Annotated in this window: 40 protein-coding genes and 1 pseudogene (1 of these 41 cut by a window edge); 25 read left to right on the plus strand and 16 right to left on the minus strand. The window is 62.9% G+C overall.

Translation table 11 applies throughout. The features are described from left to right. On the plus strand, positions 1-771 hold the 3' portion of the coding sequence (locus tag HQ394_RS11505; protein ID WP_223291533.1) for a multicopper oxidase family protein. Its footprint begins 621 nt before the window's first position; only the last 771 of its 1,392 coding nucleotides appear in the window; its start codon lies beyond the left edge, outside the window; the stop codon is at positions 769-771. Positions 772-1,214: 443 nt separating this feature from the next. Here the strand turns inward: HQ394_RS11505 and HQ394_RS11510 are convergent, their stop codons facing one another. Further along, positions 1,215-1,586, minus strand: coding sequence for a SpoIIAA family protein (locus HQ394_RS11510; protein WP_190260364.1), 372 nt, complete (start codon positions 1,584-1,586; stop codon positions 1,215-1,217). A gap of 167 nt (positions 1,587-1,753) precedes the next feature. On the opposite strand from HQ394_RS11510, the gene pap reads away from it, so the two are divergent. From pap to HQ394_RS11525, 3 genes are all read left to right on the plus strand, one after another. After that, positions 1,754-3,226, plus strand: a complete 1,473-nt coding sequence (gene pap / locus HQ394_RS11515; protein WP_190260365.1) for a polyphosphate:AMP phosphotransferase — start codon at positions 1,754-1,756, stop codon at positions 3,224-3,226. Between the two features lie 228 nt (positions 3,227-3,454). Then, a complete protein-coding gene (locus HQ394_RS11520; protein WP_190260366.1) occupies positions 3,455-4,306 on the plus strand; it encodes a universal stress protein in 852 nt (283 codons plus the stop codon). Between the two features lie 2 nt (positions 4,307-4,308). Next, positions 4,309-5,055: an SDR family NAD(P)-dependent oxidoreductase gene (locus HQ394_RS11525; protein ID WP_190263277.1), complete on the plus strand. Its 747-nt coding sequence runs from the start codon at positions 4,309-4,311 to the stop codon at positions 5,053-5,055. 49 nt (positions 5,056-5,104) lie between these two features. Here HQ394_RS11525 and HQ394_RS11530 read toward each other — a convergent pair whose 3' ends face one another. Both HQ394_RS11530 and cobA read right to left on the minus strand, forming a co-directional pair. After that, a complete protein-coding gene (locus tag HQ394_RS11530; protein WP_223291534.1) occupies positions 5,105-7,291 on the minus strand; it encodes a hypothetical protein in 2,187 nt (728 codons plus the stop codon). 93 nt (positions 7,292-7,384) lie between these two features. Further along, a complete protein-coding gene (gene cobA, locus HQ394_RS11535; RefSeq protein WP_190260368.1) occupies positions 7,385-8,218 on the minus strand; it encodes a uroporphyrinogen-III C-methyltransferase in 834 nt (277 codons plus the stop codon). Positions 8,219-8,415: 197 nt separating this feature from the next. Between cobA and HQ394_RS11540 the strand changes: the two genes are divergently transcribed. Further along, the gene (locus tag HQ394_RS11540) at positions 8,416-9,570 is read left to right on the plus strand and encodes a COX15/CtaA family protein (RefSeq protein WP_190260369.1); all 1,155 of its coding nucleotides are present in this window, start codon (positions 8,416-8,418) and stop codon (positions 9,568-9,570) included. 203 nt (positions 9,571-9,773) lie between these two features. Continuing rightward, a complete protein-coding gene (locus HQ394_RS11545; RefSeq protein ID WP_190260370.1) occupies positions 9,774-11,297 on the plus strand; it encodes a S41 family peptidase in 1,524 nt (507 codons plus the stop codon). Between the two features lie 49 nt (positions 11,298-11,346). Here HQ394_RS11545 and HQ394_RS11550 read toward each other — a convergent pair whose 3' ends face one another. Continuing rightward, positions 11,347-13,644: a DNA/RNA non-specific endonuclease gene (locus HQ394_RS11550; protein ID WP_190260371.1), complete on the minus strand. Its 2,298-nt coding sequence runs from the start codon at positions 13,642-13,644 to the stop codon at positions 11,347-11,349. Between the two features lie 479 nt (positions 13,645-14,123). On the opposite strand from HQ394_RS11550, the gene HQ394_RS11555 reads away from it, so the two are divergent. Both HQ394_RS11555 and HQ394_RS11560 read left to right on the plus strand, forming a co-directional pair. Further along, on the plus strand, positions 14,124-14,918 hold the full coding sequence (locus tag HQ394_RS11555; RefSeq protein WP_190260372.1) for an AfsR/SARP family transcriptional regulator: 795 nt from the start codon (positions 14,124-14,126) through the stop codon (positions 14,916-14,918). A gap of 275 nt (positions 14,919-15,193) precedes the next feature. Continuing rightward, positions 15,194-15,868: a response regulator gene (locus HQ394_RS11560; protein WP_456151596.1), complete on the plus strand. Its 675-nt coding sequence runs from the start codon at positions 15,194-15,196 to the stop codon at positions 15,866-15,868. On the opposite strand, the gene HQ394_RS11565 is transcribed toward HQ394_RS11560, so the two are convergent. The 6 genes from HQ394_RS11565 to HQ394_RS11595 form a co-directional block, all read right to left on the minus strand. Beyond that, positions 15,847-17,910, minus strand: coding sequence for a sensor histidine kinase (locus HQ394_RS11565; RefSeq protein ID WP_190260373.1), 2,064 nt, complete (start codon positions 17,908-17,910; stop codon positions 15,847-15,849). The two genes, HQ394_RS11560 and HQ394_RS11565, sit on opposite strands and share 22 nt — an antisense overlap. Continuing rightward, the gene (locus HQ394_RS11570) at positions 17,802-18,920 is read right to left on the minus strand and encodes a CHASE2 domain-containing protein (RefSeq protein WP_190260374.1); all 1,119 of its coding nucleotides are present in this window, start codon (positions 18,918-18,920) and stop codon (positions 17,802-17,804) included. The genes HQ394_RS11565 and HQ394_RS11570 overlap by 109 nt, the downstream gene beginning before the upstream one ends. Before the next feature lie 70 nt (positions 18,921-18,990). Further along, positions 18,991-19,200, minus strand: a complete 210-nt coding sequence (locus tag HQ394_RS11575; RefSeq protein WP_190260375.1) for a hypothetical protein — start codon at positions 19,198-19,200, stop codon at positions 18,991-18,993. Positions 19,201-21,475: 2,275 nt separating this feature from the next. Then, on the minus strand, positions 21,476-22,627 hold the full coding sequence (locus HQ394_RS11585) for a FecR family protein (RefSeq protein WP_190260377.1): 1,152 nt from the start codon (positions 22,625-22,627) through the stop codon (positions 21,476-21,478). A gap of 270 nt (positions 22,628-22,897) precedes the next feature. Continuing rightward, positions 22,898-25,012, minus strand: coding sequence for a polysaccharide deacetylase family protein (locus HQ394_RS11590; protein ID WP_190260378.1), 2,115 nt, complete (start codon positions 25,010-25,012; stop codon positions 22,898-22,900). A gap of 149 nt (positions 25,013-25,161) precedes the next feature. Continuing rightward, complete coding sequence (locus tag HQ394_RS11595) at positions 25,162-26,592, minus strand: glycosyltransferase family 4 protein (protein ID WP_456151418.1); 1,431 nt, start codon at positions 26,590-26,592, stop codon at positions 25,162-25,164. A gap of 26 nt (positions 26,593-26,618) precedes the next feature. Here HQ394_RS11595 and HQ394_RS11600 point away from each other — a divergent pair, with 26 nt between their 5' ends. The 12 genes and pseudogenes from HQ394_RS11600 to tnpC (HQ394_RS11655) all read left to right on the plus strand — a co-directional run. Next, positions 26,619-27,059, plus strand: coding sequence for a MaoC family dehydratase N-terminal domain-containing protein (locus HQ394_RS11600; protein ID WP_190260380.1), 441 nt, complete (start codon positions 26,619-26,621; stop codon positions 27,057-27,059). Positions 27,060-27,079: 20 nt separating this feature from the next. Beyond that, positions 27,080-27,496: a MaoC family dehydratase gene (locus HQ394_RS11605; protein WP_190260381.1), complete on the plus strand. Its 417-nt coding sequence runs from the start codon at positions 27,080-27,082 to the stop codon at positions 27,494-27,496. Between the two features lie 586 nt (positions 27,497-28,082). After that, the gene (locus HQ394_RS11610; RefSeq protein WP_190260382.1) at positions 28,083-29,552 is read left to right on the plus strand and encodes a hypothetical protein; all 1,470 of its coding nucleotides are present in this window, start codon (positions 28,083-28,085) and stop codon (positions 29,550-29,552) included. Positions 29,553-29,776: 224 nt separating this feature from the next. Further along, entirely contained in the window at positions 29,777-30,883 is a 1,107-nt protein-coding gene (locus tag HQ394_RS11615; protein ID WP_190260383.1) for a poly(R)-hydroxyalkanoic acid synthase subunit PhaE, read from the plus strand. A gap of 59 nt (positions 30,884-30,942) precedes the next feature. Next, positions 30,943-32,046 carry a class III poly(R)-hydroxyalkanoic acid synthase subunit PhaC gene (gene phaC / locus HQ394_RS11620; protein WP_190260384.1) on the plus strand — a complete coding sequence of 368 codons (1,104 nt, stop codon included), beginning with the start codon at positions 30,943-30,945 and terminating at the stop codon, positions 32,044-32,046. Between the two features lie 172 nt (positions 32,047-32,218). Further along, positions 32,219-32,713 carry a transposase gene (locus HQ394_RS11625; protein WP_223291537.1) on the plus strand — a complete coding sequence of 165 codons (495 nt, stop codon included), beginning with the start codon at positions 32,219-32,221 and terminating at the stop codon, positions 32,711-32,713. Continuing rightward, a complete protein-coding gene (gene tnpB / locus HQ394_RS11630) occupies positions 32,710-33,057 on the plus strand; it encodes an IS66 family insertion sequence element accessory protein TnpB (RefSeq protein WP_190260385.1) in 348 nt (115 codons plus the stop codon). Before HQ394_RS11625 ends, tnpB (HQ394_RS11630) begins: the two co-directional genes overlap by 4 nt. Before the next feature lie 69 nt (positions 33,058-33,126). Continuing rightward, positions 33,127-33,597 carry a transposase gene (locus tag HQ394_RS11635; protein WP_190260386.1) on the plus strand — a complete coding sequence of 157 codons (471 nt, stop codon included), beginning with the start codon at positions 33,127-33,129 and terminating at the stop codon, positions 33,595-33,597. A 94-nt stretch (positions 33,598-33,691) separates the two neighbouring features. Further along, positions 33,692-34,075: an IS66-like element accessory protein TnpA gene (tnpA, locus tag HQ394_RS11640; RefSeq protein ID WP_190260387.1), complete on the plus strand. Its 384-nt coding sequence runs from the start codon at positions 33,692-33,694 to the stop codon at positions 34,073-34,075. Beyond that, on the plus strand, positions 34,072-34,425 hold the full coding sequence (gene tnpB / locus HQ394_RS11645; RefSeq protein ID WP_190260124.1) for an IS66 family insertion sequence element accessory protein TnpB: 354 nt from the start codon (positions 34,072-34,074) through the stop codon (positions 34,423-34,425). Before tnpA ends, tnpB (HQ394_RS11645) begins: the two co-directional genes overlap by 4 nt. 71 nt (positions 34,426-34,496) lie before the next feature. Continuing rightward, complete coding sequence (tnpC, locus tag HQ394_RS11650) at positions 34,497-36,107, plus strand: IS66 family transposase (RefSeq protein ID WP_190260388.1); 1,611 nt, start codon at positions 34,497-34,499, stop codon at positions 36,105-36,107. Positions 36,108-36,189: 82 nt separating this feature from the next. Beyond that, positions 36,190-37,385, plus strand: a pseudogene (tnpC, locus tag HQ394_RS11655) (IS66 family transposase); the annotation flags it as partial. Positions 37,386-37,697: 312 nt separating this feature from the next. On the opposite strand, the gene HQ394_RS11660 reads toward tnpC (HQ394_RS11655), so the two are convergent. The 4 genes from HQ394_RS11660 to HQ394_RS11675 form a co-directional block, all read right to left on the minus strand. Further along, the gene (locus HQ394_RS11660; protein WP_190260389.1) at positions 37,698-38,459 is read right to left on the minus strand and encodes an SDR family NAD(P)-dependent oxidoreductase; all 762 of its coding nucleotides are present in this window, start codon (positions 38,457-38,459) and stop codon (positions 37,698-37,700) included. A 196-nt stretch (positions 38,460-38,655) separates the two neighbouring features. Beyond that, a complete protein-coding gene (locus HQ394_RS11665) occupies positions 38,656-39,852 on the minus strand; it encodes an acetyl-CoA C-acyltransferase (protein ID WP_190260390.1) in 1,197 nt (398 codons plus the stop codon). A gap of 652 nt (positions 39,853-40,504) precedes the next feature. Then, positions 40,505-43,756 (minus strand): hypothetical protein, encoded by a 3,252-nt coding sequence (locus HQ394_RS11670; RefSeq protein WP_223291538.1) that lies wholly within the window; start codon positions 43,754-43,756, stop codon positions 40,505-40,507. A 234-nt stretch (positions 43,757-43,990) separates the two neighbouring features. Beyond that, positions 43,991-45,811 carry a hypothetical protein gene (locus tag HQ394_RS11675; RefSeq protein ID WP_190260392.1) on the minus strand — a complete coding sequence of 607 codons (1,821 nt, stop codon included), beginning with the start codon at positions 45,809-45,811 and terminating at the stop codon, positions 43,991-43,993. A 748-nt stretch (positions 45,812-46,559) separates the two neighbouring features. Here HQ394_RS11675 and HQ394_RS11680 point away from each other — a divergent pair. From HQ394_RS11680 to HQ394_RS11695, 4 genes are read left to right on the plus strand one after another with little or no spacing between them, the layout of a single operon-like run. Next, positions 46,560-51,062, plus strand: a complete 4,503-nt coding sequence (locus HQ394_RS11680; RefSeq protein ID WP_190260393.1) for an Ig-like domain-containing protein — start codon at positions 46,560-46,562, stop codon at positions 51,060-51,062. Then, positions 51,038-52,426: an Ig-like domain-containing protein gene (locus HQ394_RS11685; RefSeq protein ID WP_190260394.1), complete on the plus strand. Its 1,389-nt coding sequence runs from the start codon at positions 51,038-51,040 to the stop codon at positions 52,424-52,426. The genes HQ394_RS11680 and HQ394_RS11685 overlap by 25 nt, the downstream gene beginning before the upstream one ends. A gap of 22 nt (positions 52,427-52,448) precedes the next feature. Further along, positions 52,449-53,141 (plus strand): Ig-like domain-containing protein, encoded by a 693-nt coding sequence (locus HQ394_RS11690; RefSeq protein WP_190260395.1) that lies wholly within the window; start codon positions 52,449-52,451, stop codon positions 53,139-53,141. Then, complete coding sequence (locus HQ394_RS11695) at positions 53,138-53,857, plus strand: hypothetical protein (protein WP_190260396.1); 720 nt, start codon at positions 53,138-53,140, stop codon at positions 53,855-53,857. Before HQ394_RS11690 ends, HQ394_RS11695 begins: the two co-directional genes overlap by 4 nt. A gap of 14 nt (positions 53,858-53,871) precedes the next feature. On the opposite strand, the gene typA is transcribed toward HQ394_RS11695, so the two are convergent. Together typA and HQ394_RS11705 are read right to left on the minus strand one after the other, a co-directional pair. Continuing rightward, positions 53,872-55,692 carry a translational GTPase TypA gene (gene typA / locus HQ394_RS11700; protein ID WP_190260397.1) on the minus strand — a complete coding sequence of 607 codons (1,821 nt, stop codon included), beginning with the start codon at positions 55,690-55,692 and terminating at the stop codon, positions 53,872-53,874. A 134-nt stretch (positions 55,693-55,826) separates the two neighbouring features. Beyond that, on the minus strand, positions 55,827-56,222 hold the full coding sequence (locus HQ394_RS11705) for a 2Fe-2S iron-sulfur cluster-binding protein (RefSeq protein WP_223291539.1): 396 nt from the start codon (positions 56,220-56,222) through the stop codon (positions 55,827-55,829). A gap of 398 nt (positions 56,223-56,620) precedes the next feature. Between HQ394_RS11705 and HQ394_RS11710 the strand changes: the two genes are divergently transcribed. After that, complete coding sequence (locus HQ394_RS11710) at positions 56,621-57,604, plus strand: IS110 family RNA-guided transposase (RefSeq protein WP_190260399.1); 984 nt, start codon at positions 56,621-56,623, stop codon at positions 57,602-57,604. Positions 57,605-57,671 lie beyond the last annotated feature (67 nt).

Below are 57,671 nucleotides of genomic sequence, written 5' to 3' on the forward strand. Positions count from 1 at the left end.
CTCAATGGTCGCGGGCCGCACGACCCGTGGGTGGGTACGGCGCAAGCGGGCGATCGCATCCGCCTGCGGGTCATCAATGCCGGTGCTTCGACGGTTTTTCGCTTCGGCGTCGACGGGCAGGTGCTGACAGTTACCCACGCCGACGGCCAACCAGTGCAGCCGGTGGAGGTAGACAATCTACTGATCGGCATGGGCGAGACCTATGACATGTTCGTTCGCCTGAACGTCAGCGGCAGTTACACAGTCCGCGGCGAAGCCCAGAACGGCTCAGGGCAGGCGATTGGCATTCTGCGGACAGCCGATACGCCGGCGAAAGCGACAGTGAGCAAGCCGCGCTGGGACGGACGGATACTCAGCTACAACCAACTGCGTTGCCGCGAACCGGCGCAACTGCCCGCACCGACGCGGACATTCGAGCTGCCGCTCGGCGGACGGATGGCTGATTACGTCTGGACGATGGATGGGCAGACGTGGCCCGAGGCCGATCCCCTCATCATCGCTCCGGGGACGAANGTTCTTGTCGAACTGCTCAACCAGACGTCCATGTGGCACCCCATGCACCTGCATGGTCACTTCTTTCGCCTGCTCGTCGAGGGTGTCGATCCTCGTTTTGCTCCGCTGAAGCATACCGCCAATGCAACTCCCGGCGAGACGCTGCGCTTCCAGTTTGTCGCCGATAATCCCGGTCGCTGGTTCTTCCACTGCCACAACCTTTATCATCTGGAAGCGGGGATGGCACGCGAATGGATCTATCGCCTACCCGTCGGGTAGTGGCCGGCCGGCTGCGCATCGTCATCGCGCCATCCGCGGCGAGGACGTTCCCGCCAACAGTGATCACAGATCGTTCTGCAGATGCTACGTAAGGTTGCGCTCGGATTTGGCCATGTTCTTGCAAGAGTATTTTGCGGCGTTGGCGCCATTGGAGGTAGGGACGGTGCGCACAAATAGGGCAGCAGACGAAGATTTTCTAAACTCGATCAGCGCGATTCGTTGGAGCGGCTGAGATTCTCGAGGACAATCGGGATCTCCCTGCCGGCGAACAGCATGCCTTTTTTTGCATCATTCGCTCGGAAGCTGGGCGCCTCGCCGCGGCGGTCCGCAGCAAGGCGTAGCCTTCCGCCGCACACGATTATAGAGCGGCGGGGCTGTGATGTGCCATGAGCCTGAGCCACGTCGCGACGGGAGCGGATACAGCGCCTGCCTTCAGGATGCTCCTAACCAGACCAAGGCTTCGGCGCGCTTCTGTGGTGGGAAGAATCGAATCTCTGCTTTTTCGCCAAGTCAGCCAAGCGCTCTTCTTCATCGGCCCATTTCGTATCGGCGATGACCGCTATCTTGCGCGCGGCGTCGCCGATGAGCTTGGTGGTGAGGGTGCCGACTGTTTTCGCCCCCTTTTCCCATCCCTCCAGTTTTTCCCAGTCAACAACCATGCGAAATGTGCGCTCTTCACCGCGCACGTGCACGCCAATGGCAGGATAAGCGGCCTGCAGGGCTTCAATAGCGGTATCGAGATCGGCTTCGCTGATCATTCCTTCCACCTCTACGGTCAGAATGCGTTGCCGTTCATCGGCCTTCAGCTTGATCATCGCGTTTCCTCTGTGATGTTATTAGTTCACTTCCGCAGCCGCACTGGCATCATCGACGTCAAGCCGGCTGCAGCCGCTTGTCGCCGCGTGCTGCCGTTCAAGCGCTCCAGGTTGAATGGCAATCAGCTATTATAGTCGATTCTTTCCCGCGACCGAAGGACGCCCCCATGTTCGAGTCCGCAGAGCAGGTTCACAAGATCGACAAGTCAACGTACAAGGTCGAGGAGGCTAAACTGCGCGAAGCCCTTCTCGACGCGCAGTTCGATCTCGCCGAGGCCAAATCCTTTGCGGTGTTGATTCTGCTCACTGGTCTCGATGGCGCCGGCAAGAGCGAAGCGCTGGCGAAGCTGACCGAGTGGTTCGATCCACGGCACGTGCATACGGAGGTTTTCGACCAGCCGAGCGAGGCAGCGGCGGCGCGTCCTGCGTTGTGGCGGTTCTGGGTCAATCTGCCGGCAAAAGGCCGGATCGGCATCTTCCTCGGCTCCTGGTACGCCGATGCCTTTGTTGGCCGCGTCATCGGCAGTGGCGACGATGCCGAGCTGGAGAGTGACCTGTCCAAGTTCAACCGCTTCGAGACCATGCTTGCGGCGGAAAATGTTCTGATCATCAAGCTCTGGCTGCACCTGTCGCGCAGCGACCAGAAACAGCGGCTAGCAGAGATTGCGAAGATGCCGGGCGGTGGCCGCCATATTGTCGAATATCGCCGCATCCACCGACACTACAAACGGGCGATGGCGATGATTCACAAGGGACTGCGCCTCACCAGCACTGGCGTTGCGCCGTGGGTGGTAGTCCCCAGTGCCGATCGTGAATACCGCGATCTGATGATTGGCCAGACGATCCTTGCCGCCATGCGCAAGCGCCTCGACGCTGCACCGGTGGGAAAGGTGGCCGCTGCGCCCGTGATCGTTGCCAGCATGGATCGCAAAACCGCACTCGATGCCCTTGATCTCGATCGTCGGCTGGAGCGGGATGTTTACAAGAAGGAACTCGCTCAGCAGCAGCAGCGCCTCGCCGAATTCACCGACAGCAAAGCCTTCCGCAAGATTGCCTTGGTTGCCACGTTCGAAGGCAACGACGCCGCTGGAAAGGGCGGCAGCATTCGACGGGTCACCCAGGCGATGGACCCGCGCAGGTTCAAGGTCCACTCGGTTGCTGCGCCCAGCGACGATGAACGCGCCAAGCCCTATCTGTGGCGGTTCTGGCGGCTCATTCCCCGGCGAGGTAACGTCGCCATCTTCGATCGGACTTGGTATGGCCGAGTGCTGGTGGAACGGATCGAGGGCTTCTGCAGCGAGGCCGATTGGTTGCGTGCCTACGCCGAGATTAACGATTTTGAAGCGCAGTTGACGGCCGCCGGTATTGTCGTCGTCAAATTCTGGCTTGCCACCAGCAAGGATGAACAGCTCCGTCGGTTCCAGGATCGGGAGAAGACGGCCTATAAGCGCTATAAGATCACCGATGAGGACTGGCGCAATCGTGACAAGTGGGATGACTATGCGGTTGCTGTTGGCGATATGATCGATCGCACCAGCAGTGAGCACGCTCCCTGGACCCTGGTGGAATCCGAAGACAAGCTCTACGGCCGGGTCAAGATCCTCCGCACTATTGCCGATCGTGTGGCCGCAGCGCTGTGACCGGTGGCCTGTGGTTTGTGCGGCAACGCCGTCGCCCGCTTGCGCGGGATGCGCTTGGCGAGGAGCTACCCTTCGCAAATTGCAAAGGCCAGCGGCTTTTCAACGCCGCCGATGAGCGTATGATACGATTGGTCACAGAGTTACAACGCCCTCAGACAGCAAGAGGATGGGGGCGAGCCAATACGAGGGCTGCCAAAAAAGTGGGTCGCCTTTACGGGGGTTTAGAGAATGGGTATTCGCAAGATCCTGGTGCCCATCGACGGTACCGAAGCGACCCGTGGGGCACTGGCGACAGGCTTCGCCGTTGCCAAACGGTTCGGAGCGCATGTGGATGTTCTGCATCCGCGTGTCGATCCGATTGATGCGGTCACTTTCGCTGGCGAGGGTATGTCCGGCGAAGTGGTGCAGGAACTGCTCGACCTGACCGAACAGCAGGGCGAGGTGCGAGCCGCAGCGGCCTTGGCGATGTTCAGCGAGGCCCGTGCGGCCGCAGGTGCGGAGGAAGGTCCGGCACGTGCTGGGGTGTTGACAGCGCGGTTTCTCTCGCCCCGATCGCGCGAGGAGGATGCCGTTGCCCATCTCGGCCGCCTGTGTGATCTGATCGTCGTCGATCGGCGGCCCGCGGGAGGCGACGGCATGCCGGCGGGAGTGCTCAACGCGGCGCTGTTTGAAACAGCGCACCCGGTGCTGGTTGCCGGTCCGGAGGCCGTTGCCGACATGCATCGTCGGATCATTGTCGCCTGGAATGGCAGCCTGGAGGCCTCCNNCCGCTCAATCACCGCCGCGCTGCCTTTCCTTGCCGGCGCGGAAGAGGTCGTCGTCACCCACAGTGCCGACCTGCCGCAGGGCCGCTCGCCGGAAGACGTGCTTGATTACCTTGCCTGCCACAGCATCAGCGCGGCGAAAATGGTGTTGCCGCCAGACCGCCCGGTGGCCGAAGCGCTGGTGGCAGTGACGCAGGGGTTCGATCTCCTGGTCATGGGTGCCTATACTCACGGGCGGCTGTGGCAGTTGATTCTTGGTGGGGTAACCAAGCACATGCTGGAGGCGGCGGCGTTGCCACTGTTTATGGCGCATTGAACGTGACGCCTGACGCAGTGCGACCGACCGTTATCATCACCGGCGCCAGTCGCGGCATCGGCCACGCTACCGCCAAGACTTTTCTTGAGCGCGGCTGGCGGATCATCACCTGTTCACGCGACGACGTACCGGCGGAATGCAAGCGGGATCCCAACTGGAGCCTGCACATCCCGACCGATCTCGGCGATCCGGACAGCCTCGCCAACTTTGTTGATCAGGCCAATCGGGCGCTTGACGGCGGGCCACTGCAGGCGCTGGTGAACAACGCCGGCCGTTCGCCGAAAACGCCCTACAAGGAACGACTCGGCTGTCTGAACGGCGACCTGGAAGCTTGGCACGATGTTCTCGAAGTGAACTTCTTTGCCCCGTTGCGTCTCGCACGCGGTTTTGCCGCGGCCCTGCATCGTGGCAAAGGGGCGATCGTCAACGTCACCTCCATCGCCGGCCATGCTGTCCATCCCTTCGCCGGCTCCGCCTATTCCATCTCCAAAGCGGCGCTGTCGGCGCTGACCCGTGAGTTGGCACACGAGTGCGCAGCGCTCGATGTTCGTGTCAACGCCGTCGCTCCGGGCGAAATCGAGACCGAGATGATTCAGCCCGATTATGAGGTGCTCATTCCGCGTATTCCGCTTGAGCGGATGGGGGCGCCGCTCGATGTTGCCAACGCCATCTTCTATCTGTGCTCGCCGGACGCCGGCTATGTCACCGGCACCGAGCTGTGGGTGACGGGCGGTCAGCATCTGTACTGAACCCCGTCCGCAACGAACCGCTACCGGGCGGTTCGTTGCCGGCGAATGCTCAGGTAATCGACCGACCAATCACCTGATAGAAAACCTGCAGCAGGGTGGCGACAAAAACATAACCAAGCACCTTCAAGGCGATGAAGTAATAGCGGATCGGGCCATCAATCCTGATGCTGTCAAACTCCTTGCACAGGTTTACCGCCGGCAACAGCGTATCGAAGGTGTACTCAGTGGCAAACCAGATGGTTCTTTGTCGACCTTCCTCGGTGCGGTAGCGGAACAGGACGGAACCGATCATGATAAGGACCATAAACCAGCCCATGGACCACAAGGGCCGGTAGCCGTAACCGTTGAGTAGCCAGACTGTGGTGCGCACCCCGTAGTCAAGTAGTTGCTGCTCTCGCTCCGGACCGCTCTCAGTATCCATTGCTGCGCTATCGGTTTTGGCGCTCGGCTCGGTCTTGGCCGCCGGCGACAGAGGAGGGGCCGGATTGGCCTGCGCCAGATCGATGATGCCGCTACGTCGCAGGATGCAGCTCTCGATCCCTGCACTGGTGCTGCCATCGACGGCGATGCAGCGCTCGATTTCCTGGCTGGTGAACAGCAGATCGTTGCCGACCCCCGTTTTCCCCTGGGTTGTCATCACCCGGGCCAGCTGTTCGTACGGTTGCCGCGAGTAACTATGGTCGCGCGCCAGCCATTCGATCAGCCAGGGGTCGCCGCGCGCCGGGATGACCCTCCGGCCGGCACTGCCAGTCGGCCGCTCCTGGCGATCGAGCCCATCCCAGCTGGCATAGGTGAAGCCGTCGAGTTCCAGGCGCAACGGCCAGGATTCACGTTTGGGCATCGGAGCGCCAGTCGGCGACATGGACGTCGCCGCAACACCGGACGAAGTGGCTGTCACACCGGTGAGGGCAATCGACGGCGTATCCTGAATCTTGCCGATCGATGCGTTGCGCAGGATCAAGATAGAGCGCTCGCCCCATGCGTTTGCGGGATAATGATCAATAGAGCCAAGGAATAGTTGGCCGCCTATGCGGCTCCCGGAAAGATTAAGTGTGGCTAGATCAGCAAGGCACGCGCCTGTAAGGTAAAAATTAACGCCAACGCTGGCGTAATAAAACCGCCATTCTGCCGTTATGCCCCCTGTATTTGTGGCATCGTCTTGTGTAACATTACTGTAGATTTTTCTGTCACGGTGGGCTGACGTGCAGGATCCATCCTTCTCCTGATTGCCCCATATGATACCCCAAGCTTCCACCGACTCGCCGACCTTGATCGAGTCCATGGACAAAGCACCGCCGAAGTGGGCGCCGCTGAGGCGCAGATCGCCGTCCACGCGCGCCCGGTCGAGCAGCACATCCTTTTCCGCGTCGACGTTGCGGAGATCGAGGATCCGGGTGACGCGAATGCCGTTCATGTCCAAGGTATCGGCAAAGCGGGTGCGTTGCGGCTTGTCTTCGGCTTGACCGCCGCCGTGCAGCGGGCGGATGAAATCCTCTCGGTCGATACTTTCCGGGCTGAAACTCGCTTGGCCGTCGACGCTGGCGCCCCAGAGCACGACCTTGTCGTCGAAGGAGGCGCCGTCGCCGAGGAACAGCGAGCCGCGTATGGCGATTTCGGTCATCAGCAGTCGCCCGGCAAAATGCGAGCCGGCGAACGACAGCAATTTTTCGGCGCGCACGCGATCGAGTTGCACCGGCGCATCGAAGCGGGAGCCACGGATGCGCAGTTGGGCGGCGATATTGGCACCTTGCAGATCGATGGGCTCGCGAACCCAGGCGCCGATGATGTCCACGCCGCGCGCGGGGATCTTGCAAAGGTCGCCGCTGATCAGTGCGACGAGAAACCGGCTGCCGAGCAGGCGTCGGTCGTCCCACCCCTCAGTTCGACGCGGATCGGCAACGGCGCTGAGGTGCGTGTTGAAATCCGCGGGGTCGCCGGCGCAGATGCGCTCCTGTGCCCACGCTTCTGTCGCTGTGGCCGTAGCGGCAGACGCCAGTGCCCGCGATGGCCGGGCAGGGAGCATCGGCAGGACAACGAGGCAAAGCAAAACCAGCACACCGGCGATGCTGCGAGTGGGCCAAAACCGGCCTGACGCAAAGATCCCCCTCGCCGGCGTGCTTTGCGACGCTGCTTTGCCATCGTGGTCGCCCTGTGTGCCGCCGTTCACCCCATTCCGTCTCTTTCCTTGACCTGTCGAGCCGGTGTCTTGACGCCACGCTAGCACGCTCATCAGCACCACCTCTTCGGTGGTTTCACAACCGGCTATCGGCCAACGTCAACGCGCATGCCACTCACCTTGATGCTGCCGCGAATGCGCCGCAGCCGCAAGTTAACCTTTCTGCGAGCTTTCTCGGTCGTCGAGGTCATCGGCTGGCGTGGTGGCCGCTACGCCAGCCGCGGGCGTCGTCGCCACCGGGTGGAACCAGTCCAACTGCTCGGCCANGGAGACGACGCGCCCGACCACAAGCAAGGTCGGCGCCGCCATGTCGAGGCCTTCGATGCGGTCGGCGAGTTTGGCCAGGGTGGTAAGGATCGTCACCTGATCGGACCGGGTGCCGTTGACGATCGCCGCCGCCGGGGTGACGGCGGCCAGCCCATGCTCAATCAGGGCGGCGGCGATCCGCCGGACGTGGATACGACCCATGTAGATGACGAGCGTGGTGTCCGCATCCGCCAGCGATCGCCAGTCGAGGTCGAGGTCCGTATTCTCACGGGTGTGGCCGGTTACGAACCGGACGCTGTGAGCGAGGCCGCGGTGGGTCAGCGGAATACCGGCATAGGCGGTGCAGGCCGAGGCCGAGGTGACGCCCGGAACCACCTCGAAGGGGACCCCGTGGCGGGCGAGGTGTTCGGCTTCCTCCCCACCGCGACCAAACAGGAACGGGTCACCACCCTTGAGGCGGACGATGCGGCGACCACTGCGGGCGAGGCTGACGAGAAGCGCATTGATCTCGGGCTGTGGGATGTGGTGATGGCGGGCGATCTTGCCGGCGAAAATTCTTGTCGTTCCGGCAGGAATGAGATTGAGGATCGGCTTCGCCACCAATCGGTCATAGACAACCACGTCGGCGGCCTGCAGCAGTCGCAAAGCCTTCAGCGTGAGCAGGTCGGGATCCCCGGGGCCAGCGCCCACCAAGTATACCGGTTGAAGCGGCTCGCTCACGTCTTTGTCCTCCTCGCGCTCACCCGCAGGTTATTCTTACTTGTACCGATTCGCTGTTTAAGGGAAGGCCGTGTGCCGGGCAAGCGGGGGCTTGGTGGTGCCTCGCAACGAAGCCCTGGGCCAAGCCGGCGCCGGCACGGCATAGTCCTTGGCACCGACGACGCTGGCGGCAATACTGCCACCCAGCAGGAGCGATAATGTGTTTGCCGGGCTGCATTCGGCAGAAGGGAGAACGCCGTTGCGAGGTTCAATACTGGCACCGTCTGCATCCGGACCCGAGGCGGCTGATCGCGGCTTGGCTGTTCACCGTCGCGGCGATGGTGTTTGGCATGGTTGTGCTGGGCGGCCTTACCCGACTGACCCACTCCGGACTGTCGATGGTTGAGTGGCGGCCGCTCACCGGTTGGCTGCCGCCGCTGTCGCACGCAGAGTGGGAGGCGCAGTTTCGCGCCTATCAGCAATATCCCGAATTCATCAAGGACAACCCCGGCATGACTCTGGCCGGGTTCCAGGGCATCTACTGGCTCGAATTCCTCCATCGCTTGTGGGGGCGGCTGATCGGCGTCGCGTTTTTCCTGCCCTTCGCCATCTTTCTGCTGCGCGGCTGGATACGCGGTCGGCTCGCTCTCGGTTGCGGTGTGTTGTTCGTTCTCGGCGCCATGCAGGGCGTGCTGGGTTGGTACATGGTGAAGAGTGGCCTCGTCGATCGTCCCGATGTGAGCCAATACCGGTTGACGGCACACCTGATGGCGGCCGTTGCGCTTTACGCGGCACTCGTCTGGCTCGCCCTCGACGTATTGCGCTGGAGGACGATGGCCCAGGCCGGACGGCTGTCGCCGGCGGCACTCGCGGTGGCGGCGCTCGTTGTTCTCACCATAGCCGCCGGCGGTTTCGTCGCCGGGACCGACGCCGGATTTCAGTTCAACACCTTTCCACTTATGGACGGAAAGCTGTTTCCGGATGGAGCCTTCGTGCTGGAACCGTGGTGGCGCAACCTGTTCGAGACCATACCCCTGGTGCAGTTTGTCCATCGCTGTCTGGCGATGCTGACGCTGGCTGCAATCATCGTCTTTCGTCTGACCCGGAGTCCCGCCGATCTGACCCGGCGCGGCCGACTCGCCGCCAATATTTTCGTTGGCTGGGCGTTCCTGCAGGTGGGACTCGGTATCACGACGCTGATTTTTTACATGCCCACAGCACTCGCGGCGTTGCACCAGGCGAGTGCAATTGTCCTTTGGACTCTGGCGATCTGGACCGTTTTTGAACTCCGACAGCCGGCAAAACCCGTGTTTGTTGCAGGAGAATCGGCCCATGTGGGGCGTATATCTGCCCAATTGAGCCAACCCCGGTAATGTGATGCTGTGTCCGACGGGTATGTCCATCGTGGATGCAGCGGGAAGTGTAATCTGGGCCCATTTTCATTCGGGGGTTAATGCGCCTATATTCTTTTATCAACCATTATGGGGCGATCGTTGCCGATACCGGGTGATGCCACTGCCAGGAAGGCGGCTCTGAAGGTTGTAAAAGTCGATGTAATCGAAGTGGGTTGGTTAGGGTGACGGTGAAACATAGCAGCGCTGGAAGTCAGCGATCCCGCCTCTCTTACGGTCTGATCGTTGTTGCGGCGGTGGCGACGATCGCCGGTGTGCTGATGCCGGCTTTGAGTGGGTGTGCAGAAGAAACGCCATCCTTCCGGCGCATCGCCGAGGCCGTGGGCATCGATCCTTACCGGTTGTCCCCGGACGGCAACCGCGAGATGGGGCGGTTCGCCGAAACCTTCACTCTCTACGCATCGGATCCGCATAATACGCGTCAATTGAAGCAGTTCCGCGATGCATACAAGCGCATCCGCAACTCCTACGTCGAAGACGTCTCCGATACGAAGCTGATTGAAGCCGCCATCGCCGGCATCAAGGCGCAAAATCCGGCCCCACATTCCATGAAGGCGTCGGCATTGGTGGAGACTGCGCTCGACGCCATCACCACGTCGTTGGATCCGCATTCGGCCTACCTCAATCCCGAGGAACTGCGGGAGTCCGAACTGGTCACGTCGGGCGAATTCGGCGGTCTCGGCCTGCAGGTCACCCAAGAAGAGGGCAAGATCAAGATCATCTCGCCGATCGAGGGGACCCCAGCCGATCGGGCGGGATTGAAATCAGGTGATATCATTACCGAACTTGACGGCAAGCCCGTTACCGGCATGTCGCTGCGCAATGCGGTCAACGCCATGCGCGGGCGGCCAGGAACGCAAGTCAAGCTGACGATCGGCCGCGACAGCGCCCAGCCATTCGAAGTGACACTCACCCGCGCGGTGATCACCATCGAGCCGGTGCGCTGGCACATGGAGGGCGACGTCGCCTATCTGCGCGTCGTCAGCTTCAACGAGCGCACGGCGGAAGGCGTCGAGTCGGCGCTGCAGGAAATCCGTACCCGCCAGGGTGGTGACCTGCGGGGCATCGTCCTCGACCTTCGCAACAATCCTGGCGGCCTGCTTGACCAGTCGCTGGCGGTTGCCGATGATTTCCTTGAGGACGGCGTTATTGTCACCATACGCGGCCGCGAGCAGGGCAGCGACCGCACCTTCTGGGCAGCAAGCGGCGATCTGGCGCGGGAAGTGCCGGTGGTGGTGCTGGTCAATGCCGGTTCGGCCTCCGCTTCGGAGATCGTTGCCGCGGCGTTGCAGGATCACGGCCGGGCGACGATCATGGGCGCGCGCACCTTCGGCAAGGGCTCGGTGCAGACGGTGATGCGGCTGCCGATCGAAGGCGCGCTCAAGCTCACCACCGCGCTTTACTACGCCCCGGCGGGAGAGGCGATCCAGGCACAGGGGGTTGTTCCGGATATTCAGCTCACCGGGCAGGAAGCGGGGGAAGAAGAATCGCACGAGGCGGATCTGCCACATGCACTGCCGCCGCAGGGTGGAACGCGACAAACCACGCGTGCTTCGGTTGAGGTCAGTCACTGCCCGCCAATCGGCGACGCCAAGGATCGTGAACTCGGCTGCGCTATCTCGTTCCTTCGCGCCGGTGGCTCCACCGACCACTTCCTCGCTGCCCTGGGGCCGAAAGCTAAGCTCTAAGCGTTTACCACTGCGGGCCCGCGGATCCCCGGCTCCCGCTTCGTCAGTGTCAGTTGCGACGCCGGCGCGTAGTGCCGCTACGCATGGCCATTTCGCCACCGCGGCTGGTCTCGTACTGGTCGGCGGCATGGATGGCGTCGGCAAACGTTACCCCGGTCATTACCTCGATCTCGGTGATTGGATACATCGCCGGCGCAAACACTCNGGGCAGCACGGTAAATTCCAACGGTGTGTCGGCCAGATCCTGTTCGAGAACGAAGCCGTAGGCGGCGAGGCCCTCTGCGGTGCGAGCAACGATCACCTTCCAGAACCGTGCCGGAATCTTCGCCTGGATCTGCACGCCACCGGCACCGACGCCGGTGAAGGTCCGGTCGCTGTCGGCGAGTACCGGGCCGGCAAAGACGCACAGCCGTTCGTTCGCTGCCTCCGCCAGCACATGATTTTCCAAGTCACCCCAGTTGGCAATGCCGTCGGAAGAGCGATTGAAGGCCGCCGTTTGCGGCGAGCAGTTGGTCACGTGATAGCTGTCGCCGTTGGCGCGCCGGAGGAGGTCATAGGAGGTCCCCCAGGCAATGTCGTCACGGCGGACGATGTGACCCTTGTCGAAGGAACCGCGGTCCTTGGTAAAGAACACATCGGGAAGCTGGAACTCCGCCGCCAGACGCGGATCCGGATACCAGCGCTCCTGGTCATGTTCGCCGAGGCCGCTCAGCCCACGGCGGGTGTAATCGCCGCTGGCATCGGGCCGGCGAAGCTGTGGCTCCCTGGTGACGTTGCAGGCGCAGATTAGTGCCAGCCGCCGCGCCGCGTGCATGACGATGGAGAAGTTCTGGTAATCCAGGACGCCGCCGCCGGCCAGCGTTCGCGCGCAGAGGGCGGGATTGCTCGCCGTTGGCATTGCCACCTGCACGTGGGGCAGATCGGCATTGCCGCCCGGAAGGTTGAGAAAGTCGGCATCGTAGCCGCGTCGGGTGGCGTAGTCGGCATCGTGGAATGGCTCGCGCATCGCCTCCAGCGCATCCTCGCCGGCAGTAAGCGGCGCGGTCGCGAGGTTGGCGACGGCTTCCGTGGCGGTATCGCTGCGCATCACCGCCGGCGTGCCCAGCGCAATGGTAATGTGCAGCGGCACCTCGATACGGATCGTTCCGTCATTGCCGATGATCGCCGCCGCTGGTGCTGGGGTGACCAGTCCGGCCGTCGACGCAGACCGGGACTCGCTGACCGCTGGCGTGGGCACGTCCTCCTTCGTCGCCTCCGTGGTATCCGCCCGCTGCCACCAGCCGGACCAGCTCGGCGTGCCACCAGAGGGCGTGCTGGCGAACTGCACCCCGGCATCGATCACCCGTTGATCGCGGGCCAGTTCGGCAGCGGGGACGCAGTAGTTCTGCTTCTGTGGCATCCCGCCGAAATGCAATGCCATTACTTCGGCTGAGGCGAGATCGATCACCGCCGATCCCGAGTTGCCGCCGAGTGTCGAACAGTCATGCGTTGCTGCCGACACCACCTTGCCGAAGCTTGCCGTCGGCATGCCGCCCTGCAACTGGCCAGGCTGCAACCGTTTGATGCCATACCGGTCCCCGAAGACCGTTTGCTGGTCATTGAGCGAATTGCGTGGATCGAACGCCGGATAGCCGACGATGAAAATGTCCTGGCCCTGCAGATCGCGCGCATCGACGACGGCAAGCTTGAGCGGCTTACGCCCCGCCGGCAGTCCGTCGACGGCAAGTAGTGCCATGTCCCAATAGGGATGGATCATCACCACGCGGCGCACCTGCAGCGTCGGACCCGTCGGTAGCCCCAATTCGCGCAGGAAGTCGATGCCGCCGGTACGGCCGCTGATGAAGGTCAGGCTGCGATCGCCTAGGCCGCGCGCAAACAGTTCGGCCACGTGCCGGTTGGTCATGATCAAGCCATCGCCGACGACGAAGCCGGTGCCGCCATAGGGGCAGTTGGCCAGACCGCTCAACTCGATGCGACCGATGCTGGGTATGACGCTTTCGATCCGCTGCCTGATTGTCGGATCGGCGGAGAGACGCGTCCAAAGTTGATGCGTGACGGTGAACGTCCCGTTGACGATATCGATCGCCGGGCGGAGATCGGCGAAGATGATGGCTTCAAGGTTGTCGTACTGCGCCTCGCTTGGCGATTGATTGAGCGCGAGCGCTTCCGCCCCCTGACGCGCCAATTCCACCGCATCCGCGCTGGCAGACATGCTCTCGAGGCTGCCGGTATCGGTCACCGGCCGTTCAAGCGATGCGATCGTGTGGATCGCGCTTTCGAGGCCGCCTTGCTGGCGGGTGATCAATTGCAGGTAGCTTCGCAGGCGATCCGGGTCTCGACGTGCCATCACTTTCCTCCGCTCCGATGCATGGGCGCAGAGCACGCGTGTACATCGGGTAACTCCGACTCCACCACCCGTACGGCTGGTGTCGTCCGGCTTCGTTAAGAGATGCTGGTCGAAAGGCGCCCCGGGAAGCAAGCCCCCGGGGCGCCATCTGCGGCCCTTCCCCCAGAAGGACGCGCAGGGTGTGGATTTTGCCTGTCTGATCCAGGCCAGGATGGTTGTTGCTACGATCCGAAATAACTACCCACCGCAGGAACATGTTTAGCCCATGCGCGTCATTGTCTCGTGACGTTCGGCATGAAGGTGCCGTTATTCGTTGCCTTGCACGCGAAATTCGTTCGTTGCCGGTTCGTTAACGGCGCGTTCGCGCCACCGCGCCGTTAACACGACGTTAACGCAGGGCTTAGATGGCGATTACATCATCACGGCAAAATAAGGAGGAATTGAGATCCAGACGACAACGAAGAGTGGGGATGTGGACAATGAAACAACTGCGGATCCAGTTTTTTGGTGGCTTTGAGCTGTACGACCACAACGGCGTCCCGTTGCGTCTGCCTTCACGAAATGGGGCGGCGCTGCTTGCCATCCTTGCCGTCGGCCGTACACGGATGCAGGGTCGTGCCAAGCTTGCCTCGCTGCTGTGGGATTCGCGCGACTTCGAACATGCGCGCGGCAGCCTTCGCCAGACGTTGTTCATGCTCCGCCGGTTTCTCGGGCGGGAAGCAATGCGCGAGCAAACCGACGCGCTCAGACTGGATGAGGCGGTCGTCCGGACCGACCTCTGGGATTTTCTTGATCTCGTTGCGCAAGGTACGCCCGAGGCCTTGTCGAGTGCGGTCGAACTCTTTCAGGGCGAATTTCTCGATGGGCATCCCGCCAACCGCAGCAACGCTTTCGAGGAGTGGCTGACCAACGAGCGGCAGCGGTTGCACGATCTGGCGCTGCAGACCTTTTGCCACAGCCTCGAGCACGCGATGCGTCACGGGAGGCACGAGGATGTGCGGCGGACGGCTTTGCGGATGCTGGCACTCGATCCGGCTGAGGAGACGGCGCACCGGGCGTTGATGCAGGTGCACGCGAACGAGCAGCGCTTCAGCTTGGCGCTGCGCCAGTTCGATTTATGCCGACGGGTGCTGCAATCCGAACTGAACGTCGAACCGGACGCACAGACCCGCCAGCTGTACGCCGACATTATGTTGTCGCGGTCCTCGCGCTTTCCGCTTGCGCATCGCTCGGCGGCCGACAGCGTGTCGGGAAACGTTCGCAAGCTGGCCTGATCGTCCGTCAGCGGCGCAACGCCCCGATCGAGGGTGTTGCGCCGCGACGAAAGAACCCAGCGGCGTCTGTTGGCGCCTCTTTTCGCAGCGCCTTGCAGAGACACCGCAAATCGATCACAGTTATCCCGGATAGAGAGCAGAAAATCGCCATAAACTGGGGTAGGGCGTGTGACCATTCATCTTGCCGCGTTGGCTGTTGGCTGGTTGCGGAGCCGCGGTAGCACTGCAAGCGCGCATCTGCGGACGTGCAGGCCGGCGCCGTGACTGCGCCAACTGTGCTGATTACCGATGACGATGACGCCTACCGGATGCTGCTCGGGGCCACCCTGGAAGGAGCGGGATACCGGGTGGAGGAAGCCGCGTCGGGGCGCGAACTGGAGGCGAAGCTAGCGCAGCGGCAACCGGATCTACTGCTGCTCGATCTCAACCTCCCGGACGAACACGGCCTTGCGCTTTTACGGCGGGTGCGCGCCCGATCGACTCTTCCCGTCATCGTGCTCAGTATCCAGGCCGAAGGAGCGGACCGGGTTGCCGGTCTGGAACTGGGCGCCGACGATTACATCTCGAAGGCATGGCCACCGCGCGAGTTGCTGGCGCGTGTCAGCGCCGTTCTTCGCCGCGCCCAGCAGCGCGACCATGCCGACCGCTTCATGACCTTTGCCGGATTTCGACTCGATACCGAGGGACACACCCTGCAGGCTCCGGATGGCCGCGACATACCGCTGACGACAGCGCAATTCGGTTTGCTGCGGGCGCTGGTTCGNGGCAAGGGGAGGACATTGACGCGCGACCAGCTGCTCGATGCCTACGCCGATACGGTTGATGCGCCCTGCGACCGGACGATCGACGTGCTGGTCAGCAAGCTGCGGCGCAAGCTGGGCGACGACGCCCGCAACCCCTCCATCATCCGCACCGTTCCAAACGTTGGCTACAAGCTGCTCGACGCCTGAGGGCTGATCTCGCAGCGGCCGCCGGCGTTTGCGACTGCCAGCCGGCAGCTCGCAGCGGCTTGCGCATACGCCTGCGGCAGGGCATCGATCATGGGATCGATCGAGGGCCAGACCTCGGTACGAGCCGCCCGTTCCAGGGCACGGCAGGTCTCGCCAAGACGGATCGCACCGAAGGACAGGCTTGTCCCGGCGATGCGGTGAGCGAGGCGGGCGATGCCGCCCGCATCGCGCTCCGCCTGGGCGTCGACGAGCGATCCAATCAGCGTGCCGGTCTGGCGGCAGAAAGCCTCGATGACGAGCTTGAGCCGCTCAGGATCGTCCCCCAGCGCATCAAGGACGTTGGCAGGATCGAAGTCCGGCCAATGCTCGCCTCCGTCCTGCCTATCCGTCGCCGGGAGTGACACCTGATGGTCGGTGATGGCCGCAGTCGCTGGCAGGGGAGGTAGCGCGGCCCTGTCGTCCTCTGGCGCCCTCGCCTCTAGTTGGCGCAATGCGTCCGCCAACTCGGCGCGTGTCACCGGTTTGCGCAGCACCAGATCGGCTCCAGCGGCGATGAAGGTGTCGGCGACGTCAGCGGTGGTGTCGGCGGTCAGCGCGATGATCCGCAGGCACGAAAAGCGCGCGTCGGCCCGGACTCGGCGGATCAGCGTCGGCCCGTCAATCCCGGGCATGCGATAGTCGGTGATCAGGAGGTCGACCGTCACTTCCTGCAGGCACTGCCAGCCGGCCTCGCCGTCTCCGGCGAGGTGGACCTGCAGCCCCAACTGCAGCATCTGTTGCTGCAGCAGGCCGCTGATCGTCGGGTCGTCCTCGACGATCAGCGTTGTCCCCATGGCGCTGCCCGGTTGTAGCGGCGGCGCGACTGTAGCCACGTCGGCTAGGCCCCATGAGCGTGTAGCCGGCGCGACCCACGGCGCGGCAACGGCGGTTGCCACCGTTGGCAGAATCGCCGGCAATGCCAGTCGGAAGGTAGACCCTACACCCGGTTGGCTCTTCACCGTGATTTCGCCGCCCAGGAGGACGGCGAGGCGGTGGGAAATGGACAGACCAAGGCCACTTCCCGGCCGCTGTGTGGCCTCGCCGCTGCCGCGATGAAACGGCTGGAATAGCTCAGCCAGTGCCTCGGTGGCGATGCCGATACCGGTATCGACGACCGAAAAGACCACCTTCGGCACCACCGGATGCGCCGATACGCCAGCTTCCTGCACGCTGCTGCCTGTCAGGCCGACGTTGAGGGCAACAGAGCCCCGATCGGTAAATTTGATCGCGTTCGCCAACAGGTTGGTGAGGATCTGACGCAGGCGCAGCGGATCGGTTTGCACCGTCGCCGGTACCTCCGGGGCGATGGCCATCGTCAGCATCAGGCCCTTGCCTTCCGCCTGCGCTTGCAGCATGTCAATTTCCGCTTGCGCCAGACGGCGCAGGTCGACCGGTTCCGCGACGATCCGCATCTTGCCGGCATCGATTGCCGCCAGGTCGAGAACCGTGTTGAGGACGCCAAGCAGCGCATCGGAGACCGCGAGAACCCGAGCCAGCAGCGCCTGTTGCGTCGCGTCGAGCCGGGTGGCGTGGAATTGCTCCAGATAGCCGACCATGGCCTGAACCGGGGTGCGGATGTCATGGCCGGCCATCCGCAGGGCCTCCGTCTTGGCTTCGCTCGCCGCCTCCGCTGCCTCCATGGCGCGGCGTAGCAACAGCTGCTGGCGGCGGGCGAGCAACAGCTGGCCACCGATGCCGCCGATCAGGGCGAGCGGCAGTTGCGCCAGCATCGGCGTCGCAATCGGCAGCCACAGGCCGGGGTGGGCAAACAGCAGTTGCGCGGCAAGCGCATAGGCAAACGCCAACATCAGCGTTGACGGGAGTGCGGTTTGCGGTGGCAGTAGAGCTGCGGCCAGACCGAAGGCGAGCCCCAGCAGCAGGACCACCGGAAGGGCTAGCTGTGGTTGCGGCGGCTGCAACGTCGAAACGTTGAGCAGATTGGCGAACGCTGTTGCAGCGATCTCGACCCCACTGAGATAAACGCCATCCGGACGCGCAAACACCGTGGCGAAGGCATCGCGAGCGAAGTCGGGGGTTTGGTGAGTTCGGAGAGACCGACGAAGACAACCCTGCCTTTGAGATCGATGTCGCAGGGAGGGGCGGTGCGTCCGCGACAGGCAAGCAGACGCGCATAGCCCACGTGGCGGATCGTCCCGGGCGGACCGTAGAAATTCAGGTAATGCGCATCCGGTGCGGTGTAGAGGGCGATCAGGGCGCGACGTAACTGCTGCGCCTTCTCGTCGGTCGCTGGCGGCAGGCCGTTTAAGTCGATGCCAGTCTTAACCTGCCGCCGCAGAGTGCGCGCCATCAGGTCGATCCGGGTCACCCTGGACGTGTTTGGCAGCGACTGATCCGGCGGTGTCAGCGGATCCTCCCAACCCGGGGACAAGCGAGGCCAGCCGCTGTCATAGTGAAGGCCATAGGCCATGAGCGCGAGGGCGGGGAGGGTCGCACGATCCGCCGACTGGCCCAGGAAGGCCCAGAAGCGACTGATGCGGGCGGGGACGTTGGGCAACGGCAGCGGAGCAATACCCAGCGCTGCCGCGCCCAGCACAGGACGAGGCTGGGAGAAGGTTTCAACGACGAGTTCGCCGGTCGCTCCGTTGCCAAGCGGCGTAATGCGGCGTTCAGTGGCCTCGAACAGCAACACCCGGCCGGCGCGCGCGATCGCCGCAGCAAACGCCTCATCTTCACCCGCGGGCTGCTCCCGGGTGAAGGCAAGGTCGAAAACGATGATGTCGGCACCACGCTCGACCAGAGCATCAATCAGCAAGCCATGCAGCGAGCGGGGCCAGTCGCGCGGGGTCGAGGACAGGCCCAGGTCGATCGCCGATTGTTCATCGATGGCAACGATGACAGCTTCGCGCGGCGGTTCAACCGGTCCGCGAAGGTGAAACAGCCATGCCAGACCAACCCTCTCCTCGAAGGAGAGCCCGAAAGGGGAGGCAACGAAGAGCACGCCGGCAAGTCCGATGCCGATACCGAACAACAACCCACGCACCCTCCGCTGCATCGAAGGCCCTGCTATGCCAAGCCAGCTTTACTAACTTTTGTAGTGGTGCTAGCGAAATGAATCCGAATACTTAGCTTGGAATTCTGATCTTGGAACGAGGTGCTTCCAATCCGGAGGTTTCAGGCGTGTCACAGGATACTACCGATTTATTTTCGGCGACGATCCCCGATATGCCGCTCGCGTACATCACCTGAAGCAAGACAACGTTGGCATCGATCTTCTGTACTGCCGCCAACATTTCCAAGAGTTTTGCCGAAGGTATCTTTGTCTCCGCAGTCATTGACTCCTCCTTTTCAGTCAGGATGGGCGAGTCGCCCAGCGTCGCTCAGATGCCGCAGCGTCCGAACTGAGGATTAATAGTTAAGTGTTATTCGAGCGATAACGCCCCTTTTTGGGACAAACCGGCTCACTTCCAATGTTCTGGTGACTTCGCGATAACTATCATCCTGATAGCGAAAATCTGTATCGAGCAGATTGGTTCCCTGCAGGCTCATTATCCCCCACCGGTTCGGAAGGCGATAGCCGATTGCGGCGTCGAGAAGGTTAAAGTTGGATGTTCCCTCGAACTCCGGGTACGCGCCAGCCTGGCTNNTCACGTCCTGATGGACGTAGGTCCAAGTCATCGTGGCAAAAAAACCTGATGGATGAAAATAACGCAGACTGAGAGGTGTGCTGATTGTCTCTACCCTACTAGGTAGCTGGGCAATATCGTCTTCACGATCAAATAGATCATAAACAAATTCGCTACTTACTGCCCACCTGTCATCCGGTGTCCAGTATAGATAGGCGCGTCCCATGTCCTCATGGCGTTGCTCTTTCGTATCAGGAGCATCACTGAAGTTTTCTTGTTGATTGATCTGGACGTTACGCTTCGATACTTCCATTCCTCCGCTTAGATTGTCCATAAATCGTACATCCATTCCCACGCCATATCGCCATGCCTCGGTTCCCGCCGGATCGTCGAAGAACTGGTTGAAGCCAGAGACCTGCGTCGGCTGGATTGTTCGGCTGGTTATCAGCGGTGGTTTGACGGTACGAAATACCGCACTGCGCAGTGTAACTTTCGGGGTTACCTCCCATTGCACTCCAAGCTTTGGGTTGACCCGAAATTGATTGATATCTCGTTCGTTATAGTTATCTATACTCATGCCGAGCGTGCCAACGACGTGCGGCAATAGCCGCATATCAGAATACACATAGGCTAATTGCTGATCGATATCGTAGCGATCCTTGGTCGGCTCAAAAAATCCCAGATCAGGATAGAAAATATCAAGATCGTAATGCGCATGATATGCGCCAAAACCGCCGACGATATTGTACTTCCTGCCTCGGTAAAGAAGCGCGTTTTCTCCCTGGTACCCCTGCAATTTAACGCTCAGATCAAGGTTTGATTCCCCATCGTCTGTGTCATAATCCGCATTGCTGTATATAAATGAAGACAAAAGAGTTAAGTTGGGGTTCAACGAATATCTAGCTCCAACTCTTCCATTGTACTGCGTCAGGGATTCCTCGGTGGCAAAATGGAAGTCGGGATCAAAGCTGAATATAAGATCTCCAGTCTTGCTTTTTATGCCATTAAACTCGCCCTGAACATTAAAGTCCGGTGTAACGGCTGCCTGCGCGTAAAAATTATAAATATTGGAGTGAACGTCATTGTTGTCGCGAAAGCCTTCTGTCTGGTAGTGAAATTGACCGGCACTAACGGAGTATTGATTGTAAAGGCCGGATACCACCGTCTCGTTGCCCCAGGTGTCTTGATTGCCGGCGAGACCGGTTGCGTTGAGCTGTACTTGATTGCGCTCGAACAGTGGATTGAATTCGTTGAAACCGGGCCGGGCTGGGCCGCCGGCAGTGACGACGTTGAAGCCAGTGACGCTGAGACTCGGCTGCACCGGGTTGATGTTGACGTCTTGCAGCAGTTGCGCCTGTAGCAGTTCGCTCAGCCGGGCAATGTCCCGCCGCGGTTCGGCGACATAGATGTCGGAAAGGAACCGATGCGCTGCCGCGTTCGACGGATCGAAGCTCAGCGACTGGGTGGCGGCGTTGACGCCCAGTTGCTGAAAACCAAGGTCGTCGTAGATCCGCCCGAGGCTGGCACCGCGGGCAGCGCGGTCAGAGTCGAGCAATTCGCGCGAGCGATAGATCGCCCGGTCGTCGTTGAGGTCGATCGAGTGCTCCAGGTCGCGCAGCGCCTCCACCGGCCGGTTTTCGGTCTGTTTCTGAATCGCCGAATAGAAGAACGCCGTCGGGTCGTTGGGGTCGAGTTCCTTCGCCAGTTCAAACTGGCTGCTGGCGAGCGGATTGCGCTTCTCCTCGAAGTAGGCCTTGCCGAGATAACTGCGCAAAAGTGCATTGTTAGGATCGAGCAACACCGCCAGTTCGAGGTCGCTGCGGCCTTCGCGCAGGCTGCCCGCACGAATACGGGCGAGACCGAGGCCGAGGCGCGGCTGCGGATTGCCGGGGCTGATGGCGATGGCACGCTCGAAGGCATCCTGNNGGCGCGCGCAGTATCGAACTCCGCCAGCGCGGCAAAGCCGGCGACGGTGTGAACCCGCTCAAGCTCCGGGGCCAGCGCTTGCGCCTGTGCGGCCGCCTGACGCGAGCGATCCCGCCACCCTTGCATCAGCCACAGCTCGGCCAGGCGCGCCCAGGCAAGGGCGTTCTCTGGGGCTACCGTCGTTGCCCGNCTCCGCCGTCTCGCGTGCCGCGTCGATGCGGAACTGCGCCTGCTCGGCATAGGAGAGCGCGATCAGCGCCGGTGCAGAGCCTGGATCGAGTTCGATCGCGTGGTTGGCGTCGGCGACACCTTGTGCGGTGTCGTTCTGGGCAAGCGCGATCACCGCCCGGAGGCCGTAGGCGGTGGCATTCGTCGGATCACCGCGGAGCAATGCCTCCAGATCCAGCCCCGCCTCATCGGCGCGGCCGACACGCAACAGCAGTGAGGCGCGATAGAGGTAGAAGTCGGCGTCCCGACCGGCCTCGGGGATGGCGGCGAAGCGGGCGAAGGCTTCCTGCGTCTTGCCGGCTGAGGCAGCATTGATCGCCGCCTGCAGATCCGTCGGTAGCGTCGCTGGTGCCTTGGCACCGGGATCGTAGACGAAGGGCAAAATCGACGGATAGTAGATTGCCCACAGTACGGCATCGAGCGGTCGTACCAGCAGGGTCGACGTGGGGGCTGTCGCCGCAGTGGTGACCGCCGCCTCGCCGTCGCTCAGTACGATCTCGCCGCGGTCGTTGGCGGCGCGGATGCGACCGTGAACCACACCGAGAAGTGTTTCGCCGGCGGTGATGCGGACGAGGAATTCCGTCCCCTCGACCGCGGCATTGACCACTGGGGTGCGGACATCGAGCGATTGCGGCTTGCGGCTAAAGAAGTAGGCACCGCCGGTGAGCAGGTCGAGCCAGGAATGTCCAGCCTGCGGCGGCAGGATCAGTCGCAGCGTCGTATTCTGGTCGAGGCGCAGCTTGTTGTCGTTGTTGAGCTCGGCCGCAGCACGGGAACGGTCGCCGACGCGGACAGTGTCTTCGGCACACAGCGGTTGATCGGGCTTGGCAGGGCGCCAATCCGAAGATCCGGCGGCCTGTATCTCTACGCGGCCTTCAAGAGATACGAGGCGACCAAGCGGATCGCGACAATCTGCGGCTTGGGCAAAACCGGGAGTAGAAATCAGGAGCCCCCCGGTCGCGCAGATCAGTTTGACCAACATCCATTGTCGCACGGCTCTTCCCTAAGGTCAGCCGCTGGCGAACAGTCCCAGCATTTCTATCCGACTTTGTCTATCGGAATCCTCTTACGATTATTTGCTAAAGCGGACAGACGGGGGTGTCAACATTACGCGCTGCGGCGAGGGGAAATTAGGTTCCGTAGGCCGGATGGGCGCTCTTTTGCTGTGTCTGTATTCATCCCGCGCAGACAGGTGCGGCGGCTTTCCCTCTCCCGCCGTGCGGGAGAGGGTCGGGGTGAGGGTGGGCGCGAGCTACGCCAAAAACACCCGCTCGAGGGCGCTGCGCGAGACATTGCCCGCGTTGTCTTCCGCCTCGATGTAGTAGCGGACATCGCCGGCGCCGATGGGCAGGTCGCAGGTGAAGTAGGTACCGGTCACCGTGGCCCCGGTCTGGCAGGGGTAGGGACCGCGGTCGGTCATCGCCAGTGTCTGCTCGCCGGTGGCGGTGCGCAGGACAAGGCCGACCCGCTTCAACCCGCTGATGTCGTAAATAAAGGTGTGCACCGTGCCTTGCGGCGGCGCATCGAGGAGACAGCCCTGACCCCAGCGCTTGCCGCCCGGGTTCTCCGGCGTCACCCAGGGGGCAAAGATGGTCGGCCCGGTGAGGTCGCCGTTCAGGGCAATCTTGTCGACTGCGGCGCCCAGTTCGGCATAGCCTTTGTTGGCGGCGTTGGTCACCTGCTGATCCCAGATGTGCTGGCCGGTCCAGTACCAGTAACAGCTTGTCTCCGCCGTCAGCATCAGTCGCACCGCATCGGCGAGGCCGGGATGGCCGGGTTCAGCATCTTCCAGCGAATGCACCGCGTTCTGGAAGGCAGTAAGCACCGCCCAGGAGTTGAGGTCGGGCGAGTACGGCTGGTCGTAGCGGCTGAACCACTTCATGAACTGCGGATCGCCGTTGTCGGCGCCGGCCCAGGAGCCGGGTTCGATATGCACTGGATGGGACGGATCGGGCGGGAAGCGGTCGAGATAGTCGAGAACGGTGGTCAGTTCGAAACGCGGATCCTGCTGTAGCCAGTGCACCAGGGCGCCGGTGTTGTGGTGGTAGTAGCTGTCGGCGCCGCCGCCGTGATTGTCGCCGTCGGAATGCAGCAGGAAGAACGGCGGATGCTTGGGATCATAGGAGCCGGTGGCGACGATCTGGTCGTAGACTTGGCCGAGGACGCTCGGGTACTGCAGGGCGCCGAAGCCACCGCGCGCATCCTCGTTGCCGATATAGCGCTCGGCCGGCACGGCGATGATCTTGTGGCTTTGCCCGGCGGGATCGACGTACTCGACCCACTCGGGGCGGAGCAGCGACGGCGAAATCTTCGAGCCGGCCCAGATGTTGTTGAGTTGCAGCCAGTCGTCCATTGCGGGGTCGACCTGCTCGGCGGCATTCGGCGGCAGCATGCCTTCCTGGATGCCGGCGTAGGGATAGTCCTTGCAAGCGCGGAAGCGGTGGATGGAGTCGTAGATCACCGCGGTAACGCCCGCCTCGATCAGTGCCGGGATGATGCGGACGTGAAAGGCGGTCTCCGGCGGGAAGAGGACTGTGGATGCCTCGGTGCCGAAGGCAGTGCGAACGATGTCGCGGTGCCAGTGGATCTGCTTGACGATGTTCCGATGCGGAATCAGCGGCATCAGCGGATGAAAGAAGCCGAAGGCAGTGAAGTCGATCCGCGGATGGCCGAGTGTGGTCTTCTCGCTGGCCATGCTGGCGAGTGTGTTATTCCAGCCACCGAACCGCCCGCCGCAGAGGCCGTCGCGGGCGCAGCGGTCGAGCTGCTCAATCAGCGAACCGCTCCAACTGGTCGACAGACCAGCGTGAGCCAGGCCACCGCCGATGTACTGGCGGACGGCAGCGGGGACGAAGTCGGTGTAGTTGCNCGCACGCGAGCCGAAGATGCCGTCCTTCTCGCCGTCCCAGTAGTTGCGGTCGGTGGTATTGTAATAGGGCTGGTGCATGTGCTTGTGAATGCCGAAGTAGAGCTTCACCGGTGCACCGCCGCCGACGCTCACGCGCGGCGCCGGCTTGGCTCCCGGGGCGAGCTTCACGGTGCGGAAGTCCTTGATCCAGTCGCCGCCGCCGGCCTGCGCAATGTCGGCTTTCTTGCAACCTTCCACCTGCAGTCGCAGCTCACCCGGTCCGGCGAGGCCCGCCGGGACCTCAACCGTGTAGGCGCTGCCACCGGTTGCCGCCGCACTTTCCGTAATCTCTTCGCCTTTGAGCAAGCGCTGGCCGCCCTGCGAATGGATGATCACCTGTGGAAAGGGGATCTCGCCATCGGCGGTAAAGGTTAGTCGGAACGCTGGGTTTTTCCCGGTTGCCTCGCAGGTGAGCGAGTCCGGTGCATCGATGCTGACCAGACGGTTAAAGACTGCCATCGGAAACTCCCTAGCCCAAACATTCTAATTCTTGCCGCTTCGCGGCCGCCTGAAGTCGGCGCCGGGCGGTGCGCTGCGACAGCGCGCCAGAATCAGCGCAGCTGTCGCAGCTGGTCTTGAATTCGCTGCAAGCGATCGTCGTCGCCATCCTAATGGACTAGGACGCGGTAGACACCCTCCGTATGACCGGCAATCGTCTCCCAGTTGAAGGTGGTCTCGACGGCGCGGCGGCCGTTGGCGCCAAGCCAGCGGCAGTGCCCATGGTTGGCAAGAAGGGAGCCAAGGCCGTGGGCCAGCCCCTGCGGGTCAGCGTTGACGAGGAAGCCGTTCACATCATGCCATACGAACTCACGCGGGCCGCCCGACGTGGTAGCGACGACGGGTTTGCCGGCGGCCCACGCTTCGAGGACGACGATGCCGAAGGGCTCATTGCGGCTCGGGACGCAGACGATGTTGCAGGCGCGCATCAGGTCGATGAATTCACCGCGGTTCATCGTGGTGCGGAAGACGACGGCGTGGGCGATGCCGAGGCGATGAGCCAACTCGATGATCTTGTGCCGCTCCGGCCCGTCGCCGGAGATGACGAAACGGGCCTCGGGAAAGGAGGCGAGGACCATCGGCACCGCTTGCACCAGCATGTCGATGCCCTTCTGCAGCGTCAGCCGCGCTGGCGAGAAGACCATTGGCGCAAGTGGCGCAAAGCCGAAGCGAGACTTGATCGCGCCCGGGTCGATGAAGCCGTCGAAGGTGTGATAGCTGACGCCATTGTAGACGGTGTGAACCTTGTTGCGCGGCACGTGGTAGATGCGGACCACCTCGTCGGCGAGGAAGTTGCTGACGCCGATCACCAGGTGTGCGGCGTGGCAGCCGGCGGCCTCGATGTCGCGGACCCGCCGGGCGAAGCCGTCAANAAAGACGTTGCCATCACGGCCGTATTCGGTCGAGTGCATGCTCAGAATGCCGGGCGTGCCGAAGCCCTGCATCACATAGGACAGCGCGTTGACCGCCATCCAGTCGTGAGCATGGGCGAGGTCGAGACCGCCCACGTGCGACGAGATTTCATGGAAGCAGTGGGCCATCGCCTTGCACATCAGGTCGGCGTTGGAGATGGGATCGGGACTGTGGCCGTAATTGACCCGGTGATAGTGAACCCCATGCACGAGGTCGTAGCTGTTTTGACCTTGCACCTGGCGGGTGATGATGTGGACCTGATGTCCGCGCCGCTGCAGGCCAGCGGCTAACTCGGTCACATGAACGGCGAGCCCGCCTTCGAAGACGGAATGCAAGGACTCGGGCGAAAACATGGCGATCCGCATCGGCGCACTCCTTGCCGCGTGGCTGGTCGGCGGCTCGGTGCTAACGGTGACGACGGCGATATCATGCGAGCGCCACCTCATCACCATGGCTTCAGACAATGAGCGGCGGCCACCTGATTGGCATGCGTTTTTAGGGGCTTGCTGCAGGCGCGACAAGCGCGGACCTTCCTTGACTTTGGTGAGACCAGTGGTGAAGTTGCAGTGCACCAAAGCCCGTTCCGGGACCTGAAGGCCGGGTGCGCCTGAGCACCCGCAGCATTCCATTGAAATGACAACAAGGGTGGGAAGAAATGATCGACCCAAAGCACATCGGGAGGACGACGCCGCCACAGACGATCGATGTGGAGAAAGGGCGGCTGAAGTTCTTCGCTAAGGCCATCGGTGAAACAGATCCGATCTATTCTGACGAAGCGGCCGCCAAAGCGGCCGGACACAAGACCATTCCGGCGCCGCCCACTATCGGTTTCTGCCTCGAAATGGAAACCAACTCCCTGTGGGACAATATTGCGGCAATGGGTGTCCCGGTAGGCAAGATTCTGCATGGATCGCAGACGTTTACCTACCATGCGCCGATCTATGCCGGTGACCAGATCACCTTCGTGACCAAGGTCTCCGACATTTACGCGAAAAAGGGCGGGGCGCTCGAGTTTATCGTTGAGGACTCGACGGCGACGAACCAGGACGGTGTACTGGTGGTCGAAATCCAGCGCGTCATCGTTGTCCGCAACTGATCGGCAGAAGGAAAAAACCCATGGCTCCCTCCTACGCGGACATCAATGTGGGCGATGAACCCATCCGTCTCGAGACCGATCCGATTTCGCGGACGACACTTGCGCTCTATTGCGGCGCCTCGGGCGACCACAACCCGATGCATATTGACATCGATTACGCCAAGGCGGCGGGCGAAAAGGACGTGTTCGCCCACGGCATGCTTGTCATGGCCTATCTCGGCCGCTCGGTGACGTCGTGGGTGCCACAGACGGCGCTCCGAAGCTTCAACACCCGGTTTACCGCCATCACCCGCATTGGTGAGAAGATCATCTGCACTGGCAAGGTGGTGGAAAAGAAGGAAGTGGACGGCGAAAAGCGGGTGAAGGTCGAATTGTTGGCCACGAACGAAAAGGGTGAGTCGAAGGCTGCCGGTGAGGCTGTCGTCGCCCTGTCCTGAGTGAGTGGTCGCTCGAATATTTGGCTTTCTGCTACTGCCGGGCTCAAGCGAATGATAGCTGGAGGCGAGCCGACGGACGGGGCCGTGCCCGACGCGGCGGATGCACATCCGGTAGTGCAATGACGAACAGGCGAGGGGGTCGGCGATTATTGTTGGCCCCCTTTGCGCCTAAGCAGGCGGCACGGGGTGCCAATTTTTTTTGCATCACGACCCTGTCACGCCCTTTCGGTTCGCGTCGATCCCGTATATAACCCTAAAACGCAATGCTGCAGTGCAATGCGCTCCGTTGCGCTAAGGTCGATTTTATTCTATAATTTCTAAACTCGAGAATAAACCTTTCAGCCATTTCCCTAATCAGCGGCAAGCTGTGGCAGCAAGGGATGTAAGTTCGAGTGAAGAAATACATCAGCTTAGCGTCCGGGGAAGCTAGGCATGCAATAAAACAATAAAGCCCGCAGGAATTCGCGAGCTTCCCGAGTGGTGAGGAAGACGGCAAGCAGGCAGTGGTCTAAGATTGGGGAAGATTCTCACGTTCTGAAGCCGAATTATAATTAGAAGCCCACGTGCTTAGGTCAGGAGTGAAAACGTGTACGCACTTGCGAAAGAGTTGCCCGAGCTGGGTGCCAACGTTGCTCGGTATATGGTCGCCCTCTCCCGCGCTACCAACCGGGAGATTGCCGAATTTGCCGAGAGCTGCCTCATTTCCAGTCAGGTTGCTATGAAGGCGGCGAAGGAAAACCCACTTAGCGTTTGGCAGACTCTCGAAGTTCTCCAGCATAATCAGCAGTTGATGGCCAAGGGCATGATGAGTGCCCAGGAAAAGATGACGGGCTTCGTCTTCGACCAGATCGAAGAGGGAATGGCGGCGCTGATCAATACGGTCTACCAGCGTGAAGGTGATACTGTCGCCACCTTCATGGGCCGCGAAGCCGACATCATGGAAGCCGTTGCAAACTTCAACGAGGAAATCGAGAAGATTAAGGACGATTTCGGATTCCACTTCAGTAGTGAACATTACAAGCTGGCGCACGAAACCGACACATTCCTGATGTATCAGGTGCTGCCGCTGAAGAAGGGCGTTAAGGTCCGCAATGACCTGAAGCCAGTTCTTCTTGTTCCTCCCTACATGCTGGGCGTGCACATCCTGTCCTTCCTGCCCTACGAGAACAAGAGCTACGCGCATTCCTTTGCTAACGAGGGCATCCCCACCTACGTTCGCGTCGTCAAAGACATCATGACGACCGACAAGGTGCAGACGACGACACCCGAGGACGATTGCCTGCAGACGCTTGAGCTTTGCAAGAAGCTGGTAGAACTGCATGGTGGCAAGAAGGTCGTCCTTAACGGGACTTGCCAAGGCGGTTACATCAGTCTGATGAACGTGCTCTCCGGTAAGCTTGCCGACGTGTGCGACACCCTGATCACCAACGTTGCACCGATCGACGGCACCTATTCGGAAGCCATCTGTGGCATGCCGCGGATGCACCACGACTTCATCACCACGACACTGCCGAACGGCAATAAGGTGGCGAACGGCTACCTGCTCAGCCTCGGCATGCGCTTTGTTGCGATTGACCGCGAAACCCCGCTGGTCAAGGTGATTGACCAGGCGGCGCTGCAGAAAGCGACGAACATGAACCCGGGCAAGACGCCGGCGGCCCTGTTCCGTTGGCTGTTGAAGGAGCGGGTGCATCTGCCGATCGGTATCGCCAGCATGAGCTCCACCACCTTCCAGGAGCCGATCGGCGCCGATGGGACGCTGCCGGTCTCCCTGTTCGGCAAGCCGCTCAACGTCGGTGACTTGGCGAAGCTTGGCGTCAAGTGGTACCAGAACTATGCGATCAAGGACGATCTGGTGACGCCGCCGTGCGCCACTGCCGGCAACAAGTTCCTTGAGGGCACGCAGGTGATCGAGTCCGTGGCGTTCCATGGCGGCCACGTTGCCATCCTCACCAGCCCCTACGCGAAGCGCGCGCCGGTGAACGGCGAGTTTGTCGATGCGCTGGGCAACAAGGTGCGTGGTCCGGTGAAGTTTATCCTCGACATGGCGGCCTAACGCTTCACTCGCTGTTATCCAGTCTCTGAAAAGGGCGCCTTGGGGCGCCCTTTTTTTTGGTGGGCTCCCGCCAGATAATGGCTATAAATCGCGCTTCGAGACGAACGCCCCCTCACCGGCGAGGACCAAGGGCCGACCACAGACAATACGAAAGTTCAAAGGCACCGACATCGCGCCGGCGATTTGAGCGCCCTGGCCGAGACCCATTGTGGAGGAGAACGAGGATGGACTGGACTCAACAAACCAACGACATGATGAAAACATGGAGCGACGCCCAGAAGCAATTGTGGAGCAACTGGTTGGGATGGGGGCAAGGGGCAGCCGGTCTGGGCCAGCCCGCAGCAATGTTTGACCCGACCCAGTTTCTGCGCATGGCCGTCGATACCTGGTCCGGCAGCAAGGATTCTCCGGCACAGCGCTTTGCAGGCAACATCTTCGGCACGCCCGACATGATGATGCGCAGCATGAACCTGATCATGAAGGCATGGCAGGTGGCGTCGCCAAAGATGGAAGCGGGCAAAGCATGGCAGCCAGATCTGCAGGCGCTGCTCAAACAGTGGCAGGAGGAAATCTCCGAGCTGCCGAAGAGGGCGATGGCTGGTTCCAGCGACTTCGCCCAGCTTAGCAAATCGATGTTTGAGCGCTGGTCGCCGATGACCGCGCCGTGGCTGGCGATGCTCAACCAAGCCACCGCCGCCGGTCATCCCGGTGAGGCGTTTATGACCGGGACCGGCGGACTCGGTCGTATTCTCGGGTTCGGCGAAGCGTTTCAGATGATGGGCGGCGGCGGCGAGTTCGGCCTCAGCGAAATGCCGCGTGCGACGGTTATGCGCGAGAAGATGGGTAAATTTCTCCGCGTTATCGATGCGGTCAAGGACCTGCAGGACGCTCAGCAGGCTTACCACAAGAAGCTTGGTGGCGGCATCGCCACCTCTGTGGAGCGCACGATTGACCACCTCGCCAAACTGGCGGAGAAGGGCGAGAAAGTCACCAGTCCGCGCGATTTGATGCGGACCTTCTTCTCGATCTCCGACAAGACTCTTAATGAGTCATTCAACACGCCGGAGTTTCTGGAGATCCAGGAAAAGCTGACCCACGCGCTGATGACCCACAAGATCGCCCAGCGGGAGGCGCTTGAGGTGATCTATAACCAGCTGGAGATCCCCACCCGCAGTGAAATCGACGAGGCGTATCGCGATATTCACGAGCTCAAGAAGGAAGTACGGGCGCTGAGAAAGGCACTTAAGGAAGCGGCACCTAAGTCGGTAGCGGCCAAGGGCAAAAAGGCTGCGTCGAAGGAATTGGAAGCGACCGAGGTCCCGGCGTCGTAACTGCGACGCTCGCGATCAAACGGTACGCCCCGGAGGTTCCATTAAGGAAAGACGAAGACATGAGCAAATTCCCCTTTGAGTTCAGGCCCGACGACGTGGCGCGGGAAATGGCCCAAATTGAAAGCAAGATTTCGGCAGGTCTGGCGCAGCTGACTAGTCTCAAAGACGAGGATGTGGATATCGGCAGCACGCCGAAGGACGTCTTCTATGCGCGTGAGACTTTTCAGGTTTATCACTACAAGCCGTTGGTGCCGCAGGATCAGATTCACCATGTCCCGATGGTGATTTCGACGCCTCTGATCAACGGCTATGAAGTGGCTGATCTTCAGCCGGATCGTTCCCTCGTCCGTAATTTCCTTAACGAGGGGATCGATGTCTATATGATCAACTGGGGTTACCCGAAACGGTGTGACCGCTACAACAACATCGACGATTACGTCACCGACTACCTCGACGATATCGTCGACAACATTGCCGAAAACGCCGGCCTGGATAAGATCAACCTGTTCGGCATTTGCATGGGTGGCACCATGGCCACCTGCTATTCGGCGCTGCATCCGGAAAAAGTGCGTAATCTGGCGCTCACTGTGACGCCGATCGACTTCCACCAGACGAAGATCCCCGGGCAGCCGCATGTCGGTCTGCTGTTCGAGATGGGCAGGTCGGTCGATGTTGATGCGATGGTCAACGCGTTCGGCAACGTTCCGGCTGACGTGTTGAACGTCTCGTTCCTGATGGCCTCGCCGTTCACGCTGATGTTTGGCAAGTACGCCGATAGCCTCGACATCCTCGACAACAAGGAAGCCTTGATTAACTTTCTCAGGATGGAGAAGTGGCTGTTTGGCGGTCCGGAAGTTCCCGGCGAAGCCTATCGCCAGTTCGTTACCCAATTCCTGAACAAGAACGCGCTGGTCAACGGGACGCTGATGCTTGGTGGCCGCAAGGTCGACTTGGCCAACCTCTCGATGCCGGTCCTCAATGTGTACGCAGAGCGCGACCACTTGGTGCCGCCGCCGAGCACCGTTGCACTCGGCAAGTACATCGGCAATAAGAAAGACTACCAAGAGCTGCCGATTAAAACCGGTCACATCGGCATCTATACGGGCGGCGCCCCGCAGAAGATCGTCGCCCCCAGCGTCGCTAAGTGGCTGAAAGAACACTAAGCCGACCGATCGTACGGTCGAATTCGGCGGTCTGATGATACCGCGCTCCCGCCCACGCGGGAGCGCGGGTTTTCCGTGACCGTGTGCGCAAGACGCCGGCGGCCGCCAATCTGGTCGAGTGGCAGAACGTACGTAACCGTCCGGCGAGGGCCGCCTTCCGACCGGGGCATGAGTGTGGCTTGTCTTTGCACCGGTGCTGACACTGGTGTTTGCACCGATGCGAGAGGCGGTGTGTGGTATGGCGCAGGTTCACGTTCTCACTCACCCCGAGCGGCGGCGGCGGTTCAGCATCGGGCAGAAGCGGGCGATTGTCGCTGCGGCGTTGGCGCCGGGAGCGGTCGTCGCGGACGTGGCGCGGCGGGCGGATGTTTGTCCCAGCCTGATCTATCGCTGGCGACGGGAGATCGGACGTCCGGACGGGTTTGCCGAGGTTGTGGTGGCGCCCCTCGCCGATGCCCGGAGCGATCATTCTCGCGGTCATGGCAGCGATGAACGGGGCGGCGTACCGGCGGTTGCGACGGCTGAAGCGGCTCATTCCGGTATCGCCGAAGGTTCGTCGGTGCCGGCGATCGAGATTGAGTTCTCCGGTGCGTCGCGGGTTCGCATTCCGGCGTCGGTGCCGGCGGATCTGGCGGCGGCGGTGATCGCGGCGCTGCGCCGCCGATGATCCCGGTTCCGGGCGGGGTGCGGGTGTGGCTGGCGGTCGGCCGGACGGACATGCGGCGCGGCATGAACGGCTTGGCGCTGCAGGTGCAGGAGACGCTGAAGCGGGATCCGCACGGCGGCGATTTGTACATTTTTCGCGGCAGACGCGGTGACCTGATCAAGATTCTCTGGCACGACGGGCTCGGGATGTCGCTGTATGCGAAGCGCCTCGAGCGTGGCCGATTTATCTGGCCGTCTCCCGCCGATGGTGTCGTCTCGATCACGCTGGCGCAGCTCGCCTATCTGCTTGAAGGCATTGACTGGCGGAACCCGCGTCACAGTTTCCGGCCGGAACGGGCCGGCTGAGCGAGGCGACGGGTCGTCGGCCTCGATTTGGGGGAGTCAAGCCGCCGATTTTATGATTCCATCGGCGGCATGACTCCGCCACCCGATGCCCTGCCCGACGATCTCGAGGCGCTGAAAGCAGCGTTGCTGGCTGAGCGTTCGGCCCGGCTCGAGGCGGAGGCGCGGGCGTCGGGCGCCGAGGCGATGGTGGCGCATCTGAAGCTGATGATCGCCAGGCTGAAGCGCGAGCGCTTCGGGCCGTCGTCGGAGCACCGTCGCCGTCTGCTCGACCAGCTGGAACTGCAGTTGGAGGAGCTGGAGGCGACCGCCGCCGAGGATGCCTGTGCCGCCGAAGCGGCCGCCGCCGCCGTGGCAAAGCCTCGCCGGGACGACAGCGCCGCCTCGGGTGACGGCCGCCGTCGGCCGGTGCGGGCACCGTTGCCGGCGCACCTGCCGCGCGAGCGCGTCGTCATCCCGGCGCCCCACGGTCTGTCCGTGCTGCCGGGGCAAGCTGGTCAAGCTTGGCGAGGACGTCACCGAGACGCTGGAGGTGATCCGTAAGCGGAGCTCTGACCCCACGTTGCGGCCGGTGATTGCTCGCGGATGATGGCGGCTCCCAGGACGGAGGCGCCGCGTGGATCGTTTGCCAAGTAAGGTGCCAATTAATTGGCAAAGCGCCCGTCAGGGCGAGGTACTGCCGTGGGGTGAGCGGCGGCGGCGGTGGAGCTGGGAGGAGAAGGCGCGGATCGTCGCCGAAAGTTTCGCCCCCGACGCCGTGGCGAGCGCGGTCGCCCGCCGGCACGGGCTGCACCGCAACCAGCTGTATGCCTGGCGGAAGGAGTTGCGCCAAGCGGCGGACGCGGCGACGGCGGACGCGGTACCGCTCGACTTCGTGCCGGTAGTGGTGAGCGAGGGGCGTTGTCCAGCCGGCAGTCCGGCGATCGAGATCGAGCTTGCCGGTGCTCGGGTGCGGGTGTCGCCGGGCGCCGATCCGGTGCTCCTGGCGGACGTGCTCCGGACGCTGAAGGCGCTCGGATGATCGTCCCGCCTTCAGGCGTCCGGGTGCTGGTGGCGACGCGGCCGGTCGACTTCCGCTGCGGCGCCGACCGACTCGCTTCGATCGTGCAGACGGCGCTGGGGCACGACCCCTTCTCCGGGACAATTTACGTCTTCCGTTGCAAACGATCGGACAGGCTGAAACTGCTCGTCTGGGACGGCAGCGGCTTGGTGATGGTGTGGAAACGGCTGGAGGCAGGCGTCTTTCGCTGGCCGCCGGTGACCGGGGGCGTGATGCGGCTGTCGGCGGCGCAGCTGGCGGCGCTGTTGGATGGCCTCGACTGGTCGCGGATGCACGCGCCGCGTCTCGGTCGACCGAAGAAGGCACAATAGGCTGTGCCGGCCTGCCGGGAAGCCACAAGAACTCTGGTAAGCGTCTGGCATCGTGCTTAGAATCGCCGCTCATGACCGACCTCGACGCGATCCCCGACGATCCTTCCGCGCTGCGCGCCGCGCTGCTGGCGATGCGGGCCGAGCTCGCCGCCGAGCGGGCCCTGCGCCGCGGGCTGGAGGACCGGAACGAGCGGCTGCAGCACTTCATCCGCCAGCTGCAGCGGATGCAGTTCGGAAGGCGGTCGGAGGCGCTCGACCCCGACCAGCTGAACCTGGCGCTTGAAGACCTCGAGCAGGCGGTGGCGGAAGCCGACGCCGAGGCGGAGAAGGCCGATCCGCCGCGACGCGAGGCCCGCGCCCGCGAGCGGCGGCAGAACCGCGGCACCCTGCCCGGACATCTGCCGCGGATCGAGGTGGTGATCGAGCCGCCGACGACCATCTGCCCGTGCTGCTCCGGTGCGATGCACATCATCGGCGAGGACCGCTCCGAACGCCTCGACGTGATCCCGATGCGCTGGCAGGTGATCGTCACCCGCCGGCCGAAGTACGGCTGCCGCGCCTGCGGGAGTGCTGTGGTGCAGGCGCCGGCGCCGCCGCGGCTGATCGAGGGCGGCCTGCCCACCGAACGGCTGGTGGCGCACGTGCTGGTGGCGAAATATGCCGACCATGCGCCGCTCTACCGCCAGGCACAGATGCTCGCCCGGCAGGGTATCGCCCTCGACCGCTCGACGCTGGCCTCCTGGGTCGGCACCGCGGCGGCCGAGTTGAAGCCGCTGTGGCGGCTGCTGCGCGACGATCTGCTCGGCTCGGCGAAGCTGTTCGTCGACGAGACGCCGGCACCGGTGCTCGATCCCGGCCGCGGCCGGACGAAGACCGGCTGGTTCTGGGCGATCGCCCGCGACGACCGGCCGTGGGGCGGCGCCGATCCGCCGGCGGTGGTGTTCACCTACGCACCCGGCCGCGGCCACGCGCACGCGGCCACGCTGCTGAAGGACTTCCGCGGCATCCTGCAGACCGACGCCTATGCCGCCTACAAGGCGGTGGCCGGGGCTGCGGGCGACGAAGCGGCTGCCGGGTCCGCCGACGGCGGCGTCCTCCTCGCCCACTGCTGGGCACACTGCCGCCGGCGATTCTACGAGGTCGCACAGAAGCGGCCGGCGCCGATCGCCCATGAGGCGCTGCGGCGGATCGCCGCGCTGTACGAGATCGAGGCGGAGATTCGCGGCAGGCCCGCCTGCGAACGGCGAGCCGTCCGGCAGGCGCGGACGAAGCCGCTGCTGGACGCGATGCGGCCATGGCTCGAGCAATGCCGGGCGCAGCTGTCGAAGAAGTCGCCGCTGGGCGAGGCGATCGGCTACCCGCTGAACCAGTGGGAGGGGCTGAGCCTCTTCCTCGACGACGGCCGGATCGAGATCGACTCGAACGTCATCGAGCGCTCAATGAGGCCGATTGCTCTCAATCGCAAGAACGCACTCTTCGCCGGCCATGACCTGGGAGCGGAAAACTGGGCGGTGCTGGCGTCATTGATCGAGACCTGCAAGTGGCACGCGGTCAACCCGGAAGCCTGGCTCGCCGACGTGCTCGCCCGCCTCGTCTCCGGCTGGCCGAACCGCCGCCTCGCCGAGCTCACCCCCTGGGCATGGAAGGCCGAGCAGGACGCCCTCCACCGCGCCGCCGCGTGACCCATTCCGCTGCGGCCGAGGTCAAGACCGAGCACTCTGGCAAGCGAAAAGCAGGTGCGGCCGGAGCTTCGCTTACGGTGATCCCCGGCAGTGGAAGGTGATCCAGACGGTGCGCGAAAAGTTCAGCTGCCGGGCGTGCGAGCGGATCACCCAGCCGCCGGCACCGTTCCACCCGATCGCCCCGGGGCCCCCACGCGATCATCGATCGCGTGGGGTGGGTCGCCCGCGGCCGGGCCGGCGCCGGGCTCCTGGCGATGGTCCTCTACGGCAAGTACGGCAATCACCTCCCGCTCAATCGGCAGAGCGAGGGCTTCGCCCGCGAAGGCATCGACCTCGACGTCTCGACGTTGGCCGACTGGGTCGGCGCCTGTGCCGCGGCACTGTCGCCGCTGGTCGAACTGATCCGCCGCCATGTGCTGGATGCTGCGCGCCTCCACGGCGACGACACGACGGTGCCGGTTCTCGCCAAGGGCAAGACGGTGACCGGCCGGCTGTGGACCTACGTCCGCGACGATCGTCCCTTCGGCGGCCCACACCTCGATGGAACCGGTCCGCCGGCGGCGGTGTACGTCTACTCGCGCAGTCGCGAGGGCGAACACCCGCGCCGGCACTTGGCCGATTACGCCGGCATTCTCCAGGCCGACACGTTCGGCGGCTTCAACGCGCTCTACGAGCCGTCGCGCAAGCCGGGTCCGATTACCGAGGCGGCGTGTTGGAGCCACGGCCGGCGCAAATTCTTCGCGCTGGCGGACGTTGCCAAGGCGCCGCTGGCAATCGGGGCGGTGCGGCGGATCGACGCCATCTTCGATGCCGAGCGCCCCCTCAACGGGTTGCCCGTCGAGCAGTGGCTGGCGCTGCGGCAACGGCACGCCGCACCGCTCGTCGGCGAACTGGAAGCCTGGATGCGACGCGAGGCGCGGCCGGCTCTCCCGCCACAACGAGCTGGCGAAGGCGATGGACTACATGTTGAAGCGCTGGCCCGCCTTCACCCGCTTCCTCGAAGATGGGCGGATCTGCCTGACCAACAACGCCGCCGAGCGAGCGTTGCGTGGCATTGCCCTCGGCAGACGCAGCTGGTTGTTCGCGGGATCCGACCGCGGCGGCGAGCGGGCCGCCGCGATCTACACGCTGATCGGGACGGCCAAGCTGAATGACGTCGATCCGCAGGCCTGGCTCGAGGATGTGCTCCGCCGCATCGCCGACCACCCCGCCAGCCGCCTCGCCGAACTCCTCCCCTGGAACTGGCGACCCCAGGCCCTCGACGCCGCCGCAGCCTGAAACGAGGACCACCCGCGGCCTTCGTCGGATGGTTACGAACGTACTACTGGCTTCGCAAGCCAACGACGTGGGGCCAGCGAGACTTGCGGCAATGGCGGCGAGAAGCTGGGTTAACGCTGCGAACGTGTCTAAGAGGGGCTGTGATCCGACTGAAGCGAGGATAAGCAACGCAGGCCCACCTCATGGCGCAAGACTCTGCCTGACACATCAAATACGCACATTACAGTGCGCGGCCGCGGCCCTCAGCGGTAACGAGAAAAGCTGGCCGCCCGGCGGTGAACACCGACGCGGCCAGGATCAGGTTGCGTGTGCTTAGCCCCGCATACGCAGCGCACCGTCGCAGCGAACCACTTCGCCGTTCAGGTACGGGTTGTCGATAATCGCGAGTGCAAGCTTGGCATATTCCTGCGGATTACCCAGCCGCGAGGGGAACGGCACCTCGGCACCCAGCGTCTTCTGCGTCTCTTCCGGCAGGCCTGCCATCATCGGCGTCTTGAAGATGCCCGGCGCGATGCAGAACACACGCACGCCGGCGGGAGCAAATTCACGTGCCGACGGCAGCGTCAGACCGACTACGCCCGCCTTCGACGAGGCATAGGCCGCCTGGCCCACCTGGCCCTCGAACGCGGCGATGGATGCGGTGTTGATGATGACGCCGCGCTCCTGAGTGTCACCAACCGGGTCCAGCGCTAGCATGTCGGCAGCGGTGAGACGCATGATGTTGAAGGTGCCGACAAGGTTGATGCCGACGACCTTGCTGTAAAGGTCAAGCGAGTGCGGGCCCTTCCGGCCGACGATCTTCGCCGGCGGAGCAATGCCTGCGCATTGCACAACAATACGCGCAGCACCATGGGCAGCCTTTGCCTTGGCGACGGCGGCTTCGGCCGACTCTGCATTCGAGACATCGCAGATGCAGGCAACGCCGCCGATTTCGCTGGCGACGCGGTTGGCAGCTTCCTCAGCCAGATCGAATACCGCCACTTTGGCACCGGCAGCAGCCAGCGCGCGTGCCGTGATCTCGCCGAGGCCTGAACCAGCGCCGGTGACGATAGCAGCAAGTCCTTTGACGTCCATTTTTTCTCCCCTGAGTTAACCCAGATAGCTATCGCGACAGAATGAGCTGAGCATAGCACGCGCACTCAGTCTTAGCCGATGCGATGAATGGATAGCAGCCCTTCGCCAACTGAGGGACCGCACAACGTGCCTAGTCTCACGGGCGGGGCAAGGCGACCGCCGGCCCTGAGGCCGGCGGGTCTGCAGCAAGCCGCTATTAGGAGACGAGTTCGACTGCCATCGCAGTGGCTTCGCCACCGCCGATGCACAAGCCTGCCACGCCCTTCTTCAGGCCATGCGCCTGCAAGGCGTGGATGAGCGTGACGATGATCCGGGCACCTGAAGCACCGATCGGATGGCCCAGCGCACAGGCACCGCCGTTGATGTTGACCTTGTCATGCGGGATGCCGATGTCGCGCATCGCCGCCAAGGTGACGACGGCGAATGCCTCGTTGACCTCCCAAAGGTCGACGTCCGTGCTCTTCCAACCGGCCTTTTCCAGCACCTTGCGGATGGCGCCGACGGGAGCGGTGGTGAACAGGTTTGGCTCCTGGGCGTGCGTCGCATGTGCCTTAATCACCGCGATCGGCACAATGCCCTTCTTCTCGGCGGTCGAGCGGCGCATCAGCACCAGAGCGGCGGCACCATCCGAAATCGAGCTGGAGGTTGCAGCAGTGACGGTACCGTTCTTGGCGAAAGCGGGCTTCAGTGTCGGAATCTTCGAGATGTTGACCTGGAACGGCGCCTGGTCCTTGTCGATCACCTTGTCGCCTTTGCGGTCCTTAATCGTGACCGCAGCGATTTCCGCGCCAAAGGTGCCGTCATTCGAAGCGCGCTGCGCCCGGTTTACCGACTCGGTCGCGAACTCATCCTGGACCTCGCGGGTAAACTGGTACATCTGGGCGCATTCTTCGGCAAATGTGCCCATCGAGCGACCTGCCTCATAGGCATCCTCGAGGCCGTCATAGAACATGTGGTCCATCAACCGGTCGCCATGACCGAGACGATAGCCGGTGCGGCCCTTCAGGACGAGGTACGGCGCGTTGCTCATGCTCTCCATGCCGCCAGCGACGACCAGAGATCGAGAGCCGGCAATCAGGTTGTCGTGCCCCAGCATCGTCGTCTTCATCGCCGAGCCGCACATCTTGGTCAGCGTCGTCGCACCGGCACTCCACGGCACACCTGCAAAGTGCGCAGCCTGACGAGCCGGCGCCTGCTTCAGACCCGCCATCAGGCAGCAGCCCATCATCACTTCGCCGATTTCGTTAACGTCGACCTTCGAGCGTTCCAGAGCCGCCTTGATGGCGACGGCACCCAATTGCGTTGCCGGAACGCCCGCGAAGTCTCCCAGCATCCCGCCCATCGGCGTGCGGGCAGCACCGACGATGACAACGGAATCAGATTCTTGCGCCATGTTCTTTACTCTCCTAAGCCCTCGATTATGACACTTGGCTGCGCGACAGGCGCAGCCTCTCCGCGCCTGTGGAAGGTTTATGGAAATGGTCCTCGGACCTTGACCTCTTCCCGCGCAGATTTTCGCGTCTTGTTTCTGGTGCGTTCTGCGTGATCCATTGCCTAGCGATCAGCAGGCCGCCCAGTCTCAGATAGCCGCGCATACTAGTACCTATGGCGGTTCCTGCAAGAAATTAAGCCTTCGCAGAAAGGTACGGAGATAAATGCTGCAATAGCGAACGTCGACGTGCCTTATTTCGCTGGCGCAATAATTTGCCGATCAATAGTCGACTTTCCAGCTTGGCAAGCGTACTGCATGCATTCCGCATGCATCAACGCGCACTTAAGCGTGCTCCGCGCTGATATCCTTGAGCAGAAGAGTCATGATATTGGTCAGAAACGGGAGAAAGTTAGTGGCCAGCAATGAAGAGCTACGCTCAGGCAGCGCCGACAGAGCACTATAGGGATGATCTAGCACCGGTGGTCGCCGTATCCGACGTCTTGCATACGTCTCCAAAGACAAAGGCAGCGCCGGGAGCCACATTGCCTCCTCGGCGCCCAGCGCTGCCTGACAGTGTCGACTTGGCGATACGCCAATGTACGCTGTCTTCCTCCTAGAAGTAACGACCGGGTCTTGCGCTGCCAACAGCGTTGTTGGTGAGAATGGATCCCGTGCCGTTGTTGCTCACCGTACCGTCATATCGCGTAACCCGCGTGCGGTTGCAGCCGCCTTGAATGCTCAGCGGCAGGTTCCCTTGCTGCGGATTGACGACAAAGTCCATGATGTCGCAGTCGTCACTGCCTGCATAGATTTGCGGACCATTACTGAACACCGATCCGCTGCCAGAGACAACCTTGACCTGGCGTGCGGAATTGCCCGAACCGAGGAAGCGGATAACCGAGTTGCTGTGGGTCGCTCCCGTCGCTGTGGATTCCACGTAGATATTGCGGAACTCGTTGTGACAACCGCCATAAGGCTGGTCGGAATAGTCGGTGACGTAAAACGCCCGCATTGTTGAGGGAACGGCCACCCGTGCCCAAATATTACGGAACTTATCACCCGTAGTTCCCAGTGCCTGGATGACCGCGAGATCTGCCAGGTCGGTCCGGGTCAGGTTATCGCCACGCAATTCGATGTTGTCGAATGTATTGTAGCAACCATACTCGCCATCTCGCAATAACCAGGCCTGCCCCATTTCACTGGTAAAGGTTTCCGAGCGGGTCCAGGTGCAGTTGCGGATGATGTTCAGACAGGATCCGATACCGAGCTCACATATACCGGCCCGGGTTTCGAATTCACAACCATCGACGAGCGTGTTTTGCAGCGCATTACCGTAAAGGCCGTAGCCGTCACCGACGATCCGGCAGTTTTGATAAAGGCCGTCCATCGGAAAGCCAGCGGTCGGAAAGCCTGCCCTCACTGCGATCAGCAGGTTGATAAAGCTTACCTTGGAATGGTACTCATTGGCGACCGAGTCGACGTAATTCTGCGTACCGTCGGCGGCCATTTCGCGGTGGATGGCAAAGGCATTGCCGGCAACCGCCGTGCCGTTGGCACGTTTGTAGTTGTAGGCACCGCTGTTCTTCGCCGGGTGTGGCGTTGATGGAAAATCGAACGGAAGCTTTCTGTCGAGATAAATGCGCCCCGCGGATCCCTTGCTGACGACTTTCGCGGTGAAGCGTCGGGTCGGAACAGGGTCCGCCTGCGTATCATACCTGCCGGACAGGATCGTCAGCTTATCGCCAACACTGATCGCATCGTAGTCGGTGGTGACCGAGGCGACAAAGGCATCGTCGCCTGCCTTCATATCCGCCGTTCCATCGACACCCGACGCCAGGCGCCAGTTCTGGCGGGTGCTCAGATTGCTGTTGGTGATAGAACAGCAGAGGAATGGCGAATTGTTCCAATGCTTGTAGGTAGCAAGGGTGCCGATGAAGCCCGTTGCGGCGGGAGAACCGAGACCTATGAAGTGTGCGCCATCAATGTCCCACGGCAACGTCTTGGAAATGGCAGCGACGCGATCGGCCGGCATGAGCAGGTCGAACTCCTGGCCGGCGTAATTGGCGCGAAAATAGTCGCGGATCGCTTTCAATTTTGCCCTGTCATCGGTGCCGCTCGAACCGGTGGGCGTGGCATCGGCGACAAGGTTGTTGACGCCGAAGTCGGTGGTCAGGTTGAACCGGAGTCTGTTGCGGAAGAACGCGTACGGAGAGCGGGCAGTGATGGCTGCCTTGCGGGCAATTTCTCGCTCATCGCTGGTCATGATGACCTTGGATCCGTCGGAGGCGTCGAGGATCTGATTGGCGGCATAATCACCACTTGCGGCGACAATAGCCCCGGCGCGGCCAAAGACGCTGGCGATCGTTGGTGATACGAGGGTGCCTATGGCGGACACACGCAGGTTGATCAGGCTTGGATCGGCAACCCCGTCGCCTCCCCAGCGGATCAACTGCAACGAACAACTGTCGAGCGCCTGGATCGCCGGCGGTACGGTGATTGCCGTCCGGAAAGTGGCGCTGCCACCGTTGGAAATATCGGCCGCACAATAGCCGTTCGGCTCAACCGGTGCCGCGGAGCCATTTGCCGGCGCCAGTGTTCCGTCCGCCATGTACCAGGTATAGGGGCCAGCGGCGTTCGGAGAGAACATCACGGCGATCCGTGCCGTCGACGCTCCCGCTGTCCCAACGGTACCGCGGAGATAGATCAGCGGCGTATTCTTCAGGCTCACTCCGAGAATGGCCGAATTGGCGAGGCCGGGATTGACCACGGTAGCGGCCATGTCTTGCAGGATGATGGCGCTGTTACCGGTGGAAAACGTTCCAAGATTGCATTCTGGAAACGCGGCAATCGCATCGAGTTTCGCCTTGGCTGCCGCAGGCATGATGCCGTCACTCGCCGCGGTCGCCAGCGGCAGCATGGCAACCGCCTCACTGGGAAGGACGGTTGTCAGCGCTCCACTGCCCATGCCGTTCTGCCGCCCGGCGAAGGTTGCTTCCGGGAAAGCGCGCAACAGGTTGGTTTCATTGGTGGTGACCGCGTAACGGCCAGTGCTTGCCAGGCTATCGGATGCGTCGGCAAGGCTAAGTGTTATCGCGCCCGTGCGTCCGGCGACGGTGATCACCGGTGAATGGGGTGGTGACGGCAGCCTTAATCTGTGCCGGTGAGACGGTACAGGTGGCAGAGGCGGTGCCGGTGGTGATTTCCGCGTCGGTCGCCGCTGCCGGATTGACCTGGGCTCCGGTGGCGACGCTGTCGAGCTTCTGCTTGTCGGCGGCAGCGAGAAGGCCATCAGCCGTGGTCGTGGCTGCTGCGTGGCTGTGGTCGGCGCGGGCGACGGTGGTGGTGGTGCCTGCAATTCCCCCGCTGTGGCGAGATTGACGGCGATGCTGCGGTCGGCGCTGAGGTCGCCGCCGCCGGTAAGGCCGCTGCCCACGGTGATGGCGCGCGCCGAGGGAACGGTGCCGGCAACGTCAGCCTGCGTCAGGGTGACCGCACCGGTGCGTCCGGCAACGGAGGGTACCGGGACGAATGTGGTGACGGCGGCTTTGATCTGCGCCGGCGAGACGGTGCGGGTGGCGGTGGCGGTGCCGGCGGTGATTTCCGCGTCGGTCGCCGCTGCCGGATTGACCTGGGCTCCGGTGGCGACGCTGTCGAGCTTCTGTTTGTCGGCGGCAGCGAGAAGGCCGTCAACCGTGGTTGTGGCTGCGGCGTGGCTGTGGTCGGCGCGGGCGACGGTGGTGGCGGTGCCGGCGGTTCCCCGCTGCGACGAGATTGACGGCGATGCTGCGATCGGCGGTGAGGTCGCCGCCGCCGGTGAGGCCGCTGCCGACGGTGATGGCGCGCGCCGAAGGAACGGTGCCGGCAACGTCGGCCTGCGACAGGGTGATCGCACCGCTGCGTCCGGCGACGGTGGTTACCGGCGCATGGGTGGTGACGGCAGATTTGATCTGCGCCGGCGAGACGGTGCGAGTGGCAGTGGCGGTTCCGGCGGTGATCTCCGCGTTTGTTGCCGATGCCGGATTGACCTGGGCGCCAGCGGCGACGCTGTCGAGCTTCTGCTTGTCGGCGGCAGCGAGAAGGCCGTCGACCGTGGTTGTGGCTACGGTGTGGCTGTGGTCGGCGCGGGCGACGGTGTGTTGGCGGTGCCGGCGGATCCACCCGCTGCGGCGAGATTGACGGCGATGCTGCGGTCGGCGCTGAGGTCGCCGCCGCCGGTGAGGCCGCTGCCGACGGTGATGGCGCGCGCCGAGGGAACGATGCCGGCAACGTCGGCTTGCGACAGGGTGACGGCACCGCTGCGTCCGGCGACGGTGGTCACCGGCGCATGGATGGTGACGGCAGCCTTAATCTGTGCCGGCGAGACGGTGCGGGTGGCAGTGGCGGTGCCGGTGGTGATCTCGGCATCGGTCGCCGCTGCTGGATTGACCTGGGCTCCGGCGGCGACACTGTCGAGCTTCTGCTTGTCGGCGGCAGCGAGAAGGCCATCAACCGTGGTTGTGGCTGCGGCGTGGCTGTGGTCGGCGCGGGCGACGGTGTTGGCGGTGCCGGCGGATCCACCCGCTGCGGCGAGATTGACGGCGATGCTGCGGTCGGCGCTGAGGTCGCCGCCGCCGGTGAGGCCGCTGCCGACGGTGATGGCACGCGCCGAGGGAACGGTGCCGGCAACGTCGGCCTGCGACAGGGTGACGGCCCCGCTGCGTCCGGCGACGGTGGTTACCGGCGAATGGGTGATGACGGCAGATTTGATCTGCGCCGGCGAGACGGTGCGGGTGGCAGTGGCGGTGCCGGCGGTGATTTCCGCATCGGTCGCCGCGGCCGGATTGGCGTCGGCATTAGCGGTGATCGCCTGCAGCTTGCTCCGCTCCTCGACGGTCATCGCCAGCCGGGTCTTGCCGTCGGTGAGTTCGTCGAGGCTGGCGGGGTTGACCTGGGCGCCAGTGTCGACGCCCTGCAGCTTGCCCCGCTCGTCGGCGGTCATCGCCAAGCGGTTAGGGCTGTCGGGAACCTCATCGAGGCTAGCCGGATTGACCTGGGCTCCGGCGGCGACGCTATCGAGCTTCTGCTTGTCGATGGCGGCGAAGAGGCCATCAACCGTGGTTGTGGCTGCGGCGTGGCTGTGGTCGGCGCGGGCGACGGTGGTGGCGGTGCCGGCGGATCCACCCGCTGCGGCGAGATTGACGGCGATGCTGCGGTCGGCGCTGAGGTCGCCACCGCCGATGAGGCCGCTGCCGACGGTGATGGCGCGTGCCGAGGGAACGGTGCCGGCAACGTCGGCCTGCGACAGGGTGACGGCCCCGCTGCGTCCGGCGACGGTGGTTACCGGCGAATGGGTGATGACGGCAGATTTGATCTGCGCCGGCGAGACGGTGCGGGTGGCAGTGGCGGTGCCGGCGGTGATTTCCGCATCGGTCGCCGCGGCCGGATTGGCGATCGCCTGCAGCTTGCTTCGCTCGTCGACGGTCATCGCCAGCCGGCTGGGGCTGTCGGGAACCTCATCGAGGCTGGCCGGATTGACCTGCGCTCCAGTGGCGACGCTGTCGAGCTTGGCCTTATCGGCGGTGGTGAAATGCTGGTTGGTCACCCCGGCAGCAATATCATCCAGGCTTTGCATGACCGCACTGGCGCTCACGGTGGCGACGGTGACGTTTCCTTCGGCGTCGAAGCTGAGCGTTTTGCCCGCCCGATCGCTCTTCATAGGCAGCGTCAGGCTGGCGTCGGCGTCGGCTGGCAGCAGGCGTACACTCCGTTCTGTCGCGTCCTCCACCTGCTGCAATGCCGCGGTCAAATAATCGAGCTCATAATTCAGCACCCGCGCCCGCAACTCACCGGACTCCTGGAAATCGGTTGTCCGCTGAATGACGATCCGCCGTCGGAGGGTAAGGGTCGAGCCCGCCGCCGGTGGTTCGGAAAAGTTGATCACGCCACCATTCGGATTCGATAAATCCACAGAAAATCCTGTGGTCAGGGCAAGCTGGCCAAGAAAAACATCCAGGTCAGATTTGGAGAATATCGCAAAAGGAATATCAAAATCCTTCTGCGCACCATTGACAATGTATTGAATACTTGGACGTACGGCGTTCACAGTCACGTTCGTGGGCATACGTGTCCCCGTTGGCAGATGACGAGGCGAAGGAAGGTCCGCCCGTGTCAAGGTGAGTGCGGACAGTGGGTTCGATAGGCGGCATGGCGCCTGGAGCCCGCGCGGACTCGGCCGTCGGTACCGGCGAATGCGGTATCGAGCGCAGGGCACCGCGTGGACGCGGGTCACACCACCACGCGTCGTTATCGGAAAATATACCTATCTAGGCGACAAAAGTCAACATTTTGGTGCCTGATCAGGTAATTTTTTGGGTCGTTTGGGTATTTTTCTGTGCTGAGTGGCGCGCTGGCCTTGTCCCCAAAACAGGGAAATTATTGCCTATTTCTGGCCAATTCCGGCTGTGCTACCGTAGGCAGTGTCCGCTATCGGTGCGCGCGCGGACTGCGGTCGGGGGACAGGATGCATGACGGACGTGCCATCGTCGCTGTCTTTCCCTAGCGTTGGGAGTGCTGGTGCCATGGCCATGGAAACGCCAACCGTTACAAGCTCCTCCGGGCAAATGCCCGCCGGGGATGGCGCGTGGCCGAGAGCGCCTGGTAATGTCATCCGGGCGGATTCGCCGACCGCGTTGCCGACGGGACAAGCGGCGACTGCGGACCTGCAGGGTGGGTTTTCCGGTTCGCCACCGCCGATGCAAATCGGCCGCGTCGAGGCGGTCACGGGAACGCCCGCTGCCGTCGGCGTCGACGGTAAGGGTCATGCCCTGCGGCCGGGTGACGCCGTCCACCTTGGCGAGACCCTGCAGGCGGGACCGGGTGGCCGCTTGAGCGTCGGCCTCAGCAATGGCGAAACGCTGCATCTGGGCGCAGACGGCCGGGTGCTGCTGCAGGGCGTGCCAACCGCTGCGGTTGCCGACGCAACTACGCCGCAGATCTATCTGCAGACAGGCGAGATGGTTGTTCTCCCCTCCATCCTGTCGACGGACGTAGCTGGCATCGGCCTCCAGGGCTTCAGCGGCGAGATCCATGGTCGGGCATCGCTGATTGCCCGCGTCTCACCCGGCGCCGGTCTTGAGGTAACGCTGCTGCCAGGGATGGACGCGGCCGGCGGTGAGCTGGACGTGACAGCCGACGGGCAGAGCCAGCATCTGCAGGCACCCTTCGATCACTTGACGCTCGCAAGCGGGAATCTGGACGCATCCCGGCTAGAGCATCTCGCCTGTAACGACCCGCGCCTTGACTTCGCGGCGGAGCTTGGTGCAACCGGCGGTCGCTGCAGGCCGGACGAGGCATCGGCGGCGGAGGACCTGGAGACCTCTCCTGGCGGTGACATGGCCGCCGACAGCGGCACCTTTACCGTCACCCAACCGACCGCAGCCTTCGATCTGAAGCCGCAAGAGGCTCCCCTTGCCGATCCGAGCGGCGTTGATTTGGTGGGCGCGCCCGTCCGTCTTTCACTGCGCTCCCACATCAACGATTTGCTGCTGCAAGGCACGCAGGATTTCACCGCGTCGTCCTCGACGTCCAGCACTGTCCTCAACGGGGGCACAGACTTTTCACTAATGCGGCTCTGGGACCCCGGCCACATCTGGCGGGGGCTCGGCAGTCATGCGGAACTGGCGCCTGCCGTGCCCGAGGTCCCGCTCGAAAGCGGCCGATTGATCACCTCCCGCGCCGGCGAGATGGCACAGATCGTCGCCACGGGTGCAATCACCAGCGAAATCGAGACATTCCTCAGCGTTCCCAGCGGTCGTCTCCACCAAGTCATGCCGGACGTCAATTTCGCTGGAGGAGGAGCGATGCGGCTCGAGGGATCGATCCACCTCGAAGCCGGCCAGTCGATTTGGTTTGATACGTTCTTCGACGCTGCCGATCCCGCTCCCAATAGCGAGGACAGTTCGGCGTTTCGTGACTTTGCGGTTCTCACTGTCGCAACGCAGGCACAGACGATGGTGATCCCCATCGCCGATGAGAGTCCTCAGGTTGCGGGCTTTGGCGCTACCGGCTGGCAGTCAATCAAGTACACCGCCGGGGTTACTGGCGACTACAGCTTTGGATTTGCCGTCCTTGACGACGGCGGCGTCAGTCCTTCCGTTCTCTACGTGGACAACGTTCGCTCCCAGGATGCTTCCGGTTTCAGCTACGCCGAACTCGCAGCGCGGCAAGATAATCTCGGCGGCACGGTGCGGATTCTGGTGCCACAGCCGATCGCCAACGACGACGTTGTCACCGTCTCTGCGGGCGGCCAAACCGCCATCAACGTGGCAACGCAACTCCTCGCCAACGACGTCGACCCGGACACATTCGATGGCATGCGGATCGTCGGTGTCGACTCTGCCAGCACGCACGGCCACGTCAGTTTTGCCAGCGGCCGAACGATCGACTACGACCCGAAAGGCTACTTTGCCAGCCTTGCCGAAGGCGAAATCGGCGTCGATAGCTTCAAGTACATCCTGGATGGCGGCAACGGCGAGCAGGCGACCGCGACCGTCCGCGTCAATGTCGTCGGCGTCAACGACGCACCAACTGCGGCGCCCACCTTTGTTGCCAGCAGCGAAGCGCGCGAAAATGGCGTTGCGATCAGCATCGCCAATATCCTTGCCACCGCGACGGACGTGGACTCCGACTTCACCCCCACATCACTGAGAGTGGTCAACGCTACCGCCGCGTCCGGTGCCACCGTGCATCTGGAGGGCCCCCGCGGGGAGAACCTCATCTATGATCCCTCGGGCACCAGCGCCTTCGAATATCTTGCTGCGGGGGAGACGGCCAAGGACGTCATCGCCTACACCATCGCCGACCAGCACGGTGCAACCGCCACCGGCCAGGTGACTGTTGTTGTTCACGGCAGCAACGATCTGCCGACAGCCAATCACGACCTCGCTGCCACCGATCAGAACACTGCCATTGCCATCGCCGCCACCGCCAACGACACTGACCCCGATCTGAGCGACCGGCTGCAGGTGGTTGCCATCGATGGCGCGTCGCTGACAACCGCAACGCCGGTAACTCTTGCATCTGGCGCCAGGGTCGCCCTCGCCGCCGACGGCAGGCTCAATTACGATACCAATGGCGCCTTTGCTTATCTGGCCGAGGGGCAGATAGGCAGCGACAGCTTCGGCTATCGCCTCAGCGACGGGCACGGCGGCTTTGCCGATGCCAGCGTCACGGTGACCATCACCGGTCGCAACGATGCGCCGATCGCCATCCTCGACGCGCGCGATATGTCAGAAGACGGCACGACGAGCGTCGATGTTGCCGGTCTGCTCGCCAACGATCGCGATCCCGACCAGGGCGACCACATCCGGCTCACCGCCATCGATGATCGGGGATCACAGGTTGCCGCGCGCATCGAGGGTGGCCAGTTGGTCTTCGATCCGGGCGATCACTTCCAGTATCTGGCGGACGGCGAGACGGCGACGCAGGTGGTCCGCTACACGATCGCCGATACGAGCGGGGCAACGGCAACCACCGATATCACGATCACTATTCACGGCGCCAATGATAGTCCCGTCGCCGGTGCCGATGCGGTCGATACCGTCGAGGAAAAGCAGCTCATCATCTTCGACGGGCGAGATACCCTCGACGGGTATCAGCACGCCCCCAACGTTCTCGCCAACGACCGCGACCCGGACCTCAGCGACAAACTGACGATCACTGCTATCGGTGGCCAGGCTGTGCATCCCGGCGAGACGCTGCTGCTGGCGTCGGGCGCTCACGTCACCTTGCAGGCGGATGGTACCCTTGCCTATGACCCCACCGGTGCTTTCACCCAGCTCGACTTCCAGGAGCGGGCGACCGACAGCTTCACCTACACCGTCAGCGACGGGCATGGCGGTGTCGCCCAGGCCACGGTCAGCCTCGGCATCAGCGGCGTGAATGATGCGCCGGTCGCGGTGGACGATGCGGCGGGGGCAATCAGCCAGCGCGGCGGCTTCGCCCTCAACGTTCTCGCCAACGATCACGATCCAGACGCCCACGACTATCTCGAAGTGGTGCAGATCAACGGCAAGTCCGTTATCTTCGGCAATCCCTTCTACCTGACGAGCAACGATCCGCAGACCAGCGACTATGTGGTGGTCAGTGCCGACGGTGAGATCGCTTACAACGCCGGCGAACGTTTCGCCTCCCTCGCGGCCGGTGAAACCGCGACGGTGACGCTGAGCTATACCATCCACGACACGCTTGATGCGCGCGCCGACGCCAAGCTCAGCTTCACCGTGACCGGCGCCAACGACGCACCAGACGCGCAGGACGACACCGGCTATGGCGTCGACAGCAAGACGGTGCTTGCGTTTCCGGCGATTGGCGGCGTGCTGGCCAACGATCGTGATCCAGACCTTGGCGACGCGATCCATGTCGCGGCGGTCGAAGGTAGCGCGCTCGCGGTCGGGCAATCGATTACCTTGCAGTCCGGCGCCTTGTTGACGCTGAATGCCGATGGCAGCTTCCACTACGATCCCAACGGTGCCTTCAACTGGCTGCAGCCGTTCGCGACGACGACCGATACGTTCGCGTACACTATCACCGACACCCACGGTGCCACCGACACCGCCCACGTTACTATTGAAGTCCAAGGCCATCCGAACGAGCCGCCAACGGCTGTCACCGATACCGCCAGTACCGACTCCGATGCCGCCATCCGCCTGCACGTGCTCGCCAACGACAGCGATCCGGAAGGGGCGCACCTGCAGATCATCGCCATTGATGAAGCGCACAAGGATTACGTCCGCATCAACCCGGATGGGACGCTGACCTACGACACCGCTGGCGGGTTCGATACTCTGGCTGCGGGAGAGACCAAGACCGATACTTTTACTTACACCATCGACGATGACCTGGGTGGCCGCGCCACGGCACAGGTTACGGTGACCGTCCTCGGCACCGGCACCGCGACGATGGCCAAACAGACGATCATCGAGAGTTTCGAGCAGCCCTATGGCAGTCTCGTTGCCGGCTGGGACCGCGAACCGGTTTCCGGCGCCTCCGCGGGCGCGGTTGGTCTGGTGTCGGGCTACACGGCAGCACTGGCTCCGTTTGGGCCCACCCATGCAGGCATGGCAGTCCTCATGCACGGTGAGGGCGTCGCGGCGCGCAGGAGTCGCCGGTGCTGCAGGAGTATCTCGGGCTGAGTTCCAACAGTCTGCCGAAGGATCTCGGCGATGGTTCTGGCGCTGCCTCCACCGCTGTCTCGGGGAGTGCAATCAAGACCGAGCTTACGTTTACAAGCGCCGATCTCAACGCCCAGGGGAAGCTCATCGTCTCTTTCGACTGGAACTTCCTGTCTGCCGAGTCCGTCCCATCAGGCCTGCCGGGATTCAACGATTACGCCATCTTCACCGTTTCCGACGGCACGACATTTAAAGTATTGACCCTCACGGACGCGCGAGAGACTGGGCTTAACGCATCTGGTTGGCGCACCTCCACCTATGATCTGACCAGCCTGTTCGGCGCCGACGTCACCGCCGGCCGCTCGCTCACCCTCGGGTTCGCTGTCGTCAACGACCAGGATGACCAGCGTCCGTCGAGCCTGCTCCTGGACAACGTCCGGATCAACGCGCCCGCCCCTGTTCCCCCGGAGGCGACGCTGCTGCACAGCACCGAGGCCGGCACGTTTCTCACCTATCGCCACACACCGACCGCCATCGCCGACGCCACGGCGACGCTGGCGACGACGGCGGGTGCACCGCTCACCATTGCCCCCTCGACCCTGCTTGCCAACGATGTGCCGTCACCTGGCAGCAGCAGCGTCAGCTTCGTCGGCCTCTACGGAGCTGCCGGAAAAGGTCTGGTGAGCTACGTCAACGGCCAGATCGTCTATAATCCCAACGGCCAATTCGCCGCCCTGGCGCTCGGCGAAATCGGCTTCGATACCTTCCACTATCAGATTACCGATGCCAATGGCGGCATTGGCCGCGGCGAAGTGACGGTGCAGATCACCGGCCTCAACGATGTTCCCAGCACCACCGCATTCGTGGCGACGCCGGTGGCGAGCGAAAACGGCACGCCGATCATCATTGCCGACGTGCTCGCCCATGCCGACGACATCGATTCCGACGACAGTTCGGCGACGCTGCGCATTGTCAGTGCCAGCGCCGTCTCCGGCGCCGAAATCCATCTGGATGGCGATCGGGGCCAGAACTTTATTTATGATCCGTCGAAGACGGTCGCCTTTGAGTATCTTGGGGTAGGCGAGACCGCCAGCGATCTCATCACTTACACCGTCGTCGATCGCCACGGCGGCGCCGCTACCGGTCAGCTGACGATAACCGTCCAGGGCAGCAACGATGTGCCGACCGCGCGCTCGGACGCCTTCAGCGTCGACGAAGACCACATCGCCACTCTCGCGGTGCTGGCCAACGACAGCGATCCCGACCGCAACGACACCCTGAGGGTGGTGAAGATCAACGGTCAAGCGATCAGCTTCGGCAATCCGGTGGCGCTCGCTTCGGGGTGCGCTGATCCTGCTTACCACCGACGGGCGGCTGCAGTTTGACGCCAACCACGCCTACGATTACTTGGCCGTCAATCAGGTGCAAACCACCTCGTTCACCTACACCGCCGGCGATGGCCACGGGGGCCTGTCCGATACGGTGGTGGCGCTGACCATAAGCGGTCTCAACGATGCGCCGGTGGTGGCGGCCGACAGCATGACCGTCGACGAAGACCATGCCGCCACAGTTACAGTCGCTACCTTTCTCGCCAACGACCATGACCCCGACAGCGGCGATCTGCTGCAGTTGACCGCCATCCAGGGCACTGGCGCCAGCCTGGCCGGCAGCGTGCTCACTTACGATCCCGGCAATCGCTTTCACTACCTCGGTGTCGGCCAGACGGCGACCGAGCATCTGACCTACACCGTCACCGACAGCCACGGTGCCAGCAGCCAGGGCGACATCGCCGTAACCATCGAGGGCCGCAACGACGCCCCGCATGCGGTGGCGGATACGGCAACGACGCGCGAAGACCAGGCGATCACCATCGCGCCACTCGCCAATGACACCGATCCGGACACCCCGGACCAGGGGCATCTCTCGATCCTTGCGATCAATACCAGCGGCACCCTTGGTACGGTGACGATCCATGCCGACGGCACGCTGGGCTACGATCCGGCGGGAAAATTCAACGCGCTGACTGGCGGCCAGACGGCGACCGATACCTTCAGCTACACCGTTAGCGACGGCCACGGGGGACCGACACGGCAACGGTGACGCTGACCATCGAGGGCCGCAACAGCGTCGAACAACTCGTCCAGAGTTTCGAGGCGCCGTTCTACTTCGGCAGCGATCCTTCGGTCACCCGGGTCAATACCTACGCGACAACGGTGACCACCTACAAGGAGGCGGAGGTCACTCCGAACCACACCTACGTACCGACCGACGGCAGCACCATGGTCAGGCTGGAGGCCAATGGATCGCCGATCGGAACCGTTGAATCCTTTCTCGGTCTCGCCACCGGCTCCATCAAGTCCACCTTCCCTGACGCCGATGGCTCCAGTCCGGCGAACAGTTCGGCGATGAAGATGGCCATCGCCGTCCATGCCGGCGATCAGATTTCCTTCGACTGGATGTTCGATGCCCGCGACTACGTCAACAGCCCGCCGGACGGCAAGGCAGATAACGACATGGCGCTGCTGGCGGTGACCGGGGTGGACGGCATCAATCTCTACAAACTATCCGACGTCCGGCAGACGGGCGATCTCGGTGCGTCCGGCTGGCGCTCGTCCGTCTACACGGCGCAGCACGACGGCACGCTCACCATCGGCCTCGCCAGTGTCAACGACCGCGTTGCCGACGTGAGCGGTTCCACCTCACAGAACTCGGTGCTGCTCGTCGACAACCTTCGCCTCAATCACGATTTCGATCAAAGCTACCAGTTGGTCCAGACGAGCAGCGACGATCACCTGCACACCTATCTTCACGCCTGACATGGAAGCGTTGATCAGGCAGCGCGCGCCGATTTCTTGCGCTCGTGTTCCTTGAGGAACTTCTTGCGGATGCGAATCGACTGCGGGGTGACCTCGACAAGCTCGTCGTCGTTGATGAATTCGAGCGAGAATTCGAGCGTCGTGTCGATCTTCGGGACCAGGATGATGTTCTCGTCGCGGCCGGCGGCGCGAATGTTGGTCAGCTGCTTCGCCTTCAGCGGATTGACCATCAGGTCATTATCGCGTGAGTGAATGCCAACCACCATGCCCTCGTAAACCTCGGTGCCGTGGTCGACGAACAAGCGCCCCCGTTCCTGCAGGTTGAACAGAGCGTAGGCGAGGGCTTTTCCGGTTGCCATCGAGACGAGGGCGCCGTTGACCCGTCGCCCCAGTTCGGCATTGATCCGCGGCCCGTATTGCTCGAAGGCGTGATACATCAGCCCGGTGCCGGACGTCAGGGTCATGAATTCGGGGCGGAAGCCGATCAGGCCGCGACTGGAAACGAGGTAGTCGAGGCGCACGCGGCCACGATCGTCGTTGACCATGTTGCGCAACTCTGCCCGGCGCTCACCCAGCTTCTCCATCACCGCACCTTGGTGCGCCTCCTCCACGTCGACGGTGAGCGTCTCCCAGGGTTCGCAGACGACGCCATCGATGGTCTTGAGGATCACCTCGGGGCGGGAGATGGCGAGTTCGTAGCCTTCACGGCGCATGTTCTCGACCAGGATCGAGAGGTGCAACTCACCGCGTCCCGACACCTTGAACTTGTCTGGATCCTCGCCTGACTCCACCCGCAGCGCCACGTTGTGCACCAGTTCGCGGTCGAGTCGCTCGCGCAGATTACGACTGGTCACATACTTGCCTTCGCGTCCAGCGAACGGCGAGTTGTTCACCTGGAAGGTCATGCTGATCGTCGGTTCATCGATGGAGAGGCGAGGCAGCGGTTCGATGCAGTCGGGATCGCACAGGGTATCGGAGATGCGCAAGGGGTCGATGCCATTGAAGGCGATGATATCGCCGGCGCCGGCGTCCTCGCGCTCGATCCGATCGAGGCCGTGGAAACTGAGGATCTGCAACACCCGGCCGCGCCGTTGCCCGCCGTCGGCATCGGCGACCATCAGGTTGGAGTTACGGCGAATCCGGCCACGCCGCACCCGGCCGATGCCGATGACGCCGACGTAGCTCGAATAGTCGAGGGCACTGACCTGCATCTGGAATGGTCCCTCGGCATCAACTTGCGGCGACGAGACCCGATCGACGATGGTCTGGAACAGCGGCGACATATCGCTGCCGCGCACGGTGGGATCGTGCGACGCCCAGCCTTCCAGCGCCGAGGCATAGATAACGGCGAAGTCCAGCTGCTCGTCCGAAGCATCGAGACGGGCGAACAGATCGAAGGTGTGATCGACCACCCAGCTTGGCCTGGCGCTTGGCCGGTCTACCTTGTTGACGACGACGATCGGCTTCAGGCCGAGCGCCAGCGCCTTGCGGGTGACAAAGGTGGTCTGCGGCATCGGTCCATCGACCGCATCTACCAGCAACAATACCGAATCCACCATCGACAGCGCACGTTCCACCTCACCGCCGAAGTCGGCATGTCCCGGGGTATCGACAATGTTGATTCGCCAGCCCTGCCACTGAATCGCGGTGTTCTTCGACAGGATGGTAATGCCGCGCTCGCGCTCCAGGTCATTGGAGTCCATCAGCCGTTCGCCGGTACTGCGGTCACCGAGGGTACCGGACTGGCGTAGCAACTGGTCAACCAGCGTCGTCTTGCCATGATCGACATGCGCGACGATGGCAATATTGCGGAGACGGGCGATAGCTTCGTTCATTTGAACCTGATCTGACGACTTATATTTAAGGCGTTATACGGGCAGCCATGGAGTGACCGCCATGCACAATTGGTGACATTTCGGCGTCCAGCGGCTGACGCTGATGCGAAGAACCGGTGCCGATGCTAATCCCTTCAGCCGGCGGCCATTGCATCGCTGAATGCGACGGTAATTTCTCCCGGGCCAACCACGTACTGACAGGCGAGGCGGAGACAGCCGGCGGGAGATCGCGGCTCCTCGCCTTTCCCGGTACTCACCGACTGACGAGCAAGAACCGGCAACAGGAATTCCTCGCTGTCGGTCAAGGCGACAGGCTGGGTGGCATCTGTTGCCGGCACCACCCGCACGAGGCAGGCACCGCAGCCGCCGACCTCGCAGGTGAACAGGATCGGTACACCGTGCTGCCTCGCGATTGAGAGAAGGGTTGGCGCAACGCCCGCACCCAGCGTTACACGTGCGGTCGTACGCAACCGCTCAGCGACAAATGTCACCGTAGCGGTGGCGGCAACTGCGTCGGATTGGCAGGTCACCAGGTTCGGCACCATTGGTGGTGGCTACGGAACGGCGGCGCCCACAACATCGCGCGCACAAACGGCAGCAAGACCAACCCGAGCACAACACCCAAGCATCATCTCACACCATCATCTGGCTAAATTAGAACAAATCAAACTTTTATGCAAGGTTGCGCCGATCATCGGAGACCGCGCCCTTGTATCTTGCCGGGCATGAGGCGTAGCTGGCCTCATGGTGGACCGGGTAAGCATGCACCCGCCCTTGGACTGCGAGTCCGATGCGTAGATTGTGCCCCCGGTCCACACCTTCGACCTCTTTGAGGCTGGACGGTATCGAGGACGCAGCACGATGCTGCAAGTCCGTATCCACAAGGTCAGTCGGTCGGGAGGTCGCCGCAACGACGACGGAGGTTCGGATGCAAGTGATCGGGGTCGACGTCAGCAAGGAAAAGCTGCACTGCGCCTGGCTTCGGGATGCCGTCCGCCGGCAATCGCGGCCGAAATCCGTCGCCAACACCGCCGACGGACATGCGGCGTTGCTTGCCTGGACGACGCGGGTCACCGGTGCCGCGGCGGCGGACGTGCATATCATCCTCGAGGCGACCGGCGTTTATCACGAGGCGGCGGCTACCTTCCTGCATGACGCCGGCTGTCGTGTCTCGGTGGTCAACCCCTTGCAAGTCAAGCGTTTCGCCGAGAGCCTGGGCGTCCGGACAAAGACCGACCGGCACGACGGCCTGATCCTCGCCCTGTTCGGCGATGCCCTGCAGCCGCCCGCCTGGGCGCCACCGCCGGCCGACGTCCGCCAGCTCAAGGCGCTGCTCGGTCGGCTTGCCGCCCTCGAACAGGACCACGCCCGTGAACTCAACCGGCTGGAGAAGGCGCGCGCCGAGCCAGCCCCCGACGCGGTGCTCGTCTCGCTGCAGACGATGCTCGACGCACTGGCGGCGGAGATCGGCCGGCTGCGCCAACAGGTCGACGACCATCTCGACAGTCATCCGCAGCTGAAAGAGCAACGTGTGCTGCTGGAAAGCATCCCCGGCATTGGCAGTAAGCTGTCGTTGTGGTTTTTGACCCTGTTCTGTGGTCGAAGCTTCGCTTCTGCTCGTCAGGCAGCGGCATTCCTTGGCCTCGTGCCGGTCGAATTCCAGTCCGGATCGAGCGTTCTCAAACGGCCGCGACTGTCGAAGGCCGGCGATGCCCGCTGGCGGGCCAGGCTGTTCCTGCCGGCGATGGTCGCTACCCGCTGCAACCCACTGATCCGCGCCCAGTATCAGCGCCTCCTCGACGCCGGCAAATCCAAGATGAGTGCCCTCGGCGCGGCGATGCGAAAGCTCGTCCACATCGCCTTTGGCGTCCTCAAGCACCAAAAACCGTTCGATCCAAATTTGGCCGCTTGATGCTGAAGACGGTATCTACGCATGGCGATGGCGACGGGTGGCGGTTGGAAGCGGCCACCCGTTTTTT

It is taken from the genome of Defluviicoccus vanus, assembly GCF_014672695.1.
GTDB classification, from domain to species: domain Bacteria; phylum Pseudomonadota; class Alphaproteobacteria; order Rhodospirillales; family Defluviicoccaceae; genus Defluviicoccus; species Defluviicoccus vanus.

Bases quoted from the DNA above. Each gene is read 5' to 3' on its own strand.
- HQ394_RS11510 (WP_190260364.1), bottom strand. From the start codon at position 1,586: ATGATCAAGCTGAAGGCCGATGAACGGCAACGCATTCTGACCGTAGAG.
- pap (WP_190260365.1), top strand. From the start codon at position 1,754: ATGTTCGAGTCCGCAGAGCAGGTTCACAAGATCGACAAGTCAACGTAC.
- HQ394_RS11540 (WP_190260369.1), top strand. From the start codon at position 8,416: ATGTGTTTGCCGGGCTGCATTCGGCAGAAGGGAGAACGCCGTTGCGAG.
- HQ394_RS11555 (WP_190260372.1), top strand. From the start codon at position 14,124: ATGAAACAACTGCGGATCCAGTTTTTTGGTGGCTTTGAGCTGTACGAC.
- HQ394_RS11570 (WP_190260374.1), bottom strand. From the start codon at position 18,920: ATGCAGCGGAGGGTGCGTGGGTTGTTGTTCGGTATCGGCATCGGACTT.
- HQ394_RS11575 (WP_190260375.1), bottom strand. From the start codon at position 19,200: ATGACTGCGGAGACAAAGATACCTTCGGCAAAACTCTTGGAAATGTTG.
- HQ394_RS11600 (WP_190260380.1), top strand. From the start codon at position 26,619: ATGATCGACCCAAAGCACATCGGGAGGACGACGCCGCCACAGACGATC.
- HQ394_RS11605 (WP_190260381.1), top strand. From the start codon at position 27,080: ATGGCTCCCTCCTACGCGGACATCAATGTGGGCGATGAACCCATCCGT.
- HQ394_RS11615 (WP_190260383.1), top strand. From the start codon at position 29,777: ATGGACTGGACTCAACAAACCAACGACATGATGAAAACATGGAGCGAC.
- phaC (WP_190260384.1), top strand. From the start codon at position 30,943: ATGAGCAAATTCCCCTTTGAGTTCAGGCCCGACGACGTGGCGCGGGAA.
- tnpB (WP_190260385.1), top strand. From the start codon at position 32,710: ATGATCCCGGTTCCGGGCGGGGTGCGGGTGTGGCTGGCGGTCGGCCGG.
- HQ394_RS11635 (WP_190260386.1), top strand. From the start codon at position 33,127: ATGACTCCGCCACCCGATGCCCTGCCCGACGATCTCGAGGCGCTGAAA.
- tnpB (WP_190260124.1), top strand. From the start codon at position 34,072: ATGATCGTCCCGCCTTCAGGCGTCCGGGTGCTGGTGGCGACGCGGCCG.
- tnpC (WP_190260388.1), top strand. From the start codon at position 34,497: ATGACCGACCTCGACGCGATCCCCGACGATCCTTCCGCGCTGCGCGCC.
- HQ394_RS11660 (WP_190260389.1), bottom strand. From the start codon at position 38,459: ATGGACGTCAAAGGACTTGCTGCTATCGTCACCGGCGCTGGTTCAGGC.
- HQ394_RS11665 (WP_190260390.1), bottom strand. From the start codon at position 39,852: ATGGCGCAAGAATCTGATTCCGTTGTCATCGTCGGTGCTGCCCGCACG.
- typA (WP_190260397.1), bottom strand. From the start codon at position 55,692: ATGAACGAAGCTATCGCCCGTCTCCGCAATATTGCCATCGTCGCGCAT.
- HQ394_RS11710 (WP_190260399.1), top strand. From the start codon at position 56,621: ATGCAAGTGATCGGGGTCGACGTCAGCAAGGAAAAGCTGCACTGCGCC.